Source organism: Streptomyces flaveolus (genome assembly GCF_044765825.1).
GTDB lineage: Bacteria > Actinomycetota > Actinomycetes > Streptomycetales > Streptomycetaceae > Streptomyces > Streptomyces flaveolus.
The window spans coordinates 856,475-913,861 of the sequence record NZ_JBIWKU010000001.1; the positions used below are offsets into that span (position 1 = coordinate 856,475).

A 57,387-nucleotide genomic window follows, 5' to 3' on the forward strand; every position below is an offset into this window, starting at 1 on the left:
GCTGACCGAGCACCTGATCGGGCTCGGGCACCGGCGGCTCGGCTACATCGCGGGCCCCGAGGAGCGGACCACGACGCGGCACCGGCTGGAGGGGCACCGGGCCGCGCTCGCCGCGCACGGCATCGAGGAGGACGCCCGCTGGACGGTCCACGGGCGCTACGACCGGCAGTCCGGCTACGAGGCCACGCTCGAACTCCTGCGCAGGGACCCGTCCCTGACCGCGGTCGTGGCCGCCAACGACACCGTCGCGCTGGGGGCGTGCGCGGCGCTGCGGGACTCCGGGCTGCGGATCCCGGCGGACGTGTCGGTGGCCGGCTTCGACGACCTGCCGTTCAGCATCGACGCGGTGCCCGCGCTGACGACGGTCCGGCTGCCGCTGGCGGAGGCGGGGGCGCGGGCGGGGCGGATCGCGATGGGGCGGGAGGAGGCGCCGCCCGGGGGGATCGCGACGGTGCGGGGGGAGTTGATGGTGCGGGGGTCCTCCGGGGTACCTCGGAAGTGAGGGTGCCGTTTCCCTAGCGGTGACCGGTGTGCGGGCGGGCGCGTCCGGGGGCTGCCGCCCCCGGGCCCCCGCTTCGGCCTGGCCGGCCTCGTCCTCAGACGCCGGACGGGCCGGGAGTTGCCGTGCGGCCCTCCTGGACGGCAGCGGGGCCGGGAGTCACCGGTCGGCCCTCCCGGACGACAACGAGGCCGGGAGTTGGAGTCGCCCCCGGGACGGCGGCGAGGCCGGGGGGCGGCCCGCTCGGGCGCCTCGGGGCGGCTCCGACGCGACACCTCCCCGAAGAGGGAATCCACGGGCCGATCGCGGGTAGGGTCCCCGGGCATGAAGCTGGCGTTCTCCACTCTCGGTCTGCCCGGACTGCCGCTGCCCGACGTGCTGCGGCTCGCGACCGCCCACGGATACCACGGCGTCGAACTGCGCGCCCACCCCGAGGAGCCGGTCAACCCCGGCCTCTCCCCCGGTGAACGGGCCGACGCCGCCGCCGCGTTCAAGGCGGCCGGCGTCGACGTGCTCTGCGTCGCGGGGTACGCGCGGGTCGCCGCTCCCGGGGACGACGACACCGTGGTCGCCGAGATCCGCGACCTGCTCGACCTGGCCCGCGACCTGGGCGCCCCGTACGTGCGGGTCTTCCCCGGCGGCGGCACCGGCCAGAGCCCCGAGGAGGCCGACGCGACGGCCGCCCGGCGCCTGGGCACCGCCGCCGAGTACGCCACCGACGCGGGCGTGCGCATCCTGCTGGAGACCCACGACTCGCACCGCACCGGCGCCGACGCGATGCGCGTGCTCGGCCTGGTCGGCCACCGGCAGGTCGGCGCCCTGTGGGACGTCATGCACACCTGGCTGGGCGGCGAACAGCCCACGGAGACCTACGCGGCACTGTCCCCGCACCTCGGCTACGTCCAGGTCAAGGACATCGCCTCCGTCGACGACACCACTCCGCTGCCGCTCGGCGCGGGCGTGCTGCCGCTGGCCGAGTGCGTGGAGGTGCTCTCCCGCGAGGGCTGGGACGGCTGGCTGTGCTGGGAGTACGAGAAGCGGTGGTACGAGGCGGCGGCCCCGCTGCCCGGCCTGCTGGACGAAGGCCGCCGTCACCTGGACCGGCTGCTCAACGAGTCGGCCTGACGACCGGCGCGCCGGGGCTGCGGGAAGGGACCGGCCGGGTGCTGCGCCTGGTTCCGCAGCAGCCGGTTGTCGCTGATCACGTACGTCTTCGGCGTGGGCTCCTGCGGCTGGGCCACCTGTGGCCGGTGACCGTCGCCGGGCGGGGTGCCCTCGCGCCGCGCGCCCTGGGTACCGGCGGCCCGGTCCGGCGCCGGGTCGGGCGCCCGCGCCGCGTCGGACCCCTCCGGGGGCGAGGACCGCAGGCGGTGCCGGGGGACGGCGCGCCGGGGCGGGCGGGTCAGGGTGATCTGGCGGACGAGCTGCTGGAAGCAGGTCAGGGAGGCCAGGCTCGGCAGCGCGGCGGCGGCGACGTCCACGACGGTCCTGGGCGTCTGGGCGGCCACGCACAGGAGCATCGCGATGAGCGAGAACGCCAGGACGACGCACCAGGAGTGAACGGCACGGCGCTGGTGCAGGGCCGCCCGCAGGACCGACAGCGACGCCGCGAGCCAGGGCCCGTAGACGAGCAGCGGCCACCACGACACCGCGCCCGTCTGCAGGCGGGTCAGGGCGACGACGCGCAGGGGGTCGTAGGCGACCATGCCGCCGAAGAGGCTGACCGCGGAGGCGATGACGGTGATGGCGGCGGCGATGACGTAGCTGACCGCCTGGAGTCCTCGCGGGCCGCGGCGTTCGCGCACCTTGCGGTGGCTGCGGACGGCGGCTCTCAGCGGGGGCAGCTCGGCCGTGATCTCCTGGAGGTTCTGCAAGGGGCTGCTGCCCGGCGCTGGGGCCGCGGCCGGGGGCTCGTCCCGGGGAGAGGGAGTCTCGGGGAGCTGCTCCTCCAGGGCGTCCTGGAGCATGAAGGCCAGCTCTTCGGCCGGGTCCCAGGACATGTCCGGGAGGGGCATCGAGAGGTCGTCGGCGGGGGCTCGGTGACGGCCGTGGCCCGCCTCGTGGTGAGGTGCCGCGTAGGGGGAGTAATCCGGTCCGTAATACAATTCCTCGTCGTGCACGGCCCGGTCACTCGGCCCGCGAGAAGACGGGCCGTTCCCGCATCGCGGCCCACCGCCCGGCGAGGTCTTCCTGGAGCTCGCCCATGACATTCAGGAAATCCCGCAGAATCGGCTCGGTTTCCCTGAGTGCGACGGGTGTTCCACCCTGGTCCCCCACCACGTTCTTCCGCTCGGAAGCCCAAGGGAGACACATCCCCCCAGTTACCTTGGTCATGCCCTCACTAACGTCGACCGCCTCATCCGGATGCGCGGCAAACGAGTGAAGGATTATCCAGACAAGTAGCCTGTAAGGGTGTCCGCCCGTCCGTCCACCTGTCGTTTCAATCCGTCTGTCGTTTCAATCCGCCTGTCATTTAAATGCGTCTGCGTGTGAAGCAGAAATCATGCGCGGTGGAATTCCCGGCGCGGGCGGGACGCGACCCGGCTCGCCAGGCGGGCCCGGCGCCCAGGAGCGGGACCGGTTGCGCAGGACGCCCTCGAAGCGGGCGCCGACCGACTCGATGACCGCGCGGGAGCGGCTGTTGCGGGCGTCCGTCTTCAGGTCGACCCGTGAGACGTCCCAGACCTCGAAGGCGTGCCGGAACAGGAGCAGTTCGGCCTCGGCGTCGATGCCGGTGCCCTGGCCGAGCGCGCCGGCCACGTGAATCCGACCTCGACGGCGTCGAGCCGGTCCTCCGTCAGCCACGACCGCGGCTCCCAGTACGCCGTGGCGCCGACCGCCCGTCCCGTGGCGAGGGAGATCTGCGCGAAGGGCGCCAGCCGTCCCGTGGCGGGCCCGGGCGTCGAGGTACGCGTCGGCCTCCTCGGCCCGGAGCACCCAGGTGAACCCGTAGGTGCCGCGCTCCTCCTCCGCCGCCCGGGCGAGATCAGCGGCGTGCTGCGGGCCCAACGGCTCCAGCCGTACCGACGTGCCGCCGAGTACCGGTGCCGTCAGCGTGAATGTCACCGGCCGGATTCTTCCGGCCGGGCACGCCGCCGTCGAACGGGTGGTCCCGGTGGCGCGGGCGACGGGTCACCGAGGTCAGCGCCACCCCGCCCACCAGCAGGGCCCCCGCGCACCACCGCAGCGGTGTCACCGGCTCGCCCAGGAAGAGGGCCGCCGACGTCATTCCGAAGACGGGGACCAGGAGGGAGAACGGCGCGACCGTCGAGGCGGGGTGGCGGTGCAGCAGCCAGCCCCAGGCGCCGAAGCCGAAGACCGTCGAGATCCAGGCGACGAACAGCAGCGTGCCCGCGCCCTGCCAGTCCAGGCCGCGCAGGGCCGCGAGGTCCCGGGAGGAGCCCTCCGTCAGCAGGGACAGGGCGAGGAGCGGCAGGACGGGGACGGTGGACACCCACACCATGAAGTTCAGGGCGTCGGGCGGGGAGGCCTTGCGGGTCAGGACGTTGGAGACGCCCCAGGCGGCCGCCGCGCCGATCACCATCGCGAAGGCGCCCAGCGGGCCGGAGGTGCCCTCGTCGACGGCCGCCACGACGATGCCGGCGCAGGCCACCAGCATGCCCAGCACCCGGACGCGGCTGGGGCGTTCGCCCAGTACCACCGCCGCGATCACCGCCGTGAACACCGCCTGGATCTGGAGCACCAGCGACGACAGGCCGGCCGGCATGCCCGCGTCCATGCCGACGAAGACCAGGCCGAACTTGGCGACGCCGAGGACCAGTCCCACCGCCACGATCCACTTCCAGGCCACCTTGGGGCGGCCCACGAAGAAGACGGCGGGCAGGGCCGCCGCCAGGAAGCGCAGGGCGGAGAAGAGGAGGGGCGGGAAGTGGTCGAGGCCGATCTCGATGACCGTGAAGTTGACGCCCCAGACGGCGGCGACGAGCACGCCGAGAGCGAGGTGGGAAGGTCGCATGGGTCGAGGATCGCCCGCGCCGACCATGTAGCACCAGCGATGATTGCTGCATGGTTGGATGAAGCAGAACTAACTCTTCGCCTCCGGGAGCCGACATGCTCGACCTGCAGCGCCTGCGCGCCCTGCACGCCGTCTCCGTGCACGGCACCGTCGGGGCGGCCGCCGCCGCGCTCGGCTTCACCCCGTCCGCCGTCTCCCAGCAGATCGCCAAGCTGGAACGGGAGACCAGGACCGTGCTCCTCGAGCGGGAGGGCCGTGGCGTGCGGCTCACCGACGAGGCGCGTCAACTGGCCGCCGCCGCCCGCGAACTCTTGGCCATCGTGGAGCGCACGGAGACCGAGCTGGAGGAGCGGCGCGGGGTGCCGGCGGGGCGGCTGACCATCGCCGCGTTCCCCTCGGCGGCGCGCGGGCTGATGCCCCCCGTGCTGGCCGACCTGGCGGCACGCCACCCCGCGCTCGACACCCGGCTCAGTGAGGCCGACCCGCACCTGTCCGTGGACCTGGTGGCGAAGGGCGCCGTCGACCTCGTCGTCGCCCACGACTGGGACATCGCGCCGCTGCCCGCCCCGGCCGGCGTGGAGCAGGCACCGATCGGCGAGGACCTGTGCGATCTGCTCGTCCCCGAGGGGCACCCCTTCGCGGGGCGCGGAGCCCTGCGGCGGGAGGAGCTGGGCGGGCAGCGCTGGATCTGCCAGCCGCCCGGCCGGGTCTGCCACGACTGGCTGGTGCGGACCCTGCGGACGGCCGGGCACGAGCCGGACATCGTCCACCAGGCCGACGAGAACCCGACGCTGGTCGCCCTGGTCGCCGCCGGGCTCGGCATCGCGGTGATCCCCCGGCTGGGGCGCGGCCCGCTGCCCGCCGGGGTGGTGGAGGTGCCGCTCGACCCGATGCCCGTACGGCGGCTGTACGCGCTGTGGCGCACGGGGGCCGCCCGGCGTCCGGCGATCGCGGAGACCGTGCGCGCCCTGCGCGCGCACTGGCCGGCCGTCTCCGCGCACACCGGCCCGTCCTCGGCCCGGCTGTCTCCCTGATCCCATCGGCACCGACTTCGGGAACCGGGGCCCGGAGCGGGAACCCGGGCCGGGCCCCGCTCGTCCAATGCGCACGTTGCCGGAAGAGTCTCCTCGGTGCGGTGTCGGCCTCGCTGCTGGCTGCGATCGCTGACCACCCTCTCCTCCGTACCGCGGCCGGCAGCACACCGCCATCGGCGCGCCCCCCTCCCTGTGCGCCGATGGCGGCCCCCGAGCCCTCCCTCCCCCGGCCGGTGGGACGACTCGTGTGCGCTCCCTTGACTGGCAGAAACTTCCCGGATATTGGTGACTCCTTGGAAGTTTCCTTCAGCAGCTCTCCAGCGATTCCGCAGCGGATCACTCCGGAAGGAGCGCACGTGCAAGACAGCAGCACGGCCGGCACGGGAAGCACCGCACGACCCTCCAGACGCACCGTCCTCGCCGCGACCGCGGGCGTCACCGCGGTGCTCGCGGCAGGCGGCACCGCGTACGCCGGGCAGCGCCGGCCCGACGACGACAGGCTCCGCGCCATCGTCTCCGGCATGACGCTCGAGGAGAAGGTCGGCCAGCTCTTCGTGATGCGGGTCTACGGCCACTCCGCCACCGCCCCCGACCAGGCCGACATCGACGCCAACCTCAAGGAGATCGGCGTCCGCACGGCCGCCGAACTGGTCGCCAAGTACCGGGTCGGCGGCATCATCTACTTCGCCTGGGCGCACAACACCCGCGACCCGCACCAGATCGCCGGCCTGTCCAACGGCATCCAGGCGGCGTCCCTGTCGCTGCCGCGCGGGCTGCCGGTGCTCATCTCCACGGACCAGGAGCACGGGATAGTGGCCCGCGTGGGCGAGCCGGCGACCCTGTTCCCCGGCGCGATGGCGGTCGGCGCGAACGGCTCGCGGTCCGACGCCCGCACCCTCGGTCGGATCGCGGGCGCCGAGCTGCGCGCCATGGGCATCCGGCAGGACTACGCCCCGGATGCCGACGTGAACGTCAACCCGGCCAACCCCGTGATCGGCGTGCGCTCCCTCGGCGCCGACCCCGAGGCGGTGGCCGGACTGGTGGCCGCCGAGGTGACGGGGTACCAGGGCTCCGGGGTCGCCGCGTGCGCCAAGCACTTCCCCGGGCACGGGGACACGGCCACCGACAGCCACACCGGTCTCCCGGTCATCACGCACAGCCGTGAGCAGTGGGAGAAGCTGGACGCGCCGCCGTTCCGCGCGGCCATCGCGGCCGGCATCGACGCGATCATGACCGCCCACCTCGTGGTCCCGGCGCTCGACGACTCCGGCGACCCGGCCACCCTGTCCCGCCCGATCCTCACCGGCATCCTGCGCGAGGAACTCGGCTACGACGGGGTCGTGGTCACCGACTCCCTCGGCATGGAGGGCGTGCGGACGAAGTACGGCGACGAACGGGTGCCGGTGCTGGCGCTGAAGGCGGGCGTCGACCAGCTCCTCAACCCGCCGGACCTGGACCTCGCCTGGAACGCGGTCCTGACGGCCGTGCGCGAGGGCGAGCTGACCGAGGCACGGCTCGACGAATCGATCCTGCGCGTACTGCGGCTGAAGGCCAGGCTGGGCCTCTTCGAGGACGCCTACACCGGGAGCCGGGACGTGGACCGCACGGTCGGCACCCGGGGGCACCTGGCCGCCGCCGACCGGATCGCCGAGCGGAGCACCACCCTGCTGGTCAACGAGGGGAACCTGCTGCCGCTGTCCCGCCGCCGGACCCCGAAGCTGCTCGTCGTCGGCGCCGACCCCGCCTCCCCGTCGGGCACGACGGGCCCGCCGACGGCCGCGCTCGCGGGCGCGCTGGGCGAACTCGGCTTCACGGCCACCGCCCTGTCCACCGGGACCGCGCCGTCCGCCGCGACCATCGACCGGGCGGTCGCCGCCGCCGGGGACGTGGACGCGGTGGTGGTCGCCACGTACAACGTCACCGCGGGCAGCAGCCAGCGCACGCTGGTGAACCGGCTGCTGGCGACCGGGAGACCGGTGGTCGCGGTCGCCATCCGCAACCCGTACGACGTGGCCCAGCTCCCCGGCGTCCCCGCCTTCCTGGCCGCGTACTCGTGGACGGACGTCGAGGTGCGGGCCGCTGCCCGGGTCATCGCCGGGCGGGTGCGGCCGCGCGGGAAGCTGCCCGTGCCGGTGGTGCGGGCGGACGATCCGGCGACGGTGCTGTACCCGCTCGGCCACGGGCTGTCGTACCGGGCGTAGCGCGGCGTACGCCACGCGCCGGGAGCGCTCACCGTCACCGTGCGCAAAGCACCCCGCGCGTCTGGCGTGCGCCCGCTGCGGCGGGTCACGCTGGACGGGGGACCCGGGGGGACGGCGATGCGTGCAAGACGGTTCACGGGCGTGCTGTGCGCGCTCTCGGCGCTGCTCGCCGGGCTGCTGGCGGGCTGTCAGAGCCCGTCGTCCGGCGGGACGGGGACGAGCGGGCGGCTCGGCGACCGGACGCCGTCGGCGGCGGTCGTCCGGCCGTCCGGGTACGGGGCGGTGTTCCTGGCGGTCGACGAGTGCAGCTCGTTCGGGACGGTCAGCTTCACCGAGGTGCCGTGCGCCGGCGAGCGGGCGGCGGCCCGGGTCGTGGCCCGGCACGACGGGAAGGCGTCGGGCGGGCCGCCCTGTCCGGCGACCACCGACTTCGTCCTGCACATCAGCGAGCGGCGGCCCTCCGCCGACGAGGACGGGGACGGGGCCGTGACCCAGGGCTATGCCTGCATGCGGTCGCTCCAGCCCCCGCACCCCGGCGATCCGGGGGGCGGGGGCGGCCCGCGCACCATCGTCGGCGACTGCGTCCACGACGCGGGGAACGGGAAGGTCCGCGAGACCGCCTGCGACGGCAAGGGCGAGCGGAAACCCCAGTACGAGGTGGTCGAGGCGGTCACCCGCCGGGCGCAGTGCCCGGCCGGGACCGCCCTGTTCGTCCGCCTCGGAGACGACGAACGTCCGGTGGGCTGCGCCCGGCCGCTGTGAGCGTCTGCGCGCACAACGGCCGGGCGTGACTGCCGGGTCGTCGGGCGGTGTTACGGACGCAGCGTCGACTCGTGCCGCACGTCCCGCTTGTCCAGCTTGGCGTCGAACGCCGCGAGCGGCCGGGCCGCCGACGGGTTCTCCTGGACGGTCGCGGAGGCGACGCCGGCCCACTCGAGGATGCGGGCGGTGGCCAGGGCCTTCTGCTCGGGCACCAGGCCGGCGACGTTGGCGCCGTGGTTCATGCCGGGGGCGGTGAGGACGTAGGAGTCACGCGCCCCGTGGCCGAGGCGGAACCGCTCGGCGCCCCACGGGTCGTTCTCGCCGTACACGAACAGCATGTGGGTGGCGTTGTGCCGCACCCAGGTGTCGACGTCCCGCATGGCCCACGGCTGGAACTCCATCGGGATCGACCGGGGCACGAAGTTGCGCGGCGGCTGGTAGCCGTAGCGGATGTACTTCTTCTCGATGTGCGGGAAGCGGATCGTCGGCGCGCCCAGCTGCGTGCCCGCCTGGTAGTAGTACGGCGTGTACGTCTCCAGGCCCTGGTCGGTGTAGGCGGAGAAGCCGGAGATGGTGTCCACCGAGTCCCAGATCGCGTCGTCGGTGGCGTTCACGGCGTCGGCCGGGATGCCGGCGCAGTCCTTCAGGGTGCTGTACTGCCAGAAGCCCCACACGTAGTCGAGGACGACGGCCTCGTACGCGCGGTCCAGGCTGCCGATGGTGTCGAAGGTGTAGCCGTTCTCCGCCGCGTACGCCGCGTACTTCTTCTCCAGCGGCGCCCGGCGCACCAGCGCCTCGCGCTGCACGCCGTTCAGGCGGGCGCGGCACTCTTCGGTGCCGACGGTCGCGAAGAAGCGGTCGTAGGCCGAGTCCTCCTTGTTCACCACGTCGTTGGGCGCGACGTAGGCGACGACGCCGTCCATGTCGCGCGGATAGAACCGCTCGTAGTAGGTGGCGGTCATGCCGCCCTTGGAGCCGCCCGTGGAGAGCCAGTTCTCGGAGTAGACCGGCTTGAGGGCCTGGAAGATGCGGTGCTGGTCGCTGGCCGCCTGCCAGATGTCCAGCTTGGACCAGTCGGCCGGCTGGGGCCGGGACGGCGTGAAGTAGCGGTACTCCATGGAGACCTGGTTGCCGTCCACGATCTGGGTCGGCTCGCGCCGGCTCGGGTTCGTGGAGACGTTGTAGCCGCCGGTGTAGAACACCGTCGGGCGGCTCACGTCCTTGTGCAGCACGGTGATCCGCTGCTGGAACGTGCCCTTGGACGGGTGCCGGTGGTCGACCGGCTGCGTGTAGTTCAGGACGAAGAAGCGGTAGCCGGTGTACGGCTTCTCCTCGATCAGGCTCATGCCCGGTATGGACAGCAGCCGGTCCTTGATGTCGACGGCCTTCGGCTCGGCGGCGGTGGCCGCCCCCGCCGTGCTGACGGTGCCTATGAGCACCACGAGCGCCAGCAGCCATCTGAGCGCCTTGCGCATGCACCCTCCCTGTGAAACAGATGTGCGCCGGAAGCTATCGGAGCAACACACCCGTACACCAGGGGAGATGAGGAAATGGCCGGCGCGGTCCGGTCTCAGCAGAGGATCCAGCCGGAGCTGACGGCGCCCCGGTCCACCCCGCCCCGCACCCACACGCACCGCTGTCCGGCGTGCACGGTCACCGGCCCGGCCCGGTAGGTGTAGCGCCCCGCGTCGACGACCGGCCGGCCGCCGCGCGCCTGCACGCTGACGGACATCTGCCGCTCGGTGCCGGTCCTCCTGGGGACGGTGACGGCGCAGACGTAGCCGCCGCGCTTGTACACGTGCACGGACCCGGTGGCGAACGGCAGCGTGCGGACCTTGCGGCCCCCGCACGGCGCCGTGGCCGCCTGCGCCTCGTGGGGCGCCGCGACCGCGAGAGATCCCGCCATGGTCAGTACGGCCGCGCCGGCCGTCAGCCACCGGCGTATTCCGGCACCACCCCTGCCCACCGCGGCCCCTTCCGTACGGCGATCACTGACGTACGGATGTACGGACGCACGGCCCGGGTCGAATGGTTGCGCGAGTGCGCGTGGCCGTCAGCGGGAGGCGCCGACCGGCTCCTCCGGCTCGGTCGCCCCGATGAACGTCCGCCACAGCCGCGCGTACCGCCCGTCGAGTGCCAGCAGTTCGTCGTGCGTGCCGTCCTCGACGACCCGCCCGTGGTCCATGACGACGACCCGGTCCGCGCGGGCGGCCGTGGTCAGCCGGTGGGCCACCACCAGGGTCGTACGGCGGCCCGCCAGCCGGTCGGTGGCCTGGTTGACCTGCGCCTCCGTGGCCAGGTCCAGTGCCGCGGTGGCCTCGTCGAGGAGCAGGACGTCCGGGTCGACCAGTTCGGCGCGGGCCAGCGCGATCAACTGGCGCTGCCCGGCGGACAGGTTGCGGCCCCGCTCGGCGACCTCGTGGAGGTAGCCGCCCTCCAGGGTGGCGATCATCTCGTGGGCGCCGACCGCACGCGCCGCCGCCTCCACCTCGGCGTCGGTGGCCTCCGGACGTCCGTAGGCGATGGCGTCCCGGACGGTGCCCGGGAAGAGGTACGCCTCCTGCGGGACGACGCCCAGCCGGTGCCGGTAGGAGGTGAGGTCGAGGTCGCGCAGGTCCCGCCCGTCGGCGGTCACCCGTCCCGCCGTCGGGTCGTAGAACCGGGCGACCAGCTTGACCAGGGTCGACTTGCCCGCGCCGGTCTCGCCGACGAACGCGACGGTCTGCCCGGCGGGGATGCGCAGGTCGATGCCGGTGAGGGCCTCCTCCTCGTCGCCGTACCGGAAGCGCACGCCCTCGAAGGCGATCTCGCCGCGCAGGGACGGCACCTCGAGCGGCTTGTCGGCCGCCTCGGTGGAGGTGGGCTCGCGCAGCAGCTCCTGGATCCGGCCGAGGGAGACGGTCGCCTGCTGGTAGCCGTCGAAGACCTGGGAGAGCTGCTGGACGGGCGCGAAGAACAGGTCGATGTAGAGCAGGTAGGCCACCAGCGCGCCGGTCGTCAGCGTCGCGTCGTCGATCCGTGTGCCGCCGACCACCAGCACGGCGGCGGCCGCCGCCGTGGACAGCAGCTGCACGAACGGGAAGTAGACCGAGATCAGCCACTGGCCCCGGATGCGGGCCTGCCGGTAGCTGTCGCTGCGCTCGGCGAACCGGCGGCCGCCGTCGCGCTCGCGCCGGAACGCCTGCACGATCCGCAGCCCGGCCACCGACTCCTGGAGGTCGGCGTTGACCGCCGACACCCGCTCACGGGCCAGTTCGTACGCCTTCACACTGGCCCGGCGGAAGAAGAACGTGGCGAGGATCAGCGGCGGCAGCGTCGCGAAGACGATCAGGGCGAGCTGCACGTCGATCACCAGCAGGGCGACCATGATGCCGAAGAAGGTGACGACCGAGACGAAGGCGGTGACCAGGCCCGTCTGGAGGAAGGTCGACAGGGCGTCGACGTCCGTGGTCATCCGGGTCATGATCCGGCCGGTCAGCTCGCGCTCGTAGTAGTCCAGGCCGAGCCGCTGGAGCTGGGCGAAGATCTTCAGGCGCAGGGAGTACAGGATCCGCTCGCCCGTGCGTCCGGTCATGCGGATCTCGCCGGTCTGCGCCGCCCACTGGGCGAGCACGGCGAGCAGGCCGAGCAGCGAGGCCGCCCAGACCGCGCCGAGGGCGAGCCGGGTGACGCCGTCGTCGATGCCGTGCCGGATCAGGACCGGCAGCAGCAGGCCCACGCCCGCGTCGACGGCGACCAGGGCGAGGCTGATGAGCAGCGGGCGCCCGAAGCCGTTCAGGAGGCGCCGCAGGCCGTACGACCGCTCCGGCAGCACGGCACGCGACTCGTCGATGTCCGGGGTGTCGGTGGCCGGGGGCAGGGCGTCGACCTGGGCGAGCAGCTCGGGTGTGGCCGGGGTGCCGGCGAGGGCGGTGTCCTTGGGCGCGCGGTCGCCGGTCCACAGCCGTGGGGTGACCCCGCGCTCGGCGTCGAACTCGGCGTCCAGCTCGTCGCGCACGGAGGTGTCCTCCGGCTCCTCTGCGGGCCGGGCGTGGCCGGGCGAGACGCCGCCGAGCTCGTCCGGGTCGGTGAGCAGGCGGCGGTAGAGCGCCGAGCGTTCCTGGAGCTCCTCGTGGGTGCCGATGTCGGCGAGACGGCCCTGGTCGAGGACGGCGATGCGGTCGGCGAGGCCCAGGGTGGAGCGGCGGTGGGCGATCAGCAGGGTCGTACGGCCCCGCATGACCTGGGCGAGCGCCTCGTGGATCTCGTGCTCGACGCGGGCGTCCACGGCGGACGTGGCGTCGTCGAGGACCAGCAGCCTGGGGTCGGTGAGGATCGCGCGGGCGAGCGCGACGCGCTGGCGCTGGCCGCCGGAGAGGGTCAGGCCGTGCTCGCCGACGGTGGTGTCGTAGCCGTCGGGCAGCTCGGTGATGAACCGGTGGGCCTGCGCGGCCCGGGCGGCGGTCTCGATCTCCTCGTCGGTGGCGTCGGGACGGCCGTAGGCGATGTTGGCGCGCACGGTGTCGGAGAAGAGGAAGGAGTCCTCGGGCACCAGCCCGATCGCGGCCCGCAGCGAGTCGAGGGTCAGCTCCCGCACATCGTGACCGCCGACCAGGACGGCGCCGTGCGTCACGTCGTAGAAGCGCGGCAGGAGCAGGGACACGGTGGACTTGCCGGAGCCGGAGGAGCCGACGACGGCGAGGGTCTCGCCGGGCCGGATCTCGAAGGAGAGGCCGTCGAGGACGGGCCGGCCGGGGTCGTAGCCGAACGACACGTCGTCGAACTCGACGGTGGCGGGCGCGTCGGCCGGGAGTTCCTTGGTGCCGTCGGTCAGGGACGGCTCGGTGTCGATCAGCTCCAGGACGCGTTCGGTGCCGGCGCGGGCCTGCTGGCCGACGGTGAGGACCATGGCGAGCATCCGGACCGGGCCGACGAGCTGGGCCAGATAGGTGGAGAAGGCGACGAACGTACCGAGGGTGATGTGCCCGCGCACCGCCAGCCAGCCGCCGAGGGCGAGCATGGCGACCTGTCCCAGGGCCGGCACGGCCTGGAGGGCGGGGGTGTAGGTGGCGTTCAGCCTGATCGTCCGCAGCCGCCCGGCGAACAGCCGGCGGCCGACCTCCCGGAGCTTCCCGGTCTCCTGCTCCTCCTGTCCGAAGCCCTTCACCACGCGGACGCCGCTCACCGAGCCGTCGACCACGCCCGCGACGGCGGCGGCCTGGGCCTGGGCGTACCAGGTGGCGGGGTGCAGGCGGGTGCGGCTGCGGCGGGCGATGAACCACAGGGCGGGCGCGACGGCGACGGCGACCAGCGTCAGCGGCGGCGAGAGCCACGCCATGATCCCCAGGGACATCAGGAAGAGCAGGACGTTCCCGATGGTCATCGGGAGCATGAACAGCAGGCCCTGGATCAGCTGGAGGTCGCTCGTCGCCCGTCCGACCACCTGGCCGGTGGACAGCTCGTCCTGCCGCCGCCCGTCGAGCCGGGTGATCGTGCCGTACATGTCCGTGCGCAGGTCGTGCTGCACGTCGAGGGCGAGCCGGCCGCCGTAGTAGCGGCGCACGTAGGTGAGGCCGTAGACGACGAGCGCGGCGCCGATCATGACACCGGCCCAGGTGGCCATGTCCCTGCTCTTGTCGCCGATGACGTCGTCGATGATCACCTTGGTGATCAGCGGGACGAGGGCCATGACGGCCATGCCGCCGAGGGAGGCCCCGAGGGCGAGGACGACGTCCTTGGGGTACCGCCAGGCGTACCCCGCCAGTCGTCGTGCCCATCCCCGTTGCGCGTCCACGCGGTGTCCTCCGGTCGGTCGTCCTGCTCACCTGATCTACCGCAAGGCACCAACACGGGCGAGCGGAGATTTCATCCCGCCGCAACAATCGGGCGGCCGCCGCGGGGGCCGTGAGGAGGGCGGGCGCTCGTCACGCAATCGCCACCTTCCCTTCACGCTGCTGGCCGCATGTCCATGTCACTCTCTGCGGTATCACTCGGACATCAACCCGCGTAGACCCCGCGTAGATCGGACACCCCACATGCTCGCGATACGCATATCCGCAGGCCGGCGCCGGAAAGCGGTGGCTCTCGCCGCGGCCGCCCTCCTCGCCGGCCTCGCCGCGCCGTCCCTGACCGCGACCCCTGCCACGGCCACCACGAACGACTACGACACGACGTACTACAAGAGCGCGATCGGCAAGACGGGGGCCGGTCTCAAGGCCTCCCTGCACACGATCATCAGCAGCCAGACGAAGATCTCGTACTCGGCCGTCTGGGACGCGCTCAAGGTCACCGACCAGGACCCGGCCAACAGCAACAACGTGGTCCTGCTCTACTCGGGCGTCTCCCGCAGCAAGTCCCTCAACGGCGGGGACACCGGCGACTGGAACCGCGAGCACGTCTGGGCCAAGTCGCACGGCGACTTCGGCACCTCCACCGGTCCCGGCACCGACCTGCACCATCTGCGTCCCGAGGACGTCCAGGTCAACGGCGTCCGGGGCAACAAGGACTTCGACAACGGCGGCAGCGCCGTGAGCAACGGCGGCGGCAGCCTCACCGACTCCGACTCCTTCGAACCCCGGGACGCGGTCAAGGGCGACGTGGCCCGCATGATCTTCTACATGGCGGTCCGCTACGAGGGCGGCGACGGCTGGGCCGACCTGGAGGTCAACAGCAGCGTGAACAACGGCAGCAACCCGTACATCGGGAAGCTGGCGGTGCTCAAGCAGTGGAACGACGAGGACCCGCCGGACGCCTTCGAGGAGCGCCGCAACCAGGTCATCTACGACACCTACCAGCACAACCGCAACCCGTTCGTCGACCACCCGGAGTGGGTCGAGGCGATCTGGTAGGCGTCCTTCACGCCGGGTAGGGGGCGGTCTCGCGGGCCGTGCGGAGCGCCCCCGCCCACCAGGCCAGCTGCTCCAGCAGGGTCTTCGCGTAGCCGGGGGCCTCGGGGTCGAGCGGCTGTCCGTCCTGCCAGGCGGTGAAGTAGTTCGGGAAGGCGAGACCGTCGCGGACGGTCACCGCGTGCAGTTCGGTCAGCACGTTCTCCAGGTGCAGCACCGCGTGCCGGCCGCCCGCCGCGCCGCCGTAGCTGACGAAGGCGACCGGCTTGGCCGTCCACTGGGTGAAGTGCCAGTCGATGGCCGCCTTCAGGGACGCCGGGTAACTGTGGTTGTACTCGGGCGTGACCACGATGAACGCGTCCGCGCTCTCCAGGGCCGCCGTGAGGGCCGCCATGCCGGCCGGACGGGGATAGTCGTCGCCGGCGTACTTCGGCGACGCCGCGGGCAGGGCGAGCGGGATGTCGATGTCGGCCAGGTCGACGACCTCGACCTCGAACCCGCCGTGTTCACGGGCCTGTTCGGCGACCCACGAGCCGACCACGGGACCGAACCGTCCCTCACGGACACTTCCGACGACGACCACGAGCCTGTGCTTGGTGTTCTCCATGCCGTCCACTGTCGGTTCCCGGTGCGGGCGCAGCCAGACCATGCTCAGGCTGGCCCCGGCAGGGCCACCCTGAGCTCCCCGGGCACGGCCGGCGGCGCCCTAGGCTCCAGGCATGGGGACACCGTTGGGGGATTTCCTCCGGACCAGGCGCGACAGCATCCAGCCCGAGTCACTGGGCCTGCCCGATCACGGCCGCCGCAGGTCACCGGGGCTGCGACGCTCGGACGTCGCCCTCCGGGCCGGGGTCAGCGTCGAGTACCTCACCCGCATCGAGCAGGGCCGGGACCGCAATCCCTCGGTCGCGGTGCTGAACGCGCTCGCCGACGCCCTCGCCCTGGACCCGGCCGAACGCGGCCACCTGCGCTACCTCGCGAAGATCACCGGCGGGGAGTGCGTCGCCCACGCGCGGGCCGAGCCGCCGCGCCGGGAGGTCCGCCCCTCCGTTCTGGAGACGCTGCGCCTCCTCGAACCGGGCATCGCCGTGGTGACCAACCGGCTGGGCGACCTGCTCGCGTGGACCGACGCCTTCGAAGCCGTGACCGACGGCTCGGGGCTGCTGGAGGCGGACGTACCGAACCTCACCCGCTACGTCTTCACCGACGCCCGCGCCAGGACGTTCTTCGCCTCGTGGGACGACGTCGCCGACGAGCAGGCCTTCGACCTGTGGCTCGGCCCGTCGATCGAGAACGCGGAGTGGCTGATCGCGGAGCTCGCACCCCTCGCCGGCCCCGACTTCACCGGGCGCCTGAACCGGCACGTGGTGCCGCCGCGTGGCGTACTGCGGCTCGACCACCCCTCCGGATGCGGGCTCCGGCTGCGCCGCGAGACGCTCGACCTCTCCTCGGACGCACAGCAGTTGCTCGTCCTGCTGCCCGCGGACGAGGAGACGGCCCTCGCCGTCGAACGGCTGCGCGGCCTGCGGAGGCACGGCCGGCTGCGGGCCATCTCGTAGTCCCGGCGCCCGTTCAGCCCAGGTGCGTCGGGGCGAACATGCGCAGGACGGCCGGGAGCACGACCACCGAGGGGCCGGGGGCGGCCAGGGCCTTCGCCAGGTCGGCCTCCAGGGTCTCGGGTGACGTGCGCACGCCCGGCACACCGAAGGACTCGGCCAGGGCCACGTAGTCCGGGCGGGTCAGTTCCGTCGCCGTCGGCCGGCCGAAGGCGTCCGTCATGTACTCGCGCAGGATGCCGTAGCCGCCGTCGTCGACGATCAGCCAGGTGACGTTCAGGTCGTACTGGCGGGCGGTGGCCAGTTCGGCGATGGAGTACAGGGCGCCGCCGTCCCCCGAGACCGCCAGCACCGGGTGGGTGGGGTCGGCGGCCGCCGCTCCCAGGGCCGCCGGGAAGCCGTAGCCGAGGCCGCCGGCGCCCTGGGCCGAGTGCATGGTGTTGGGGGACCCGGCGTCGAAGGCCGACCAGGCCCAGTAGGCCAGGATCGTCATGTCCCAGAAGGACGGCGCGCCGGCCGGGAGGGCCCTGCGGACGGCCGCCAGGACGTCCTGCTCCAGGGTGAGTTCCTGGGCGGCGATGCGTTCGGCGACCTTGTCCAGCAGGGTCCGCACGCGCTCCGGGGCCGTCGGGTCGTGCCGTTCGCCCACCGTCTCCAGCAGCGCCTGGAGGGCGAGGCGGGCGTCGGCGTGGATGCCCAGGGCCGGGTGGTTGGACTCCAGCTTGCCGAGGTCCGCCTCGATCTGGATCACCCGGCCGCGCGGCGCGAACGTGTGGTAGTTCGAGGAGAGTTCGCCGAGGCCCGAGCCGACCACCAGCAGGACGTCCGCGTCCTCCAGGAAGTCGGTCGTGTGGCGGTCCTCCAGCCAGGACTGCAGCGAGAGGGGGTGCGTCCACGGGAACGCGCCCTTGCCGCCGAAGGTCGTCACGACCGGGGCCTGGAGCCGTTCCGCGAGCTGCCTCAGCTTGCCCGAGGCGTCCGCGCGGACCACTCCCCCGCCCGCGATGATCGCGGGGCGTTCCGCGCGGGTCAGCAGGTCGGCGGCGACCGCCGTCAGTTCGGGGCGCGGAGGCAGCTCCCCGGGGAGGGCGTCGCCGCCGGTGACCTGCGGGATCGACGTCTCGGCCAGCAGGACGTCCTGCGGGATCTCCACCCACACCGGTCCGTGCGGGACGGTCAGCGCCGACGTCCACGCCTCGGCGATCGCCGACGGGATCTGGGACTGGGTGCGGACCGTGTGGACGGACTTCACCACGCCCCGGAACGAGGCCGCCTGGTCCGGGAGTTCGTGCAGATAGCCGTGCCGGCCGCCGCCCAGCCCGGCCGTCGGGATCTGGCTGCTGATCGCCAGGACGGGGGCCGAGGCCGCCCGCGCCTCCTGGAGCGCGGCCAGCGAGGTGAGGGCTCCGGGGCCGGTCGACAGGAGCAGCGGGGCCGCCTCGCCGGTGATCCGGCCGTAGGCGTCCGCGGCGAAACCGGCGTTGTTCTCCACCCGCAGGCCGATGTAGCGCAGGTCGGAGCGGCCCAGGGCGTCGAACATGCCGAGGGCGTGCTGGCCGGGCAGGCCGAAGACGGTCGTCGCGCCGAGCCCGGCCAGGGTCTCCACGACCAGGTCTCCGCCGTTGCGGCCGGGGGGAGGGTTGAGGGCCGCCTCCGTCTGGTCGGCGGTCGGACGCAGTACCAGGTCGTGGTCGTGAGTCACTTCGCTGCCTTCTCCTGCGCGATCTGGCGGGACATGATCGTGGTCAGTTCGTACGCGGTGTGGGAGGCCGCCACCGACGTGATCTCCGCGTGGTCGTACGCGGGGGCCACCTCGACGACGTCCGCCGACACCAGGTTGCAGGAGGCCAGGCCGCGCAGGATCTCCAGCAGCTCGCGGGAGGTCATGCCGCCGGCCTCGGGGGTGCCGGTGCCGGGCGCGTGGGCCGGGTCCAGGCAGTCGATGTCGATGGAGATGTACAGCGGACGGTCGCCGATGCGCTGCCGCAGCTGGTCGGCGATCTCGTCGGCGCCGCGGCGGTAGACGTCGGCGGAGGTGACGATGCCGAAGCCCATCTTCTCGTCGTCGGTCAGGTCCTTCTTGCCGTACAGCGGGCCGCGGGTGCCCACGTGGGAGAGCGCCTCCGTGTCGAGGATGCCCTCCTCGACCGCGCGCCGGAACGGCGTGCCGTGGGTGTACTCGGCGCCGAAGTAGGTGTCCCAGGTGTCCAGGTGGGCGTCGAAGTGCAGCAGGGCGACCGGGCCGTGCTTCTTGGCCACCGAGCGCAGCAGCGGCAGGGCGATGGTGTGGTCGCCGCCCAGGGTCATCAGGCGGGCGCCCGTGCCGAGCAGGTCGTCGGCGGCGGCCTCGATCGTCTCGACGGCCTCGTTGATGTTGAACGGGTTCACCGCTATGTCGCCGCCGTCGGCGACCTGGGCGAGGGCGAAGGGGGAGGCGTCCTGCGCCGGGTTGTACGGGCGCAGCAGCCGGGACGCCTCGCGGATGGCGTTGCCGCCGAACCGGGCGCCGGGCCGGTACGAGACGCCGGAGTCGAACGGCACGCCCACCACGGCGACGTCGGCGGTGCCGACCTCGTCCAGGCGGGGCAGCCGGGCGAAGGTCGCGGGCCCGGCGTACCGCGGGACGCGGGAGGAGTCGACGGGGCCGCGGGGCGTCTCGTTGCTGCTCATGAATTGCCTTCCTTCTTACGCTTCTTCGCGTATTTACTGCTCTGTACCGCTCGGTACGACTCTACTGGTGGGCCGGTACCGGTTCGGGTGCGGATTCGGGGGCGCGGCCGGCGAGACGTTCGCGCCAGGCGGCCAGGACGGCCGCGTCGGTGGGCCGGGTCGCCAGGGAGACGACGACGTAGACGGCCAGGGAGGCCAGCAGGCCGTAGTAGACGGGTTCGTTGGCGAGGATGCCGTAGCCGGCCATGAGGCCGACGACGGCGAGGCCGCCGACCGCGACGGCGGCGAGGGCGCCCTGTGCGGTGCCGCGCTTCCACAGCAGTCCGCCGAGGATGGGCACGAGGAGGCCGCCGACGAGGAGGTTGTAGGCGACGGTGAGCGCCTCGACCACGTTGTTCAGGGCGATCGCGGTGCCGATCACGGCGAGGCCCATGACGAGGATGAAGGCGCGGTTGCCCTTGACCTCGTCGTGCTCCTCGTCCGCCTTGCGCATCACGCCGCGCAGCCGGGACCAGATGTCGTTGTTGGCGACGGTGGCGCAGGCGATGAGGGCGCCGGAGGACGTGGACATCACCGCGGCCAGGGCGGCGGCCAGCACCAGGCCGCGCACACCGACGGGGAGTTCGTCCTTGACGATGGTGGCGAAGGCGTCGTCGGGGCTGGCGAGCTTGGGGTAGAGGACCTTGGCGGCCGTGCCGATGACGGCGCCGGCGACGGCGTAGACCAGGCAGTAGGTGCCGGCGACGGTGCCGCCCCACTTGGCGGTGCGGTCGCTGCCCGCGGTGAAGACGCGCTGCCAGATGTCCTGCCCGATGAGCATGCCGAAGGTGTAGATCAGGACGTAGGTGAAGATCGTCTCGCCGCCGACGCCGAGCGGGTCGAAGTACGAGGTGGGCAGCTGGGCCTTCATCTCGCCGAAGCCGCCCGCCTTGACGACGGCGATGGGCAGCAGCAGGAGCAGGACGCCGATGGTCTTCACCACGAACTGCACCATGTCGGTGAGCGTGATGGACCACATGCCGCCGAGGGTGGAATAGGCGACGACGATCGTGCCGCCCAGGATGATCGCGAGGGTGCGGTTCACGTCGAAGAGGACGTCGAAGATCGTGGCGTAGGCGATGGTGGAGGTGACGGCCAGCATCAGCGTGTACGCCCACATGACCAGGCCCGAGATGACGCCGGCCTTGCCGCCGTAGCGCAGGTCCAGCATCTCGGAGACGGTGTAGACCTTCAGCCGGGCGATGCGTGCGGAGAAGAACAGCGACAGGGCGAGCAGGCCGAGGCCGATGGTGACGACCATCCAGGCGCCGGAGAGGCCGTACTGGTAGCCGAGGCCGACGCCGCCGATGGTGGACGCGCCGCCGAGGACGATCGCCGCCATGGTGCCCGAGTACATCGCGGGGCCGAGCCGGCGCCCGGCGACGAGGAAGTCGCTCTTGGACTTGGCGCGGCGCATGCCCCACCAGCCCATGGCGAGCATGCCGGCGAGATAGACGACGATCACTGTGTAGTCGACGGCCATGAGGGGGCCTCCTTCGCGCACTCATCGGTGGCGTGTCGTGCTGATGGGAGTTGTCCCGGACGGACTGTCCGGTTGGCGCCTCGCGGGGACATCCGCCCGTACCCGCGGAGCCGGTCCGATCCCGGTGGGAGTTCCGGTCCGGATTGACACTAGGTGGCCGAAAAGCAGCTGCGAAGTGTACGTTCCATCCATTCGGACCGGCCGGAGTGGAGGGAGTGTCCATCATGCAGGAGACGGTCGCTCCGCCCACGCCTCCCGTGTCCCTCGCGGCTCTGCTGTCCCGCGAGGACCTCGCCCTGCGCCAGATCACCGGGCCCCCGGCGGCGGAGGTGGCGATCCACTGGGCGCACACCTCCGAGATGGCCGACCCCTACCCCTATCTGCTGGGCGGCGAGCTGCTGCTGACGGCCGGCGTGCACATTCCCCCGGGGGCGGGGACGGAGGGCTACTTCGACGCGTACGTCGCCCGGATCGTGGCGGCGGGCGGCGCCGCCCTCGGCTTCGGGGTGGCGCCGGTGCACGACACGGTGCCGCGGGCGCTGGTCGCGGCCTGCGAGGTGCACGGGCTGCCGCTGGTGGAGGTGCCGCCGCAGACGACGTTCTCCGGCGTGGCGCGCGCCGTGTGGCAGCTGATGGCGCGGGCGCGGCTGGCCGAGCTGCGGCGGGTGTCCGAGGCCCAGCGGCAACTGGCCGCCGCGGCGTCCCGGCCCGACCCGGTGCCGTCGGTGCTGCGCCGGCTGGCCGCGCGGCTCGACGGCCGGGCGGTGCTGTACGGGCCGGAGGGCGTCGAGATCGCGGCGGCGGGGCGGGAGCCGGGGGACGAGGCGCGGGGGGCCCTGGCGAAGCTGGCCCGGTTCGTCACCAGCCGGACCTCCACGACCGCCACCGACACGGTCGCCGGTACCCGTCTGGCGGCCTACGCCCTCGGCACCGGCGGAGGTTTCGTGCTCGGGGTCGCGGCCCCGCAGCGGGAGTCCGGGGACCACACCATCGCCTCGGTCGCCGCGGTGCTGCTCTCCCTGCTCACCGGCGAGCACCAGAGCGGCACGGGCGCGGCGCGCTCGTCCGCGCTGGTGCGGCTGCTGCTGGGCGCGCGCCCCGAGGAGGTCGCACCCCTGCTCGACGGCGGTGCGGACACCCGCTGGCACGTCGTGCACGCCCGGCCGGACTCCGGCTGCCCCGACCCGGTGGCGGCCTCCGCGCTGGGCGCTGCGCTGGGCTCCCCGCTGGTCGACCCGTCCGACGACGTCGTACGGGTCCTGGTCCCGGCGGCGCCGGAGACACCGGGCGGCCCCGGCCCGGCGGCCGGCGTCCCGCCGGAGCAGCGGGAGGCCGAGGCGGTCACCGCACCGAGCACCCCCGCCGGGCCAAGGGACGCCGCAGACCCCGGCGCCCCGACGACCACGCCCCGGACAGGAACCCCCACCGGACCCGGCACCCCCACCACCACGCCCCGGACCGGGGCCCCCGCCGGACCGGGCGCCCCGGCCGGTGCCGGGCTGTCGCCGCAGCGGGGGTGGACGCTGGGTGTCAGTGCCGCCGTCGTGCCCGCCGAGTGGGCGGCAGCCGACGCGCAGGCGGCGCGGGCGCTGGCGCGGGCTCGGGCCACCCGGGTGCCGCTGGTGCGGCATGCCGCGCGGCCCGCCCTCGCCGACCTGGTCCCGGACGCCGAGGCCGACGCGCACGCCCGTGCGCTGCTCGCGCCGATCACGGCCGTGCCGGCGCTGACGGAGACGCTGCGCGCCTGGCTGTCCCTGCACGGCAGCTGGGACCGCACCGCCGTCGCCCTGTCCGTGCACCGCAACACCGTCCGTCAGCGCGTCGCCCGCTGCGCGGCCCTGCTGGACGCCGACCTCGACGACGCGGACGTACGGATGGAGCTGTGGTTCGCGCTGCGCAGGCTGTGACCCGGCGGGGCGGGTGACCCGCGTCCCAGCGGGCGATACCCGGCAGACGCGGACAGGTGGCTGCTCCACAATGGAGCCATGCCGATACCCGGGACACCCAGCCGCGCCGAACTCGCCGAACACCTCGTCAGAACCCGTATCGCGGGCGACGTCGCCACGCCCCGCGAGAACAACCTCTCCCACTACCGGAAGCTGGCGAACGGCGACCGCAACTACTGGCTCGGTCTGGAGCTGGGCGACCGCTGGACCGACGAGCAGGACGTGCTCGCGGTGATGGCGGAGCGGGTCGGCGTCAACGACGACCCGGAGTACCGGTACGGGCAGGACACCATCGACCCCGAGCTGACCGTGGCCGCGCTGGAGCGCATGGCCGGGCGGCTGCGCAAGGCCGCGGACGGCGGGCAGCGGGTGCTGTTCGCCACCGGCCACCCGGGCGGGCTGCTCGACGTGCACCGCGCCACGGCCGCCGCGCTGCGCGCCGCCGGCTGCGAGATCGTCGTGATCCCGGAGGGGCTGACGACGGAGGAAGGCTACGTCCAGCAGTTCGCGGACGTGGCGGTGCTGGAGCACGGTGCCTCGCTGTGGCACACGCACTCCGGGGAGCCGATGAAGGCCATCCTGACCGGCCTGGAGCGCGCGGGCCGCCCGCTGCCGGACCTGGTCGTCGCCGACCACGGCTGGGCCGGTTACGCCGGTCAGCACGGAGTCGACTCCGTGGGATACGCCGACTGCAACGACCCCGCGCTGTTCCTCGCCGAGTCCGAGGGGACCGTCCAGGTCACCGTGCCGCTGGACGACCACGTGGTCAGCCCGCGCTACTACGACCCGATGACGGCGTACCTGCTGGCGGAGGCGGGGCTCGGCGAGTGACGCCGGTCCGGGCCACGGCACGACGAAGGCGGCGGGCACCCGTGGAGGTGCCCGCCGCCCGTGTCCGCGGCGTTCCGCTCAGCGCTCCCGCGGGACGCGGACCACGCCTTCCTGGATGACCGAGAGGGCGAGCCGCCCGTCCTGCGTGTAGATGCGGGCCTGGCCGAGGCCCCGGCCGCCGGACGCGGACGGCGACTGCTGGTCGTACAGCAGCCACTCGTCGGCGCGGAACGGCCGGTGGAACCACATGGCGTGGTCCAGCGAGGCCCCGACGACGTCCCCGACGGCCCAGCCGCCCCGGCCGTGCGCGAGCAGCACGGAGTCCAGGAGGGTCATGTCGGAGACGTACGTGGCGAGCACGACGTGCAGGAGCGGATCGTCGGCGAGCTTGCCGTTGGTGCGGAACCACACCTGGGAGTGCGGTTCGCGCGGCTCGCCGAAGTTCCCGAAGGGCGGGTCGTCGACGTAGCGCAGGTCGACGGCGGCCCGGGCCTCGAGGAACCGCTCCACGGTCTCGGCGGGCAGGTGCGGGTAGCTCCGCAGCCGCTCCTCGCCGGTGGGCAGGGTCGCCGGGTCCGGGGCGGGCGGCATCGGGGCCTGGTGGTCCAGGCCCTCCTCGTACGTCTGGAAGGACGCCGACAGGCCGAAGATCGGCTTGCCGTGCTGGACGGCGACCACCCGGCGGGTGGTGAAGGAGCGGCCGTCGCGCAGGCGGTCGACGTTGTAGACGATGGGCGCGCCGGGGTCGCCGGGGCGCAGGAAGTACGCGTGCAGGGAGTGCGCGAACCGGTCCTCGGGGACCGTGCGCCCGGCGGCCACCAGGGCCTGGGCGGCCACCTGCCCGCCGAAGACCCGGGGGACGACGGCGGAGCGGGAGTGGCCGCGGTAGATGTCCTCCTCGATCCGCTCGAGGTCGAGCAGGTCGAGGAGGGACTGGAGTGCTTCGCTCATGTCCTGTGGTTTACAGGCCCATGTTCTTCGCGATGATCGACTTCATGATCTCGCTGGTGCCGCCGTAGATGCGGTTGACGCGGTTGTCCGCGTACAGGCGGGCGATCGGGTACTCGTTCATGTAGCCGTAGCCGCCGTGCAGCTGGAGGCAGCGGTCGATGACGCGGTGGGCGACCTCGGTGCAGAACAGCTTGGCGCTGGCGGCCTCGGCGGGGGTGAGCTCACCGGCGTCCAGGGCCTCGGTCGCGCGGTCGACGACGGCCTCGGCGGCGTCCACCTCGGCCTGGCAGGCGGCCAGCTCGAACTTGGTGTTCTGGAAGTGGGCGACCGGCTTGCCGAAGACGGTGCGGTCCTGCACGTACTGCTTGGCGAACCGGACGGCGGCCTTGGCCTGGGCGTAGGCGCCGAAGGCGATGCCCCAGCGCTCGGAGGCCAGGTTGTGGCCGAGGTAGGAGAAGCCCTTGTTCTCCTCGCCCAGCAGGTCCTCGACGGGGACCTTGACGTCGACGAAGGCGAGCTCGGCGGTGTCGGAGGTGCGCAGGCCGAGCTTGTCGAGCTTGCGGCCCACCGAGTAGCCCTCGGACTTGGTGTCCACGGCGAACAGGGAGATGCCGTGGCGGCGGTCCTCGGCCGTGGGGGCGGCGGTGCGGGCGCAGACGATGACCCGGTCGGCGTGGACGCCGCCGGTGATGAAGGTCTTGGCGCCGTTGAGGACGTAGTGGGTGCCGTCCTCGGAGAGCTTGGCGGTGGACTTCATGCCGGCGAGGTCGGAGCCGGTGCCCGGCTCGGTCATCGCGATGGCCCACATCTCCTCGCCGGTGACGAACTTCGGCAGGTAGCGCTTCTTCTGCTCGTCCGTGGCCAGCATGTTGATGTAGGGCAGGGCGAGCAGCACGTGCACGCCGGAGCCGCCGAACTGGACGCCCGCGCGGGCGGTCTCCTCGTAGAGGACGGCCTCGAACTTGTGGCTGTCCATGCCGGCGCCGCCGAACTCCTCGGGCACGTTGATGCCGAAGATGCCCAGCTCACCGAGCTTGTAGTAGAACTCGCGCGGCGCCTGGCCCGCGGCGAACCACTCGTCGTAGACGGGGACGACCTCGGCCTCGATGAAGGCGCGAAGGGTCTCCCGGAACGCCTCGTGGTCCTCGTTGAACACCGTACGGCGCACGGCGCCACCTCCAGGGTACGTGTCTAAGCGCTTGCTCAGAGTTCACCGTACCGGCGGGTAGGGAGAGGCGTCCAGAGCGGGGGGCGGGTAACCCTCGTCACTCCGGCGACCGGGCGGCGGCTTCCCTCGCCGACGCCGGGCGGGTGCGGTCGGCCGAACGTGCCGCCCCGGGCTCCGCCCGCCCACGACCCGACCCGGTCGGCCGAGAAGCAGCCCACCGCGGCATCCCGGCCCCTACGCCTCCCCCACCGCCGCGAACGCCCCCCGGGCCATCCGGTGCAGCAGCGACGCCGTCACCGCGCGGCCCGGGAGGGAGCCGGGGCGGCCCAGGTGCGGGGTGGAGTTCAGGAGGCCGAAGACCGAGTGGACCGCCGAGCGGGCACTCGGTTCGGCCACGGCCGGGTACACCTCGCGCAGGACCCCGACCCACAGCTCCACGTACTGCCGCTGCAGCTGCCGCACCATCTTGCGGTCGGCGTCCCGGAGGCGGTCCAGCTCGCGGTCGTGCAGGGTGATGAGCGGGCGGTCGTCGAGTGCGAAGTCGATGTGACCCTCGATGAGCGAGTCGAGGACCGCCTCGGGACCCGCGCCGCCGGACCCCGCGCCGGAGCCGGCCACCCCCTCGGCCTCCGCCAGCCGCCGCTTCGCCCCGGTCAGCAGCTGCCCGCTGATCCCGACCAGCAGCTCGGCGAGCATCGCGTCCTTGCCGGGGAAGTGCCGGTAGAGACCGGGGCCGCTGATCCCGACCGCGGCGCCTATCTCGTCGACGCCGACGCCGTGGAAGCCGCGCTCGGCGAAGAGCCGGGCGGCCTCCTTGAGGATCTGCTCGCGGCGGGTGGGGGCGTCGGTTCTGGTGGTCATGGGATCGATTCTAGACAGGGAGGTTAGCGGTCGTTAACCTGAAGGAAATGCGTTAACGCTCATTAACTGGTCGACCACTGGGTGAGGGGACCGCAGGATGCACGAGGCACCGGAGCTGACGAGCGCGGCAGATCCCGCGTCGGAGGCCTTTCGGGCCAACGAGGAGGCGCACCGCGTCCTCGTGGAGGAGCTGCGCGCCAAGCTGGCGGCGGCCCGGCTCGGCGGCGGGGAGCGGGCCAGGGCCCGGCACACCGCGCGCGGCAAGCTGCTGCCGCGCGACCGCGTGGACACGCTGCTGGACGCGGGCTCGCCGTTCCTGGAACTGGCGCCGCTCGCGGCCGACGGACTGTACGACGGCCAGGCCCCGGCGGCCGGCGTCATCGCCGGCATCGGCCGGGTCAGCGGCCGGGAGTGCGTGATCGTCGCCAACGACGCCACGGTCAAGGGCGGCACGTACTACCCGATGACCGTGAAGAAGCACCTGCGGGCGCAGGAGGTGGCGCTGGAGAACCGGCTGCCGTGCCTGTACCTCGTGGACTCCGGCGGCGCCTTCCTGCCGATGCAGGACGAGGTCTTCCCCGACCGCGAGCACTTCGGGCGGATCTTCTACAACCAGGCCCGGATGTCGGGCGCCGGCATCCCCCAGATCGCCGCCGTGCTCGGATCCTGCACGGCCGGCGGGGCGTACGTCCCGGCGATGAGCGACGAGGCGGTGATCGTCCGCGAGCAGGGGACGATCTTCCTGGGCGGCCCGCCCCTGGTGAAGGCGGCCACCGGTGAGGTGGTGACCGCGGAGGAGCTGGGCGGCGGCGAGGTCCACTCCCGCGTCTCGGGCGTGACCGACCACCTCGCGGAGGACGACGCGCACGCCCTGCGCATCGTGCGGAACATCGTCTCGACCCTCCCCGCGCGCGGGACGCTGCCCTGGGAGGTGCGGCCCGCCGTCGAGCCGAAGATCGACCCCCAGGGGCTGTACGGCGCGGTGCCGGTCGACTCCCGCACGCCCTACGACGTCCGCGAGGTCATCGCGCGCGTGGTGGACGGCTCCCGGTTCGCCGAGTTCAAGTCCGAGTTCGGGCAGACCCTCGTCACCGGCTTCGCCCGTATCCACGGCCACCCGGTGGGGATCGTCGCCAACAACGGCATCCTGTTCTCCGAGTCGGCCCAGAAGGGCGCCCACTTCATCGAGCTGTGCGACCAGCGCGGCATCCCCCTGGTCTTCCTCCAGAACATCTCCGGCTTCATGGTCGGCAGGGACTACGAGGCGGGCGGCATCGCCAAGCACGGCGCCAAGATGGTGACGGCGGTGGCGTGCACGCGCGTGCCGAAGCTGACGGTCGTGGTCGGCGGGTCGTACGGCGCGGGGAACTACTCGATGTGCGGCCGGGCGTACTCGCCGCGCTTCCTGTGGATGTGGCCCAACGCCAAGATCTCCGTGATGGGCGGCGAGCAGGCCGCGTCCGTGCTGGCCACGGTCAAGCGGGACCAGCTGGAGGGCCGCGGGGAGGACTGGCCCGCGGAGGAGGAAGAGGCGTTCAAGGCGCCGATCCGCGCACAGTACGAGCATCAGGGGAACGCTTACTACGCGACCGCCCGCCTGTGGGACGACGGGGTCATCGAGCCCGCCGACACCCGGCAGGTGCTGGGGCTGGCCCTGACCGCGTGTGCCAACGCGCCACTGGGCGACCCCCAGTTCGGCGTCTTCCGGATGTGAGGAGGGGACCCATGGGAAACACACACGAGGCTTCACGCATGTTCGACACCGTGCTCGTCGCCAACCGGGGTGAGATCGCCGTCCGTGTCATCCGGACGCTGCGCTCGCTGGGCGTGCGCTCGGTGGCGGTCTTCTCCGACGCCGACGCGGACGCCCGGCACGTGCGGGAGGCCGACACGGCGGTGCGGATCGGCCCGGCGCCCGCGGCGGAGAGCTATCTGTCCGTGGAGCGGCTGCTTCGGGCCGCGGCCCGCACGGGCGCGCAGGCCGTGCACCCGGGATACGGCTTCCTCGCCGAGAACGCCGGCTTCGCGCGGGCCTGCGAGGAGGCGGGGCTGGTCTTCATCGGGCCGTCCGCCGACGCCATCGCCCTGATGGGCGACAAGATCCGCGCCAAGGAGACGGTGAAGGCGGCCGGGGTGCCGGTGGTGCCCGGCTCCAGCGGCAGCGGCCTGACGGACGGGCAGCTCGCCGACGCGGCCCGCGAGATCGGGATGCCGGTGCTGCTGAAGCCGTCGGCCGGCGGTGGCGGCAAGGGCATGCGGCTGGTGCGCGACGCCGCCGTGCTCGACGACGAGATCGCCGCCGCCCGCCGCGAGGCCCGCGCCTCCTTCGGCGACGACACCCTGCTGGTGGAGCGGTGGATCGACCGGCCCCGGCACATCGAGATCCAGGTGCTCGCCGACGGCCACGGCAACGTCGTGCACCTGGGCGAGCGCGAGTGCTCGCTGCAGCGCCGGCATCAGAAGATCATCGAGGAGGCGCCGAGCGTCCTCCTCGACGAGGCCACGCGGGCCGCGATGGGCGAGGCGGCCGTGCAGGCGGCCCGCTCCTGCGGCTACCGGGGCGCGGGCACGGTGGAGTTCATCGTCCCGGGCGGTGACCCGTCGCAGTACTACTTCATGGAGATGAACACCCGCCTCCAGGTGGAGCACCCGGTGACCGAGCTGGTCACGGGCCTGGACCTGGTGGAGTGGCAGCTGCGGGTCGCGGCCGGCGAGCGGCTCGGGCTCGCGCAGGAGGACGTCCGGCTGACCGGGCACGCGATCGAGGCCCGGCTGTGCGCGGAGGACCCGTCGCGCGGCTTCCTCCCCTCCGGCGGCACCGTGCTGCGGCTCCACGAACCGCAGGGTGACGGCGTCCGCACCGACTCCGGGCTCAGCGAGGGCACCGAGGTCGGCAGCCTCTACGACCCGATGCTGTCCAAGGTGATCGCGTACGGCCCCGACCGCGCCACCGCGCTGCGCAAGCTGCGGGCGGCCCTCGCGGAGACGGTGACGCTGGGCGTGCAGACCAACGCCGGGTTCCTGCGCCGGCTCCTCGCGCATCCCGCGGTGGTGGCGGGCGAGCTGGACACCGGGCTGGTGGAGCGGGACGTGGACACGCTCGTCCCGGACGAGGTGCCGGCGGAGGTCTACGCGGCGGCGGCGCTGCTGCGCCAGGCAGCGCTGACCCCGGCCGCGCACGCCACCGGCTGGTCGGACCCGTTCGACGCCGGGGACGGCTGGCGGCTGGGCGGGGAACGGGCCTGGACCGCGCACCATCTGCGGGTGCCGGGCCGCGAGCCGGTCACCGTGCGGGTGCGCAGCACACCGGACGATGGAACCGAGCTGCTGACGGAGGGCGCGGAGGAGCCCCTGCCCGCGTCCCCGGTCACCCGGTCGGGCGAGGGACACCGCTACGCGTTCCGGCTCGACGGCGTCACCCACACCTTCGCCGCGCTGGCGGACGGCACCTGGCTGGGCCGCGACGGCGACGCCTGGCAGGTGCGCGACCACGACCCGGTCGCCGCCTCGCTCACCCGCGCCGCCCACGCGGGCGCCGACTCGCTCACCGCGCCCATGCCGGGCACGGTGACGGTGGTGAAGGTCGCCGTCGGCGACGAGGTGGCGGCCGGGCAGAGCCTGCTGGTGGTGGAGGCGATGAAGATGGAGCACGTCATCTCCGCCCCGCACGCCGGCACCGTCACCGAGCTGGACGTGTCCCCCGGCACGACGGTCGCCATGGACCAGGTACTGGCGGTCATCGCACCGGCGGAGGAGGAGACGGTATGAACGCCCCGGAACCGAGCCTGCCCATGACGGTGCCCGCCGAGGGCCTGCCGGCGCGGGTCCGCATCCACGAGGTCGGCGCCCGGGACGGCCTGCAGAACGAGCGGACGACCGTGCCGACGGAGGTGAAGGCGGAGTTCGTCCGCCGCCTGGCCGACGCGGGGCTGACCACCATCGAGGCGACCAGCTTCGTCCACCCCGAGTGGGTGCCCCAGCTGGCCGACGCCGAGGAGCTGTTCCCGGCGGTGGCCGGACTGCCGGTCGACCTCCCGGTCCTGGTGCCGAACGAACGCGGCCTGGAGCGCGCGCTGTCGCTCGGCGCCCGGCGGGTCGCGGTCTTCGCCAGCGCCACGGAGTCCTTCGCGAAGGCCAACCTCAACCGCACGGTGGACGAGGCGCTGGCGATGTTCGAGCCGGTGGTCCGCCGGGCGAAGGCGCAGGACGTCCATGTGCGGGGCTATCTCTCGATGTGCTTCGGCGACCCCTGGGAGGGCGCCGTCCCGGTCCCGCAGGTGGTGAAGGTGTGCCGGGCCCTGCTGGACATGGGCTGCGACGAGCTGAGCCTGGGCGACACCATCGGCGTGGCGACGCCGGGTCACGTCGAGGCCCTGCTGCGCGAACTCACCGGGTCCGGCGTCCCCGTCGAGGCGCTCGGCGTCCACTTCCACGACACGTACGGCCAGGCCCTGTCCAACACCCTGGCCGCGCTGCGGCTCGGCGTCACCACGGTCGACGCCTCCGCCGGCGGGCTGGGCGGCTGCCCGTACGCCAAGTCCGCCACCGGCAACCTCGCCACCGAAGACCTCGTGTGGATGCTGCGCGGCCTCGGCATCGACACCGGGGTCGATCTCGGCCGCCTCGTCGCCACCAGCGCGTGGATGGCCTCCGAATTGGGCCGACCCAGCCCGTCCCGCACCGTACGAGCCCTCTCCCACCAGGAGCAGTGAACGACCATGGACCACAAGCTCTCCCCCGAACTGGAAGAACTCCGCCGTACGGTCGAGGAGTTCGCCCACGACGTCGTGGCACCCAAGATCGGCGACTTCTACGAGCGGCACGAGTTCCCGTACGAGATCGTCCGGGAGATGGGCCGTATGGGCCTGTTCGGCCTGCCGTTCCCCGAGGAGTACGGCGGCATGGGCGGCGACTACCTGGCTCTCGGCATCGCCCTGGAGGAGTTGGCCCGGGTCGACTCGTCGGTGGCCATCACGCTGGAGGCGGGTGTCTCGCTGGGCGCCATGCCGATCCATCTGTTCGGCACCGAGGAGCAGAAGCGGACCTGGCTCCCCCGGCTGTGCTCGGGCGAGATCCTCGGCGCGTTCGGCCTGACCGAGCCCGACGGCGGCTCGGACGCGGGCGCGACGCGGACGACGGCCCGCCTGGACACGGAGACGAACGAGTGGGTGATCAACGGCACCAAGTGCTTCATCACCAACTCGGGCACGGACATCACGGGTCTGGTGACCGTCACGGCGGTCACCGGCCGCAAGCCGGACGGCCGCCCGCTCATCTCGGCGATCATCGTCCCGTCCGGCACCCCGGGCTTCACGGTGGCCGCCCCGTACTCGAAGGTCGGCTGGAACGCCTCGGACACCCGCGAGCTGTCCTTCGCGGACGTCCGGGTGCCGGCGGAGAACCTGCTGGGTGAACAGGGGCGCGGTTACGCCCAGTTCCTGCGCATCCTGGACGAGGGCCGGATCGCCATCGCCGCGCTGGGCACGGGTCTCGCGCAGGGCTGCGTGGACGAGTCGGTCGCCTACGCGAAGGAACGTCACGCCTTCGGCAAGCCGATCGGCGCCAACCAGGCGATCCAGTTCAAGATCGCCGACATGGAGATGAAGGCCCACACGTCCCGCCTCGCGTGGCGGGACGCGGCCTCCCGGCTGGTGTCGGGCGAGCCGTTCAAGAAGGAGGCGGCACTGGCGAAGCTGTACTCGTCGACGGTCGCGGTGGACAACGCCCGGGACGCCACCCAGATCCACGGCGGCTACGGCTTCATGAACGAGTACCCGGTGGCCCGCATGTGGCGGGACGCCAAGATCCTGGAGATCGGCGAGGGCACGAGCGAGGTCCAGCGGATGCTGATCGCGCGGGAGTTGGGCCTGGTGAGCTGAGGCCACGGGCCGCCCGGACGGGGTGGGACGCACCCGGCCACTGGACAAGATCTGAGGTTAGGCTAACCTATCCTCGAATTGTCCGGCGGACGTTCCGCCCCGTTCGAAAGCGGCCCACACCATGTCCAACGCCCGTGCTGCCCACCTGACCCGTCGCGGAATCCTCGCCGCCGGCGGCGCCCTCGGCCTCGGTGCCGTGCTCGCGGCCTGTGGGGACGACGACGCGAAGAACGGCGGCTCGGCCGGGCAGACGGGCGCCGCCAAGTCCGGTCCGTGGACGTTCAAGGACGACCGCGGCACCACCGTGAAGCTGGACAAGATCCCGGCGAACATCGTCGCCTTCACCGGCGTCGCCGCCGCGCTGTGGGACTACGGCGTCCAGGTCAAGGGCGTCTTCGGCCCCACCACGACCAAGGACGGCAAGCCCGACGTCCAGGCCGGCGACATGGACGTCAGCAAGGTCACCGTCCTCGGCAACGAGTGGGGCAAGCTCGACATCGAGAAGTACGTGGGCCTCCAGCCCGAGCTGCTCGCCACCACGACGTTCGACACCGCGGGCACCCTCTGGTCGGTCCCCGAGGAGTCCAAGGACAAGATCGCCAAGCTGGCGCCCAGCGTGGCTGTCTCGGTCTTCGACCGCCAGCTCACCCAGCCGCTCCAGCGCATGTGGGAGCTGGCCGAGTCGCTCGGCGCGGACATGAAGGCGAAGAAGGTCACCGACGCCAAGGCGGCCTTCGACAAGGCGGCGGCCCGGCTGCGCGCCGCCGCGAAGGCCAAGCCCGAGATCAAGGTGCTGGCCGGCTCCGCGAGCCCCGAGCTGTTCTACGTCTCCGGCACCAACCTGTCCGTCGACCTGGAGTACTTCAAGGCCCTCGGCGTGAACTTCGTCGAGCCCTCCGAGGAGGCCAAGAAGGCGACCGGCGGCTGGTTCGAGAGCCTGAGCTGGGAGAACGTCGACAAGTACCCGGCCGACGTCATCATCATGGACGACCGCTCCTCGACCATCCAGCCCGCCGACATCACCGAGGGCACCTGGAAGCAGCTCCCCGCGGTCAAGGCCGGTCAGGTCATCGCCCGTTCCCCCGAGCCGATCCTGTCCTACGACAAGTGCACGCCGCTGCTCGACAACCTCGCCGAGGCCATCGAGAACGCGAAGAAGGTCAGCTGACCCCGTCCGCCCCGACTCGCAGGAGCCATCCGTGACGACTGCCGTAGCCGCCCCGTTCCGTTTCTTCTCCCTCCAGGTCGTACGGACGAGGCGGCTCGGCCCGTCTCTGACCCGGGTCACCTTCGCCGGCCCCGACCTCGCCGCCTTCCGGTCCGACGGGCGCGACCAGTCCCTGTCGCTGTTCCTGCCGCACCCCGGCCAGACGGAGCCCGCGGTGCCCGTCGAGCTGGGGGACGGATGGTGGCAGGGATGGCGTGAACTCCCGGACGACGTCCGGGCGGTGATGCGCTCGTACACCCTGCGGGACCTGCGCCGCGACGCCTTCGGCGACACCGACGAGATCGACATCGACTTCGTCCTGCACGGAGTCGGGCCGGGGGCCGCCGTGCAGGCGGGTCCCGCCTCCCGCTGGGCCGCCCGCGCCACCGCCGGCGACCGCGTCCTGCTGCTGGGCCCGGCGGTCGCCGACAACCGGGCGATCCGCTTCCGGCCGCCCGAGGACACCGACCTGGTGCTCGTCTGGGGCGACGAGACCGCCCTCCCCGCCGCCTCGGCCGTCGTCGAGTCACTGCCGGCCGGCACCCGCGCCCGCGTGTGGCTGGAGGTGCCGCACGCCGCGGACGTGCAGGAGCTGACGACCGCGGCGGACGCGGAGATCACCTGGCTGGTCCGGGACGAGGCCGAGAACCCGGCCGACCTCGCCCTCACCTCGCTCCGCGCGGCCCCGCTGCCGTCCGCCCGGCACCCGTACGTCTGGATCGCCGGCGAGTCCGGCTGCGTCAAGCGGTTGCGCCGTCACTTCGTGGGCGAGCGCGGCATCGACCGGCGCCGTGTCACCTTCGTCGGCTACTGGCGACAGGGGCTGACGGAGGAACAACTCCGCGCACAGGGCTGACGACCGGCACCGACACGCCTCGACTCACCGTCCGTGACGGGCAGATGGGGCGTGAGTGACGGCCGTCACGCCGCGGCATGCGTTTGGACGCCGCTCATTAGGTTAGGCTTACCTAAGTTCGAAGCCCGGGCTCCGCCCCTCTCCGTCCCTCTCGGACCGTCCCACCGGAGGACCCCCACATGCGCTCGCACCTGCTCAACGACACCACCGCGGAGCAGTACCGCCACTCCGTGACCCAGGGAGTCGAGCGGGTGGCCGCCAAACTCGCCACCACCGACCGGCCGTTCACCGGCATCACGGTCGACGCCCTCGCCCCCCGCATCGACGGGATCGACCTCGACACGCCGCTGCACGACACGGCCGCGGTCCTCGACGAGCTGGAGGACGTCTACCTCCGCGACGCCGTCTACTTCCACCACCCCCGCTACCTCGCCCACCTCAACTGCCCGGTCGTCATCCCCGCCGTGCTCGCCGAGGCCGTCCTGACCGCCGTCAACTCCTCCCTCGACACCTGGGACCAGTCGGCCGGCGGCACCCTCATCGAGCGGAAACTGATCGACTGGACGACCGCCCGCATCGGTCTCGGCCCGGCCGCCGACGGCGTGTTCACCTCCGGCGGCACCCAGTCCAACCTCCAGGCGCTGCTGCTGGCCCGCGAGGAGGCCAAGACCGACGAGCTCGCGAAACTGCGCGTCTTCGCCTCCGAGGTCAGCCACTTCAGCGTGCAGAAGTCGGCGAAACTGCTCGGTCTCGGCCCCGACGCCGTCGTCGCGGTCCCCGTCGACCACGACAAGCGCCTCCAGACCGTCGCCCTCTCCCGCGAGCTGGAGCGCTGCGCCGCGGACGGCCTCGTGCCCATGGCCGTCGTCGCCACCGCCGGCACCACCGACTTCGGCTCCATCGACCCGCTGCCGGAGATCGCCGCGCTGTGCGGCCAGTACGGGGTGTGGATGCACGTGGACGCCGCCTACGGCTGCGGACTGCTCGCCTCCCTGAAGTACCGGGACCGGCTGACCGGCATCGAGACGGCCGACTCCGTCACCGTCGACTACCACAAGTCCTTCTTCCAGCCGGTGAGTTCGTCCGCCCTGCTGGTCCGGGACGCGGCCACCCTGCGCCACGCCACCTACCACGCGGAGTACCTCAACCCGCGCCGCATGGTGCGGGAGCGCATCCCCAACCAGGTCGACAAGTCCCTGCAGACCACCCGCCGCTTCGACGCCCTCAAGCTGTGGATGACGCTGCGCGTGATGGGCGCCGACGGCATCGGCGAGCTCTTCGACGAGGTGTGCGACCTCGCCGCCGCGGGCTGGCAGATCCTCGCCGCCGACCCGCGCTTCGACGTCGTCGTCGAGCCGAGCCTGTCCACGCTGGTCTTCCGCTACGTCCCGGCCGCCGTCACCGAGCCCGCCGAGATCGACCGCGCCAACCTGTACGCCCGCAAGGCCCTGTTCGCCTCCGGCGACGCGGTGGTCGCGGGCACCAAGGTGGCCGGCCGCCACTACCTGAAGTTCACCCTGCTGAACCCCGAGACGACCACGGCCGACATCGCCGCCGTCCTCGACCTGATCGCCGGCCACGCCGAGCAGTACCTGGGAGAGTCCCTTGACCGCGCTTCCTGAAGCCAGTGCCCCGTACGACTTCGTGGGGATCGGCCTCGGCCCCTTCAACCTCGGCCTCGCCTGCCTCACCGAGCCCATCACCGAGCTGAACGGCGTCTTCCTGGAGTCCAAGCCCGACTTCGAGTGGCACGCCGGCATGTTCCTGGACGGCGCCCACCTCCAGACCCCGTTCATGTCGGACCTGGTCACCCTCGCCGACCCGACGTCCCCGTACTCCTTCCTCAACTACCTGAAGGAGAAGGGCCGGCTGTACTCGTTCTACATCCGCGAGAACTTCTACCCGCTGCGCGTCGAGTACGACGACTACTGCCGCTGGGCCGCGAACAAGCTGAGCAGCGTCCGCTTCTCCACGACGGTCACGGAAGTGACGTACGACGAGGCGGACGAGCTGTACGTCGTCGCCACCACGTCCGGCGACACCTACCGCGCCCGCCGCCTCGTCCTCGGCACCGGCACCCCGCCGCACATCCCGGACGCCTGCCGCGGGCTGGCCGGCGACTTCCTGCACAACTCCCGCTACGTCCAGCACAAGGCGGACCTGCAGAAGAAGAAGTCGATCACACTGGTCGGCAGCGGCCAGTCCGCCGCCGAGATCTACTACGACCTGCTCAGCGAGATCGACGTCCACGGTTACCGGCTGAACTGGGTGACGCGCTCGCCGCGCTTCTTCCCGCTGGAGTACACCAAGCTCACGCTGGAGATGACCTCCCCGGAGTACGTGGACTACTACCACGCGCTGCCCGAGACGACCCGCTACCGCCTCACGGCCGAGCAGAAGGGCCTGTTCAAGGGCATCGACGGCGACCTGATCAACGAGATCTTCGACCTGCTGTACCAGAAGAGACTCGGCGGCCCCGTCCCCACCCGGCTGCTCACCAACTCGGCGCTGACCAGCGCCCGGTACGCCGACGGCACGTACACGCTCGGCTTCCGCCAGGAGGAACAGGGCAAGGACTTCGAGCTCGTCTCGGACGGCCTGATCCTGGCCACCGGCTACCGGTACACCGAGCCGGAGTTCCTCAAGCCCGTCCGCGACCGGCTGTGCCACGACTCCCGGGGCAACTTCGACGTCGCCCGCAACTACGCCGTCGACATCACGGGCCGGGGCGTGTTCCTGCAGAACGCGGGTGTCCACACCCACAGCATCACCAGCCCCGATCTGGGCATGGGTGCCTATCGCAACAGCTGCATCATCCGAGAGCTGCTCGGTGGCACCGAGTACTACCCGGTCGAGAAGACCATCGCGTTCCAGGAGTTCGCCGTATGAGCACCCCCACCGCCGCGACGATCGGCGACCTCACCCTGCGTCCCCTCGACCCGCTGAAGGACGCCGTCCTGCTGCACGGCTGGGTCACCCACCCGAAGTCGGCGTTCTGGATGATGCAGGACGCCTCTCTGGTGGACGTCGAGCGCGCCTACATGGAGATAGCCGCCGACGAGCACCACCACGCCTACCTCGGCCTGCACGACGGCGTCCCCGCCTTCCTGATGGAGAAGTACGACCCGGTCCACCGCGAGCTGACCGGCCTGTACGAGCCCGAGCCCGGCGACGTCGGCATGCACTTCCTGGTCGCCCCCACCGACCGGCCCGTGCACGGCTTCACCCGGGCAGTGATCACCGCCGTGATGACCGAGCTGTTCGCCGACCCGGCCACCGCCCGCGTCGTCGTCGAGCCGGACGTCGGCAACAAGGCCGTCCACGCCCTGAACGCGGCCGTCGGTTTCGTGCCCGACCGCGAGATCCAGAAGCCGGAGAAGAAGGCGCTGCTGAGCTTCTGCACCCGCGAGCAGTTCGAGAAGGCGGTGTCCGCATGAGCCTCGCCGACGCCGTGACCCACCTCTCCCCCGAACGCTGGGAGCGGGCCAACCGCCTCCTGGTCCGCAAGGCGCTGGCCGAGTTCACGCACGAGCGGCTGCTCACGCCCGAGCGCGACGGGGAGGCGTACGTCGTCCGCAGCGACGACGGCAAGACCCGGTACCGCTTCACCGCCACCGTCCGGGCCCTGGACCACTGGCAGGTGGACGCCGGCTCGATCACCCGCCACCGCGACGGCACCGAGCTCCCGCTCGCCGCCCTGGACTTCTTCGTCGAGCTGAAGGAGTCCCTGGGGCTGAGCGACGACATCCTGCCGGTCTACCTCGAGGAGATCTCCTCCACGCTCTCCGGCACCTGCTACAAGCTCACCAAGCCCCACGTCACCTCCGCCGAGCTGGCGAGGAGCGGCTTCCAGGCCGTCGAGACCGGCATGACCGAGGGCCACCCCTGCTTCGTCGCCAACAACGGACGGCTCGGCTTCGGCATCCACGACTACCTGTCGTACGCCCCCGAGACCGCGAGCCCGGTACGGCTGGTGTGGCTGGCCGCGCACCGCTCGCGGGCGGCGTTCACGGCGGGCGTGGGCATCGCGTACGAGTCCTTCGTGCGGGACGAGCTGGGCGAGGCGACCGTCGAGCGCTTCCACGGCGTGCTGCGCGAGCAGGGCCTGGACCCGGCCGACTACCTGTTCATCCCGGTCCACCCCTGGCAGTGGTGGAACAAGCTCACCGTGACCTTCGCCGCCGAGGTCGCCCGGCAGCACCTGGTGTGCCTGGGCGAGGGCGACGACGAGTACCTGGCCCAGCAGTCCATCCGCACCTTCTTCAACACCTCGCACCCCGAGAAGCACTACGTGAAGACGGCCCTGTCCGTCCTCAACATGGGCTTCATGCGCGGCCTGTCGGCGGCGTACATGGAGGCCACCCCGGCCATCAACGACTGGCTGGCGCAGCTCATCGAGAACGACCCGGTGCTGAAGTCGACGGGCCTGACGATCATCCGGGAGCGGGCGGCCGTCGGCTACCGGCACCTGGAGTACGAGCAGGCCACCGACCGCTACTCGCCGTACCGCAAGATGCTGGCGGCGCTGTGGAGGGAGAGCCCGGTGCCGTCGCTCCGGGACGGCGAGACGCTCGCCACCATGGCCTCCCTCGTCCACGTCGACCACGAGGGCGCCTCCTTCGCGGGCGCGCTGATCGAGCGGTCGGGCCTGCCTCCCACCGAGTGGCTGCGGCACTACCTGCGGGCCTACTTCGTCCCGCTGCTGCACAGCTTCTACGCCTACGACCTGGTCTACATGCCGCACGGCGAGAACGTGATCCTCGTGCTGAAGGACGGGGTGGTGCGGCGGGCGGTCTACAAGGACATCGCCGAGGAGATCGCGGTGATGGACCCGGACGCGGTGCTGCCGCCGGACGTCTCGCGCATCGCCGTGGAGGTCCCCGAGGACAAGAAGCTGCTGTCGATCTTCACGGACGTCTTCGACTGCTTCTTCCGCTTCCTCGCCGCCAACCTCGCCGAGGAGGGCATCCTCGATGAGGACGCCTTCTGGCGGACGGTCGCGGAGGTCACCCGCGCGTACCAGGAATCGGTGCCGGAGCTGGCCGACAAGTTCGACCGGTACGACATGTTCGCGCCCGAGTTCGCGCTGTCCTGCCTCAACCGGCTCCAGCTGCGCAACAACAAGCAGATGGTGGACCTCGCGGACCCGTCCGGCGCGCTGCAACTGGTCGGGAACCTGAAGAACCCCCTCGCGGGCCTCTGACGGCTCCGCACGGACGGACGGGCACCCCGGAGACGGTCCTCCGGGGTGCCCGTCGCGTGGCGGGTCAGGGCGTCCGGTCAGGGCGTCCAGGGCACCTGGGGCGACCGGTAGTAGTCGATGCCCAGCGCCTCCCAGCGCGGCGCCTGCGCGGCCAGCCGCACCTTGTAGGCGTCCCAGTCGTGCGTCGCGGCCGGGGACCAGCCCAGCTCGGCGACGCCCGGCAGCCTCGGGAAGGCCATGTACTCGAGCTGGTCCGGTTCGGACAGGGTCTCCGTCCACAGCGGCGCCTCGACACCGCGGACCGCGGCGGCCGGCACGCCCGGCAGATAGGCGCCCGGGTCCCAGTCGTAGGACCGCTGCACCTCCACGTAGCCCGCCCAGGACAGACCCAGCGGGGTGTCCTTGGTGTACTTCATGTCGAGGTAGGTCCGGTCGGCCGGCGAGACGATCAGACCGGTGCCGTTCTGCGCGGCCTTGGCGACCTGGGCCTTCTCCGCGGCACTGGTGCCGTCCAGCCCCCAGTACTGGGCGAGCGCCCCCTTGGCCGGGACGGCTCCGGTCAGCTGGTGCCAGCCGACCACCGTCTTGCCGTACGCGGCGACGATCGGCTGCACCCGGTCCATGAACTTCACGTAGTCCGCGTGCGGCGTGGAGTGCGCCTCGTCGCCGCCGATGTGGAGGTAGCGGCCCGGGGTGAGCGCGGCCAGCTCGCGCACCACGTCGTCCACGAAGTCGTACGTGATGTCCTTGTCGACGCACAGCGAGCTGAAGCCGACGCTGGTGCCGGTGTACAGCGGGGGTGCCACGCCGTCGCAGTTCAGCTCGGCGTAGGAGGCGAGGGCCGCGTTGGTGTGGCCCGGCATGTCGATCTCGGGGACGACCTCCAGGTGCCGGGAGGCCGCGTAGCGCACGATCTCCTTGTAGTCGTCCTTGGTGTAGTAGCCGCCGGGGCCGCCGCCGACCTCGGTGGAGCCGCCGTAGGTGGCCAGGCGCGGCCAGGAGTCGATGGCGATGCGCCAGCCCTGGTCGTCGCTGAGGTGCAGGTGCAGCTTGTTGAGCTTGTACAGGGCGAGCCGGTCGATGTAGCCCTTGACCTCGTCGACGGTGAAGAAGTGCCGGGAGACGTCCAGCATGGCGCCGCGCCAGCCGTAGCGCGGGGTGTCCTCGACGGTGCCGCCCGCGACCAGCCAGGGTCCGGGCTGCACGGACCTCTTCTCGACGGCCGCGGGGAGCAGCTGACGCAGGGTCTGGACGCCGTGGAAGAGGCCGGCGGGCTCGGCGGCGGTGATGGTGACGCCGGCGCGGCCGCTGTCGAGGCGGTAGCCCTCGTCGCCGTACGGGCCCTTCGCCAGGCGCAGCCGGATGCCGCCGTCGCCGTGGGAGGTGACGGGCAGGCGGTAGCCGGTGGAGGGCCGCAGGACGTCCGCGAGGTAGTCACCGACGCCGCGGGCCTCGCGCGAGCCGTCGACGCGGATGTGGGTGCCGCGGGTGATGCGGTACGGGCTTCCGCCGGGGTCGACCGAGGACGGGGCGGGGATCACCCGGTCCAGGGGGATCGGGGCCGCCTCCTGGGCCGGGGCCGCCCCGACGGTGAAGGCTCCTGCCGCCGCCACGAGCAGCAGCGACCCGAGCAGCCGGGTCAGGCGGGGAGTCGTTCCGCGGTGCCGTTGGTGCCGTCTCACGTGCTCTCCCTTCACGATGGGTATAGACCACTCTCCCGCACAATCGCCGCGCGCAGAAGCGATGGAACAATCTCCGCATGGCGGAAATCATCCAGAAGGACGGAACGTGGGTCTTCGACGGCGACACCCTGCGCCTGACGCCCGGACGCGACAAGAACGTCGGTCTGCTCCGCCGGGAACTGGGTGAACTGGTCGTCCCGCTGCGGGCGTTGGCGGGCATATCGTTCGAGCAGGGCAAGAAGTCCGGGCGGCTCAGGCTGCGGCTGCGGGACGGCGCCGACCCGTTGCTGCACGCGACCGGCGGCCGGCTGACCGAGCCGCACGACCCGTACCAGCTGATCGTGGACTCCGGCCGGTACGGCGTCGCCGAGTACCTGGTCGACGAGGTGCGCAACGCCCTGCTGCTGGAGCAGGTCCCGGCCGACCCGGTGGACGCCTACCTGCTGGCGGGGCCCTCCGTCCCCCTCTCGGTGTCCGCCGGGGACGGCACGGCGAGCTTCGACGGCGAGCGGGTGCGGCTGGAGTGGAAGTGGCAGGCGGAGGACTCCAAGTCCGCCGGCGGTCCGCGCACCCTTTTGCTCGCGGACATCACCGCCGTGGAGTGGCAGCCGTCGGTGGGCCTGGAGAACGGCCACCTCCGCTTCACCGTGCGGGCCGCGCCGGCCAAGATGCCGCCCAAGTACGACCCGAACGCGGTCGAGTTGTGGGGGTTCAAGAAGGACCCGCTGATGGCCCTGGTGGCCGCCGCCGTCCAGGCCCGGCTCCCGCACCCGTCGGGAGCGCCGGCCCTGGAGGGCGCGGGCCCGGCCGAACCCACCGCGCCCTCCACCCCCGCACCCGCCCCCGAGGACGACCACGACGCGCTGCTGCGGCGGTTGCGGGAACTGGGCGAACTGCACCGCTCCGGGGTGCTGACGGACGAGGAGTTCACCCTCGCCAAGCAGGCGGTTCTCCGGCGAATGTAAGGCTCCTGCCCGAAATCGGGCAAGATTCTTGCGAAACCGTCAGCCGTACCCCAGGATCTACCGGGTGCACGACGAACTCGTTGATCATCTGACGCGGTCCACGCCCCTCAGCCGGGGCGAGGCACTGCGCGTGATCCAGGACGTGCTCGCCTACTTCGACGAGACGACCGAGGAGTACGTCCGTCGCCGCCACCGCGAGCTGCAGGCCCAGGGCCTGGTGAACGCGACGATCTTCGAGCGGATCGCGGCGGAACTGAAGTACCGCGCGGTGGCACCACCGGAGCTGACGCTCCGCCAGCTGCGCCGCATCGTCTACGGCTGAGCAGCCGTGGGCCACGAGACCTGCGAGGAATACGGTATATGTGCGGAATCGTCGGATACATCGGCAAGCGTGACGTCGCGCCCCTGCTGCTCGAGGGCCTCCAGCGCCTGGAGTACCGCGGCTACGACTCGGCGGGCATCGTCGTCACGTCCCCGAAGACGGCCGGCCTGAAGATGGTCAAGGCCAAGGGCCGGGTCCGCGACCTGGAGGCCAAGGTCCCGGCGCGCTTCAAGGGCACCACGGGTATCGCCCACACCCGCTGGGCCACCCACGGCGCCCCCTCCGACGCGAACGCCCACCCGCACATGTCGGCCGACAACAAGGTCGCCGTCGTGCACAACGGCATCATCGACAACGCCGCCGACCTGCGCCGCAAGCTGGAGGCGGACGGCGTCGAGTTCCTCTCCGAGACCGACACCGAGGTCCTCGTCCACCTCATCACCCGCTCCGAGGCGGAGAAGCTGGAGGACAAGGTCCGCGAGACCCTGCGGGTCATCGAGGGCACGTACGGCATCGCCGTGATGCACGCCGACTTCCCCGAGCGCATCGTCGTCGCCCGCAACGGCTCGCCGGTCGTCCTCGGCATCGGCGAGAAGGAGATGTTCGTCGCCTCCGACATCGCCGCGCTGGTCGCCCACACCCGGCAGATAGTCACCCTCGACGACGGCGAGATGGCCACCCTCAAGGCCGACGACTTCCGCACCTACACCACCGAGGGCACCCGCACCACGTCCGAGCCGACCACCGTCGAGTGGGAGGCCGCCTCCTACGACATGGGCGGCCACGACACCTACATGCACAAGGAGATCCACGAGCAGGCCGAGGCCGTGGACCGCGTGCTGCGCGGCCGGATCGACGACCGCTTCTCCACCGTGCACCTCGGCGGCCTGAACCTGGACGCCCGCGACGCGCGCGCCGTGCGCCGCGTGAAGATCCTCGGCTGCGGCACCTCGTACCACGCGGGCCAGATCGGCGCCCAGATGATCGAGGAGCTGGCCCGCATCCCCGCGGACGCCGAGCCGGCCTCCGAGTTCCGCTACCGCAACGCGGTCGTCGACCCCGACACCCTGTACATCGCCGTCTCCCAGTCCGGTGAGACCTACGACGTGCTGGCCGCCGTGCAGGAGCTGAAGCGCAAGGGCGCCCGCGTCCTCGGCATCGTCAACGTCGTCGGCTCGGCGATCGCCCGCGAGGCCGACGGCGGCATGTACGTGCACGCGGGACCCGAGGTCTGCGTCGTCTCCACCAAGTGCTTCACCAACACCTGCGTCGCCTTCGCGCTGCTCGCCCTGCACCTGGGCCGCACCCGCGACCTGTCCGTGCGCGACGGCAGGCGGATCATCGAGGGCCTGCGCAAGCTGCCCGCGCAGATCTCCGAGATGCTGGAGCAGGAGGAGGACATCAAGAAGCTGGCCGCGCAGTACGCCGACGCCCGCTCGATGCTCTTCATCGGCCGCGTCCGGGGCTACCCGGTCGCCCGTGAGGCCTCCCTGAAGCTCAAGGAGGTCTCCTACATCCACGCCGAGGCGTACCCGGCCTCCGAGCTGAAGCACGGCCCGCTCGCCCTGATCGAGCCGGCCCTGCCGACGGTCGCGATCGTGCCGGACGACGACCTGCTGGAGAAGAACCGCGCGGCCATGGAGGAGATCAAGGCCCGCAGCGGCCAGATCCTCGCCGTCGCCCACCAGGAGCAGGAGAAGGCCGACCACACGATCGTCGTCCCGAAGAACGAGGACGAACTCGACCCGATCCTCATGGGCATCCCGCTCCAGCTCCTCGCCTACCACACGGCTCTGGCCCTGGGCCGGGACATCGACAAGCCGCGCAACCTCGCCAAGTCCGTCACCGTGGAGTAGCACACCCGGCAGAACGCCCGAACGGCCCCGCACACGTGAGTGCGGGGCCGTTCGCGTCGGTCCAGGGTCACCCGGCCGTCAGGGAATGACCACCACGGGCCGCTGCGCCCGCTTGGCGAGGCGTCCCGCGACGGAGCCGAAGAGCCGGCCCACGAGGCCGTGGCTGGAGCCGACGACGATCGCGTCCGCCTCGTACTCCCGGCCCACCTCTTCGAGTTCGTGGCAGATGTCGCCGCCGCGCTCGACCAGGATCCAGGGCACCTCGGTGAGATAGTCCGCGCACGCCAGCTCCAGGCCCAGCACCTCGGTGCGGTGGTCCGGCACGTCGACGAAGACGGGAGGCTCGCAGCCCGCCCACACCGTGGTCGGCAGCCGGTTGGCGACGTGCACGATGACCAGGCCCGAGCCGAGCCGGCGCGCCATGCCGATGGCGTACGCGAGAGCACGCTCGCTGGAGGTGGAGCCGTCGAAGCCGACGACGACGCCGTGCTTGAAGGCGGGGTCGCACGACTGGCGTGGCTCTTCCGCCGCCAGGGGCTCGGCCGCCGTAGGTTCGGCGACGGGCCGCTTGCGGTCCGCGGGTTCGAAGAATTCGTGACCGGCCATGGCTGTCTCGGCGTTTATATCCTCTATGGGGGGCAACAGTGTGCGGCGGAGCTGTGTCCGGGAATGGTCTTCCCAACCCCATACCCCCAAGGGTACGGCGGCACGCCTCCTTCGCCCAGATCCCGCACGGGGTCCGCCGCGGGTTCCCCGGAGCATGCCCGAGGGGGCGCCCGTAACGCAATGGTTGCTGCGCTGTACAGGCGGTTTGCACGGGATTCAACTGTCCGTGCACCCGGCCGAGACTCGTCGTGACCGACGGACCGGACGGACGTTGATCTCCATGAGCCAGACCCAGGGAGCACGCATGTCCGGACCGCACCAGCCCGCCGAGCCGCCGTCCGGCGCGCCCGGACCGGCGGCGCCGGCGCGGGACGGTGTCACCGATCTGGTCCGCTGGGCGGCGTTCAGCTGCGCCCTCGTCCCGGTCGTGCTCCTCTGGTACGGCACCTCCCTCGCCGGCGCGGCCGGGACCGCCGCGGGACTGGCCGCCCTCACCGGCGCCTGCCGCGTGCTGCTGAGCCGGTCGGAGCGCGGCGCGGCCCTGCCGGGCGAAGGCGCTGGCGGGCCCGGGGAGAGCGCCGGGAATCACCGGGGCGCCGCGCCGCGGGCCGGGGGCCACCACCGGGCCGGGCGGGGCGGACGCGGGGGCGGTCACCGCACCGGGGAAAACACACCGGTCGGTTGACCGGTTTCCGCGCACGCGCCCGCTTCTTTTCAGCCAACTTCCACGGGGGTGTCTCCCCCTGCCCGAACCACCCCCCAACCCCCGTTCCACCTGCACGGACAGGGTCTCGGGGGCCCCGCGCACCCTATGTGGATTGGCCACTGCCACAAGGCGCACTTCCCTGGGGCGCCCCGGAGTGCGACGCTTCGTGATCGACTGCTTCACGCCAAGTTGCCATGTCGACAATGTCCCAAGTGCCGAACCGGCCACCTCGGTACGACAGGACGCAGTAGATTCGATCTTGACTGTCTACGGCGGGGGACTCGTGCAGGACCGAGGGGAAACGTGTTGGAGCGACAGACCCGAAAGGTTGAGGGCGCCGCGACCACCGAGGGGGGCTTAGCGGGATGAGCCACGACTCCACTGCCGCGCCGGAAGCCGCGGCCCGGAAGCTCTCCGGGCGACGCCGCAAGGAGATCGTCGCGGTGCTGCTGTTCAGCGGCGGCCCCATCTTCGAGAGTTCCATACCGCTGTCGGTGTTCGGGATCGACCGCCAGGACGCCGGCGTGCCGCGCTACCGACTGCTGGTGTGCGCCGGCGAGGACGGCCCGCTGCGGACCACGGGGGGTCTCGAACTCACCGCGCCGCAGGGCCTGGAGGCGATCTCACGCGCCGGCACGGTCGTCGTACCGGCCTGGCGTTCGATCACCTCTCCGCCGCCGGAAGAGGCGCTCGACGCCCTGCGCCGAGCACACGAGGAGGGCGCCCGCATCGTCGGGCTGTGCACCGGCGCCTTCGTCCTGGCGGCGGCGGGCCTGCTGGACGGCCGCCCCGCCACCACCCACTGGATGTACGCGCCGACGCTGGCCAAGCGCTATCCGTCGGTGCACGTCGACCCGCGCGAGCTGTTCGTGGACGACGGCGACGTCCTGACGTCGGCGGGCACGGCGGCGGGCATCGACCTGTGCCTGCACATCGTGCGCACGGACCACGGCAACGAGGCGGCCGGCGCGCTGGCCCGCCGCCTGGTGGTCCCGCCGCGCCGCAGCGGCGGCCAGGAGCGCTACCTCGACCGGTCTTTACCGGAGGAGATCGGCGCCGACCCGCTCGCCGAGGTCGTCGCCTGGGCGCTGGAGCACCTCCACGAGCAGTTCGACGTGGAGACGCTGGCGGCCCGCGCGTACATGAGCCGGCGCACCTTCGACCGCCGCTTCCGATCGCTGACCGGCAGTGCGCCGCTGCAGTGGCTGATCACGCAGCGGGTGCTCCAGGCGCAGCGGCTGCTGGAGACGTCCGACTACTCGGTGGACGAGGTCGCGGGCCGCTGCGGCTTCCGGTCACCGGTGGCGCTGCGCGGCCACTTCCGCCGCCAGCTGGGCTCGTCCCCGGCCGCCTACCGGGCCGCCTACCGGGCCCGCCGCCCGCAGGGCGACCGGCCGGTGGACACGGAGGGCGGTACGACGGGAGCGTCCCGGTCCCCCGCCCCGCACGAGGGCGGCCAGCAGCCGTCCCCCGTGCCGGCGGAGAGCCAGGTCCCGTTCCAGACCCGCCGCACCCCGCTCCCGGCCGCAGCGGCCAGCCTGCCGGGACAACGCAGCGCACCCTGAGCAACCTCCGAGAGCGCCGGTCGGGACTTGGGCCCGTCCGGCGCTCTCGGCCCGTCCGGTCCTGCCCCACACCGGACAGGCGGACCCACTCAGCCCGTGCGGCGTTCGAGGACGAGGCCGTCCAGGCCGAAGCGGGGGCCCGGGGGCGGCAGCCGCCAGCGAGGCCCACACCGACGCCGGGGGCCCATACGGCGGACGCCAGCCGTAGGGTGTCCCACATGAACGATCGCATGGTGTGGATCGACTGCGAGATGACCGGCCTCTCGCTGTCCGACGACGCGCTCATCGAGGTGGCCGCCCTCGTCACCGACTCCGAGCTGAACATCCTCGGCGAGGGCGTCGACATCGTCATCCGTCCGCCGGAGCGGGCCCTGGAGACGATGCCGGAGGTGGTGCGTCAGATGCACACCGCGTCCGGCCTGCTCGCCGAGCTCGACGGCGGCACGACACTGGCGGACGCCGAGGCGCAGGTCCTGGCGTATGTGCGGGAGCACGTGAAGGAACCCGGCAAGGCTCCCCTGTGCGGCAACTCGGTCGGCACCGACCGGGGCTTCCTGCTGCGGGACATGCCGACACTGGAGGACTACCTCCACTACCGGATCGTGGACGTCTCCTCGATCAAGGAGCTGGCCCGCCGCTGGTACCCGCGGGCGTACTTCAACAGTCCCGAGAAGAACGGCAACCACCGCGCCCTCGCCGACATCCGCGAGTCCATCGCCGAGCTGCGCTACTACCGCGAGGCCGTCTTCGTCCCGCAGCCCGGTCCCGACTCCGACACCGCCAAGGCGATCGCCGCGAAGCACGTCGTGACCGCCCGGTAGGGGCGCCGCGAAAGGCGGGCGCGAGCACCCCTTCGGACCCTGTACACTTTTTCTCAGCCGGTCGGGGAACCCCGCAAAAGGTTCCGACTACCGGCCATGGTGGGTGTAGCTCAGCTGGTAGAGCACCTGGTTGTGGTCCAGGATGCCGCGGGTTCAAGTCCCGTCACTCACCCTGAGTCATCAGCCGGTGGCCTTCGGAAGAAGGTCACCGGCTGATTGCGTTGTGCGGCGCGGGCGGCGGGCCCGCCCCGCCCCGCTCACGACGACGCGCGCTCCACCAGCTCCGTCGCCAGCACCACCTGGTGCCGCTCCCGCCCCCGCGCCCCCGCCGGGCGGCGGTCCGCGATCTCGGTCAGCAGCAGGTCGATCATCGCGCGGCCCATCTCCTCGATGGGCTGCCGGACGCTGGTCAGCGGCGGGTCCAGATGACGGGCGATGGCCGAGTCGTCGTAGCCGACCAGCGCCACGTCGTCCGGGATGCGCCGGCCCGCCTCACGCAGCGCCTGGCGGGCACCGGCCGCCGTCACGTCCGAGGCGGCGAAGACCGCGTCCAGGTCCGGGCAGCGGCGCAGCAGCTCCGTCATCGCGCGCCGGCCGCCCTCCTCGGTGAAGTCCCCCGGCTCGATCAGCTCGTCCGCGTCGCCGAGTCCCCCGTCGCGCAGGGCGTCGCGGTAGCCGTCGACGCGCCGCTGGGCGCCGTAGACGTCGAGGTGGCCGGTGATGTGGGCTATGCGGCCGCGGCCCCGGGACATCAGATGCTCGACGGCCGAGCGGGCGCCGCCGTAGTTGTCGGAGTCCACGGACGCCAGCGTCTCCGCCGCCGAGCGCGGGCCGCTGATCACCGCGGGGATGTCCAGCTGGGTCAGCATGTCGGGCAGCGGGTCGTCGGCGTGCACCGAGACCAGCAGGACGCCGTCCACCCGGTGCGCCGCCAGGTACTGGGCGAGCCGCTGCCGCTCCCGGTCGCTGCCCGCGAAGATCAGCAGCAGTTGCATCTCGGTGTCGGTGATCTCCGCGCCGACACCGCGCAGCATGTCCGAGAAGTAGGGCTCGGCGAAGAACCGGGTCTCCGGCTCCGGGACGACCAGGGCGATCGCGTCGGTGCGGTTGGCCGCGAGCGCGCGGGCGGCGGTGTTCGGGACGTAGCCGAGTTCCGCGACGGCCGCCTCGACGGCCGCGCGGGTCGCGTCGCTGACCCGGGGCGAGCCGTTGATCACCCGGGAGACCGTGCCGCGGCCGACGCCGGCCCGGGCGGCCACCTCCTCGAGGGTCGGGCGTCTGACGCCCCGGCTCCGCCCACCGTTGACCGCCATGGTCGTCGCCTTTCCCTCGCAGCTGTCCGGCCAGGAATCTAACAGCCCCGGCCCGTGCCTCCCCGCCCCCATCGTGCCTCGCGGGCGACGGAATTCCCCCCTCCGTGCCGGTGGGAGCACCGCGAGGGCGCGACCGGGGACCGGTCGCGCCCTCGCGGGTACACGTGCGGCACGGGGTCAGCCGAGTTCGCCGCCGGGCAGCGCGTTGCGCCGGATCACGTCGGCGTACCAGTGGGCGCTCGCCTTGGGGATGCGGCGCTGGGAGGAGTAGTCGACGTAGACGGCGCCGAAGCGCTTCGAGTAGCCGTAGGACCACTCGAAGTTGTCCAGCAGGGACCACAGGAAGTAGCCGCGGACGTCCGCGCCGTCGGCGACGGCCCGGCGTACGGCGTCCAGGTGGGAGTGGAGGTAGGCGATGCGCTGCGGGTCGTTCACCCGGCCCTCGGGGGAGACGTAGTCGTCGAAGGCGGCGCCGTTCTCGGTGACCATCAGCGGCAGGCCGGGGTGGGACTTCGCCAGGCCGGTGAGGAGGGTGTGCAGCCCGTCGGCGTCGATGGCCCAGTTCATCGCGGTGAGGTCGTCGTTGGCGAGGTGGAAGGCGACGTCCTCGGAGCCGGTCCACGGGGAGTGGTCGCTCGCGCCGTGGCCGTCGTTCTTCGTGGTGGCCGCGCCGTCGGCGGGCCGGGAGACCACGGTCGGCGAGTAGTAGTTGACGCCGAGCACGTCGATCGGGCGGGAGATCTCCGCCAGGTCGCCGTCCTTCACCAGCTCGTTCCAGTCGACGAGGTGCGCGGTGTCGGCGAGCAGGTCCTCGGGGTAGGCGCCGTCGAGGAGGGGGCCGGTGAAGATCCGGTTGCCGACCGCGTCGATGCGGCGGGCCGCCTCGGCGTCCTCGGGGGCGTCGGTGAGGGGGCGCACCTGGTGCAGGTTGAGGGTGATGGAGGTCTGCGCGGTCGACGGCAGGGCCGCGCGCAGGATGCCGACCGCCTTGCCGTGGGCCAGGTTGAGGTGGTGGGCCGCGCGCAGGGTCGCGGCCGGGTCGGTGCGGCCGGGGGCGTGCACGCCGGAGCCGTAGCCCAGGAAGGCGCTGCACCACGGCTCATTGAGGGTGGTCCACACGCCGACGCGGTCGCCGAGGGCGCGGGCCATGATGGCGGCGTACTCGGCGAAGCGGTCGGCGGTGTCGCGCTGGGGCCAGCCGCCGGCGTCCTCCAGCTCCTGGGGCAGGTCCCAGTGGTAGAGGGTGGCGACGGGGGTGATGCCGGCCTCGAGGAGCTCGTCGGTGAGGCGGCGGTAGAAGTCCAGGCCGCGTTCGACGGCGGGACCACGGCCGGTGGGCTGGACCCGGGACCAGGAGACGGAGAAGCGGTACGCCTTCAGCCCGAGGTCCTTCATCAGCGCCACGTCGTCGCGGTACCGGTGGTAGTGGTCGGCGGCGATGTCACCGGTGTCGCCGTTGCGGACCTTGCCGGGGGTGTGGCTGAAGGTGTCCCAGATGGAGGGCGTGCGGCCGTCCTCGGCGGCGGCGCCCTCCACCTGGTAGGCGGCGGTGGCGGCGCCCCAGACGAAGCCCGTCGGGAAAGAGGTGGCGCCGGCCGGCTGGGCGAGGGTCTCGGGTCGTACGGCGGTCATGGTGAGAACGCTCCCAAATGGCGTGAGGAGGTGCCGGGCGGTGCGGCCCGGCGGTGGGGAAGGCGGGGTGGGCGCGGGGGTGGGCGCCCGGGGTCCGGCAGGGCCCGTGTGCGGGCCGGGCCCTGCCGGGCGGCGGCGGAGGGGGCGAACGGGGGTCAGCCCTTGACGGCGCCCGCCATGATGCCGCCGACGATCTGCTTGCCGAACACGACGAAGACCACCAGCAGCGGCAGGGTGCTGATCAGCGCTCCGGCCATGACGATGCTCTGGTCGGGGGTGTAGGAGGCGCTGAGCTGGCCGAGCGCCACCTGGATGGTGGGGTTCTCCTGGTTCAGGGCGAGGAAGGGCCAGAAGAAGTCGTTCCACGCCTGGACGAAGGTGAGCATGCCGAGCACCATCATCGCGGGCCGGGCGGCGGGCAGGACGACGTTCCACACGATGCGGAGGTTGTTCGCCCCGTCCACCTTGGCCGCCTCGATGAGTTCGTACGGCAGCGCCTCGATGAGGTACTGGCGCATGAAGAAGACACCGAAGGCGCCGACCAGGGTCGGGAAGATCACCGACTCCAGCTCTCCGCTCCAGCCGATGTCCGACATCATCATGAACAGCGGGACGACGCTGAGCTGCGGCGGGATGGTGAGGGTGGCGATGACCGCGGTCATCAGCACGTTCCGGCCGCGGAAGCGCATCTTGGCGAAGGCGTAGCCGGCCAGCGTGCAGAAGAACAGCGTCGCCGCGGTGATGGAGCCGGCCACGATGGCGCTGTTGACGATGGCCTTTCCGAGGTTGGCCTGTTCCCAGGCCGCTTCGAGGTTGCTGAACAGCCTGCCGCCCGGGAGGAACGGCGGCGGGGTGTCGAGGACCCGCTGCTGGTCGTGCGAGGCGGCCACCAGCGTCCAGTACAGCGGGAAGAGGGATCCCAGGCCGACGACGATCAGCGCGAGGTAGGTGAAGGGGCCGCCCTTGAGCTGCTGGCCGGCGCCGATCCGCAGGCGGCGGCCTTTGCCACCGCCCGAGCCGAGGAGCTCGGTCACCGGGGCCGGGTCGGGGGCGGTCTTGTAGGGAGTACTTGTCGTGGTCATCGTTGTCGCTCCCGTCAGGCCGCGCTCTTGCGCACGAACCGGCTGACGATCCAGTTGATCAGGGCGATGAGCAGCAGCAGGACGAGCATGGCCCAGGCCACGGCCGCGGCCGGGCCGAGGTGCTGGAGCTTCCAGCCGTAGTTGAAGAGGTAGATGCTGAGCGTCTCGTACTGGTGCTCGCTGCCGCCGACGGCGCCGAGCGTGCCGCCCTGCAGCAGCAGCGGCTCACCGAAGAGCTGCATGGAGCCGATCGTCGAGATGACGATGGTGAACAGGATCGTCGGCCGCAGCGCGGGGATGGTCACCTTGCGGAACTGCTGCCAGCGCGACGCGCCGTCGATCGACGCCGCCTCGTACAGGTCGGTGGGCACGGCCTGCATGGCCGCCAGGTAGATCAGGGCGTTGTAGCCGGTCCAGCGCCAGATCACGATGATCGAGATGGCGATCTTCGACGTCCAGTGGCCGTTGCCCCAGTCGATGTCGCCCGCGCCGAAGAAGCCCAGCACCCAGTTGAGGAGCCCGCCGTCGGCCCGGAACACCAGGGCGAAGACGAGGGCGGCGGTCGCCACGGAGGTGGCGTACGGGGTGAGGATGATCGTGCGCCAGAAGGTGCTGGCGCGCAGCTTGTAGTTGAGCAGGTGGGCCAGGCCCAGGGCGACCAACAGCTGCGGGACGGTCGAGATGACGCCGATGATGAAGGTGTTGGAGACGGCCGTCCAGAACTCGGAGTCCTGGAGGATCTTGGCGAAGTTCTCGAAGCCGACCCACTCGGACTGGTCGAGGCTCGTCATCTCCACCCGGTGCAGGGCGATCCAGCCGGTGTAGAGGAGGGGGTAGAGCCCGAAGGCACCGAAGATGAGGAAGAAGGGGGCGATGTACGCGTACGGCGACACCTTGTCGTCGAGGCGCCACAGTCGCGAACGCCACGGGCTGCGTCCTCGGGACGCGGCGCCGGACCCGCCGGTGAGCGGAGTCTTGGCACCCCGTGTGGGGGTTGTCGTTGCCACGGAGGGAGTCCTTCCCTGGGAGGTCGGGCCTGGGAGGTCGGGCCGGGTAGGGGCGGGAGGTGGGACGGCGGGCCGGGCGCCCGTCCCGCCGGTCCCCTCCCCGCGCGGTTCGGCACGGTGCCGAGCGGCCCGCGCGGCAGCCGGCGGTACGTGTGGCGGGCGGCGGCGCGTGTGGCGCGGGACCCGGGGTGTGGTGCCGGATCGCCGGTGACGGGTGCCGGGTGTCGGCAGTGGGTGGCGGGTGCTGGTGCCGGTCGGAGGGATCGGGGTGGGCTCAGGCGGGGCAGCGGATCGGGGTGGTCCGGGAGGGTTGGCGCCCGGGGCGGGTCATGTGACCCGGCACCGCGGGGTGCCACCGCGGGCCGGCGTCGCGGGGTGCCGTCCGCGCTCGCCCGTGTCGCGCCGGCGGCACGGGCGGGCGCCGGCCCGCGTCACCCGCGGCCCGGGGGCTGAACCCGACGCCGCGCAGCAGACCCGCCGCGGACGGCAGGGTCTGCTGCGGACGCCACCCGCGCCTGCGGGCGGGGGCCGTCGTACCACCACGGCCCCCGCCGTGCGCACGGTGCGGGCGGTGCGGGGCGGCTGGTGGACCGCCCGCACCGGCGCGGGTCAGCCGATGGCCTTGTCGATCGTCTCGACCGCCGCGTCCCAGGCCTTGTCGGGCTTGGTGCCCCGCTGCTCCATGTTGTTGATCTGCGTGGAGATCGTGTCCTTGATCACGCCGTCCTTCGGGCCGAGCACGGCCACCGGGATGGACTTGGCCTCCTCGGCGTAGAGCTGGCCGACCGGGGCGTTGTTGAAGTACTCGAGCTTCGCGTTCTTCACGTCGTCGAGCGCGTAGGCGCCCTGGTTGGACGGGAAGACACCGACGGCCTTGAACACGGCGGCCTGCTGCTCGGGCGCGGTCAGCCACTTGACCAGCTCGGTGGCCTCCTTGACGTGCTTGCCGCTCTTGGGCACGGTCAGGAAGGAACCGCCCCAGTTGGCCGCGGTCGCACCGGGCGCCCGCGAGATGTCCCACTTGCCGGCGAAGTCGTTGCCGGAGTAGTTCTCGATCTGGAGGGACATCCAGGCCGGGCACACGACGGTGGCCACGGTGCCCTTGCGCAGCGCCGCCTTCCACGGGTCCTGGAACTGCGGCAGGCCCTGGCTCAGCTTCTTCTCCGCGGCCTCGGCGGCGAGGTCCCAGCCCTTCTGCACCGAGGGGCTGTCCTTGTATATCGCCTTGCCGTCGGCGTCGTAGTACTGGCTCTCGGAGGAGCTGACGACACCGTTGAACATGGCGCTGGCGGAGTCCATGAAGTAGGTGCCCTCGGGCGCCTTCGCCTTGTACTGCTCGCCGAGCTTGATGTAGTCCTCCCAGCCGCCCGCGACCGCCTTGGCGACCTCCTCGCGGTCGGTCGGCAGGCCCGCCTTCTCGAAGAGGTCCCTGCGGTAGCAGAGCGACATCGGACCGATGTCGGTACCGGCGCCGATGACCTGGCCGTCCTTGCTGGTGGCCTGCTTGGCCTTCCAGTCGACCCACTGGCCGGTGTCGATGCTGCCCTTGAGGTCGGTGAACTTGTCCGCCTGGGTGTCCACGACCTCCTTGATGCGGGCCACTTCGACACCGACGACGTCGCCCAGGCCACTGCCCGAGTTCAGCTGCTGAAGGAGCTTCGGGTAGTAGTCCTGCTCGTTGGCGGTGGTCTCCTCCTTCACCTCGATGTTCGGGTGAAGCTGCTGGTACTTCTCGAACAGGCCGGCTTCCTTGTAGCCGAACTGCCCGTAGTCGGCCACCTTGAGGACGATCTTCCCGTCGGATTCCGAGGCGTCCGAGTCACTGTCGCTGCTGCAGGCGGTCAGCAGCAGGGCCGAGGCCGTCAGGACCGACGTGGTCAGGGCCGCTGCTCTGCGGCCGCGGACGCCGCCGGTTCGGGTGATGCGCATTCCACTACTCCTTGTTCCAGTGGGAACGGGGACCTCAGGAATCAGACCGCCGGGTTCGACGGTCCGGACCTGCCCTCTCGGTTCGAGCAGCGGCCAGCCCAGAGCAACGCGGACATGCGGTGCGAAGATGCTGGTCAACGGTGTGCCATGCGAGGTGGAGGGAAGGGCCGATGGTGCTTCGTTCCGTACGGAAGCCGGCCCCGGAACTCCGTGGGACCGCTCCCACGCGGCTTGCCCCGAAGACTCGTTGCTGCCGGGCCCAGGTGTCAAGACTTGAAAACGGCGTTGTTGCGCAAGCGTGTTCCGCGCGTCACGGGAATGTGTCGCACCGCCGCGGGACGGCCGCCCGGATCGTGTGGACGCGATTCTGAATTCCCGCAGGTCACCGGCGAGTTACCGATCGGCTGGGGCTGTGGAGGGGTGCGCGCGGACGCCGGTCGCGCTTTCTGGGCCAGAATGAAGCCGGTCCCCCCACCGAACGCCGGAAGGTGAACGATGAGCCCTGCCGAACAGCCGCCCGCCGCCGCGGACGTCCGGCGCCCGACCCTGAACGCGGTGGCCGCGCGCGCCGGCGTGGGCCGCGGCACGGTCTCCCGGGTCATCAACGGTTCCCCGAAGGTCAGCGACCGTTCCCGCGCGGCCGTGGAGCGGGCGATCGCCGAACTCGGCTACGTCCCCAACCCGGCCGCCCGTTCCCTCGTCACCCGGCGCACCGACTCCGTGGCGTTGGTGGTTCCCGAGGCGCAGTCCCGGCTGTTCTCCGAGCCGTACTTCTCGGGGATCATCCGGGGCGTGAGCGCCGGGCTCGCGGACGCCGGGATGCGCATGCTGCTGGTCATGGTGCACGACGAGAAGGAGTACGCGCGGCTCGCCCCGTACCTGTCCGGGCAGCGCGTGGACGGGGTGCTGATGGTGGCGGTGCACAGCGACGACACGCTGCCCGACCAGCTGGAGGCGCTCGCCATTCCGACCGTGCTGGCCGGCCGGCGAGGTGAGCGGGAGCCGCTGGGCCACGTCCGCGCGGACAACCGCGGCGGCGCCGGGAGCGCGGTCCGGCATCTGCTGGCGAGCGGCCGCCGGACCGTGGGCACCATCACCGGGCCGCTGGACATGGAGGCGGCGCGGGAACGGCTCGACGGTTACCGCGAGGCGCTGCGGGAGGCCGGTGCCGCCGTCACCGAGGAGCTGGTCGCGAACGGCGACTTCACCGAGGAGGGCGGGCGCGCGGCCATGCGGGAGCTGCTGGACCGCCGCCCCGACCTGGACGCGGTCTTCGCCGCCTCGGACGTGATGGCCTCCGGTGCCGTGCTGGAGCTGCGCGCGGCGGGCCGGCGGGTGCCGGGTGACGTGGCCGTCGTCGGTTTCGACGACTCCATCGTGGCCCGGCACATCGATCCGCCGCTGACCAGTGTCCGGCAGCCACTGGAGGAGATGGGCCGCACCATGGCGAGGCTGCTGCTGGACGAGATCGCCGACCGTGGCGCCGGGCACCGCGGAGTGGTCCTGCCGACGCGGCTGGTGGTGCGGGAGTCGGCCTGAGCCACGCCGCCGAAGTCGGCCGGGTGGCAGGGGTTTGCTGTGGGAGCGCTCCCATGCATAATGGGGCCCCCGACCCGTGGGAGCGATTCCATGCCAGAACCGACACCCGTCTCCTTCCCTCCTGCCTTCCTCTGGGGCGCCGCGACGTCGGCGTACCAGATCGAGGGCGCGGTGCGGGAGGACGGCCGCACCCCTTCGATCTGGGACACCTTCAGCCATACGCCGGGGAAGACGGCCGGTGGCGACACCGGTGACATCGCTGTCGAGCACTACCACCGCTACCGCGACGACGTGGCGCTGATGGCGGAACTGGGTCTGGGTGCCTACCGTTTCTCGGTCTCCTGGCCGCGGGTGCAGCCGACCGGCCGCGGCCCCGCCGTCCAGCGCGGCCTGGACTTCTACCGCCGCCTGGTCGA

At 72.2% G+C, this 57,387-nt stretch carries 47 protein-coding genes and 1 tRNA gene (2 of these 48 only partly in view); 28 read left to right on the forward strand and 20 right to left on the reverse strand.

Translation table 11 applies throughout. From position 1 onward, the window contains the following. On the forward strand, positions 1–502 hold the 3' end of the coding sequence (locus ACIRG6_RS03795) for a LacI family DNA-binding transcriptional regulator (protein WP_225635090.1). Its footprint begins 545 nt before the window's first position; the window shows 502 of its 1,047 coding nt (coding positions 546–1,047); its start codon lies beyond the left edge, outside the window; its stop codon occupies positions 500–502. Between the two features lie 321 nt (positions 503–823). Further along, positions 824–1,624, forward strand: coding sequence for a sugar phosphate isomerase/epimerase family protein (locus tag ACIRG6_RS03800; RefSeq protein ID WP_318219463.1), 801 nt, complete (start codon positions 824–826; stop codon positions 1,622–1,624). Here ACIRG6_RS03800 and ACIRG6_RS03805 read toward each other — a convergent pair. From ACIRG6_RS03805 to ACIRG6_RS03815, 3 genes are all read right to left on the reverse strand, one after another. Beyond that, positions 1,591–2,514, reverse strand: coding sequence for a DUF2637 domain-containing protein (locus tag ACIRG6_RS03805; protein ID WP_403320528.1), 924 nt, complete (start codon positions 2,512–2,514; stop codon positions 1,591–1,593). The genes ACIRG6_RS03800 and ACIRG6_RS03805 overlap by 34 nt on opposite strands. 454 nt (positions 2,515–2,968) lie before the next feature. Next, positions 2,969–3,565: a GNAT family N-acetyltransferase gene (locus ACIRG6_RS03810; protein WP_403320530.1), complete on the reverse strand. Its 597-nt coding sequence runs from the start codon at positions 3,563–3,565 to the stop codon at positions 2,969–2,971. Further along, entirely contained in the window at positions 3,486–4,475 is a 990-nt protein-coding gene (locus ACIRG6_RS03815; RefSeq protein WP_403320532.1) for an EamA family transporter, read from the reverse strand. Before ACIRG6_RS03815 ends, ACIRG6_RS03810 begins: the two co-directional genes overlap by 80 nt. A gap of 95 nt (positions 4,476–4,570) precedes the next feature. Between ACIRG6_RS03815 and ACIRG6_RS03820 the strand changes: the two genes are divergently transcribed. From ACIRG6_RS03820 to ACIRG6_RS03830, 3 genes are all read left to right on the forward strand, one after another. After that, the gene (locus ACIRG6_RS03820; protein ID WP_364819408.1) at positions 4,571–5,509 is read left to right on the forward strand and encodes a LysR family transcriptional regulator; all 939 of its coding nucleotides are present in this window, start codon (positions 4,571–4,573) and stop codon (positions 5,507–5,509) included. Between the two features lie 356 nt (positions 5,510–5,865). Then, complete coding sequence (locus ACIRG6_RS03825) at positions 5,866–7,710, forward strand: glycoside hydrolase family 3 protein (RefSeq protein WP_403320535.1); 1,845 nt, start codon at positions 5,866–5,868, stop codon at positions 7,708–7,710. A 117-nt stretch (positions 7,711–7,827) separates the two neighbouring features. Beyond that, positions 7,828–8,472, forward strand: a complete 645-nt coding sequence (locus ACIRG6_RS03830; RefSeq protein WP_364819409.1) for a hypothetical protein — start codon at positions 7,828–7,830, stop codon at positions 8,470–8,472. 50 nt (positions 8,473–8,522) lie between these two features. Here the strand turns inward: ACIRG6_RS03830 and ACIRG6_RS03835 are convergent, their stop codons facing one another. The 3 genes from ACIRG6_RS03835 to ACIRG6_RS03845 all read right to left on the reverse strand — a co-directional run bounded on the left by ACIRG6_RS03835 (position 8,523) and on the right by ACIRG6_RS03845 (position 14,245). Beyond that, a complete protein-coding gene (locus ACIRG6_RS03835) occupies positions 8,523–9,947 on the reverse strand; it encodes a S28 family serine protease (protein WP_364674614.1) in 1,425 nt (474 codons plus the stop codon). 95 nt (positions 9,948–10,042) lie between these two features. After that, positions 10,043–10,378: a hypothetical protein gene (locus tag ACIRG6_RS03840; protein WP_364675051.1), complete on the reverse strand. Its 336-nt coding sequence runs from the start codon at positions 10,376–10,378 to the stop codon at positions 10,043–10,045. A gap of 147 nt (positions 10,379–10,525) precedes the next feature. After that, complete coding sequence (locus ACIRG6_RS03845) at positions 10,526–14,245, reverse strand: ABC transporter ATP-binding protein (protein ID WP_403320538.1); 3,720 nt, start codon at positions 14,243–14,245, stop codon at positions 10,526–10,528. Between the two features lie 241 nt (positions 14,246–14,486). Here ACIRG6_RS03845 and ACIRG6_RS03850 point away from each other — a divergent pair, with 241 nt between their 5' ends. Further along, positions 14,487–15,299, forward strand: coding sequence for an endonuclease I family protein (locus ACIRG6_RS03850; protein ID WP_364819410.1), 813 nt, complete (start codon positions 14,487–14,489; stop codon positions 15,297–15,299). A 7-nt stretch (positions 15,300–15,306) separates the two neighbouring features. Here ACIRG6_RS03850 and ACIRG6_RS03855 read toward each other — a convergent pair whose 3' ends face one another. After that, the gene (locus ACIRG6_RS03855) at positions 15,307–15,903 is read right to left on the reverse strand and encodes an NADPH-dependent FMN reductase (RefSeq protein WP_350717941.1); all 597 of its coding nucleotides are present in this window, start codon (positions 15,901–15,903) and stop codon (positions 15,307–15,309) included. Positions 15,904–16,015: 112 nt separating this feature from the next. On the opposite strand from ACIRG6_RS03855, the gene ACIRG6_RS03860 reads away from it, so the two are divergent. After that, positions 16,016–16,855: a helix-turn-helix domain-containing protein gene (locus ACIRG6_RS03860; protein ID WP_403320541.1), complete on the forward strand. Its 840-nt coding sequence runs from the start codon at positions 16,016–16,018 to the stop codon at positions 16,853–16,855. Between the two features lie 13 nt (positions 16,856–16,868). Here the strand turns inward: ACIRG6_RS03860 and ACIRG6_RS03865 are convergent, their stop codons facing one another. From ACIRG6_RS03865 to ACIRG6_RS03875, 3 genes are all read right to left on the reverse strand, one after another. Continuing rightward, positions 16,869–18,554, reverse strand: coding sequence for a thiamine pyrophosphate-binding protein (locus ACIRG6_RS03865; protein ID WP_403320544.1), 1,686 nt, complete (start codon positions 18,552–18,554; stop codon positions 16,869–16,871). Continuing rightward, positions 18,551–19,522: an agmatinase gene (gene speB / locus ACIRG6_RS03870; RefSeq protein ID WP_350717935.1), complete on the reverse strand. Its 972-nt coding sequence runs from the start codon at positions 19,520–19,522 to the stop codon at positions 18,551–18,553. The genes ACIRG6_RS03865 and speB overlap by 4 nt, the downstream gene beginning before the upstream one ends. Positions 19,523–19,583: 61 nt before the next feature. Beyond that, positions 19,584–21,044, reverse strand: a complete 1,461-nt coding sequence (locus ACIRG6_RS03875; protein WP_364674627.1) for a sodium:solute symporter — start codon at positions 21,042–21,044, stop codon at positions 19,584–19,586. Between the two features lie 224 nt (positions 21,045–21,268). On the opposite strand from ACIRG6_RS03875, the gene ACIRG6_RS03880 reads away from it, so the two are divergent. After that, positions 21,269–22,951: a PucR family transcriptional regulator gene (locus tag ACIRG6_RS03880; protein WP_403320546.1), complete on the forward strand. Its 1,683-nt coding sequence runs from the start codon at positions 21,269–21,271 to the stop codon at positions 22,949–22,951. Positions 22,952–23,029: 78 nt separating this feature from the next. Next, positions 23,030–23,821 carry a phosphatase gene (locus tag ACIRG6_RS03885; protein WP_318219477.1) on the forward strand — a complete coding sequence of 264 codons (792 nt, stop codon included), beginning with the start codon at positions 23,030–23,032 and terminating at the stop codon, positions 23,819–23,821. A gap of 78 nt (positions 23,822–23,899) precedes the next feature. Here the strand turns inward: ACIRG6_RS03885 and ACIRG6_RS03890 are convergent, their stop codons facing one another. The 3 genes from ACIRG6_RS03890 to ACIRG6_RS03900 all read right to left on the reverse strand — a co-directional run bounded on the left by ACIRG6_RS03890 (position 23,900) and on the right by ACIRG6_RS03900 (position 26,801). Beyond that, positions 23,900–24,772, reverse strand: coding sequence for an acyl-CoA thioesterase (locus ACIRG6_RS03890; RefSeq protein WP_225635075.1), 873 nt, complete (start codon positions 24,770–24,772; stop codon positions 23,900–23,902). 10 nt (positions 24,773–24,782) lie between these two features. Beyond that, positions 24,783–25,940, reverse strand: a complete 1,158-nt coding sequence (locus tag ACIRG6_RS03895; protein ID WP_189230876.1) for an acyl-CoA dehydrogenase family protein — start codon at positions 25,938–25,940, stop codon at positions 24,783–24,785. 234 nt (positions 25,941–26,174) lie between these two features. Beyond that, positions 26,175–26,801, reverse strand: coding sequence for an SACE_7040 family transcriptional regulator (locus ACIRG6_RS03900; RefSeq protein ID WP_318219479.1), 627 nt, complete (start codon positions 26,799–26,801; stop codon positions 26,175–26,177). A gap of 97 nt (positions 26,802–26,898) precedes the next feature. Between ACIRG6_RS03900 and ACIRG6_RS03905 the strand changes: the two genes are divergently transcribed. The 10 genes from ACIRG6_RS03905 (at position 26,899) to ACIRG6_RS03950 (ending at position 39,946) form a co-directional block, all read left to right on the forward strand. After that, positions 26,899–28,515, forward strand: coding sequence for a carboxyl transferase domain-containing protein (locus ACIRG6_RS03905; RefSeq protein WP_318219480.1), 1,617 nt, complete (start codon positions 26,899–26,901; stop codon positions 28,513–28,515). Positions 28,516–28,553: 38 nt separating this feature from the next. Continuing rightward, entirely contained in the window at positions 28,554–30,569 is a 2,016-nt protein-coding gene (locus ACIRG6_RS03910) for an acetyl/propionyl/methylcrotonyl-CoA carboxylase subunit alpha (protein ID WP_364675054.1), read from the forward strand. Further along, a complete protein-coding gene (locus ACIRG6_RS03915) occupies positions 30,566–31,513 on the forward strand; it encodes a hydroxymethylglutaryl-CoA lyase (protein WP_318219481.1) in 948 nt (315 codons plus the stop codon). The genes ACIRG6_RS03910 and ACIRG6_RS03915 overlap by 4 nt, the downstream gene beginning before the upstream one ends. 6 nt (positions 31,514–31,519) lie before the next feature. Beyond that, positions 31,520–32,680 (forward strand): acyl-CoA dehydrogenase family protein, encoded by a 1,161-nt coding sequence (locus tag ACIRG6_RS03920; RefSeq protein ID WP_239766485.1) that lies wholly within the window; start codon positions 31,520–31,522, stop codon positions 32,678–32,680. 121 nt (positions 32,681–32,801) lie between these two features. Continuing rightward, complete coding sequence (locus ACIRG6_RS03925; protein WP_364819412.1) at positions 32,802–33,848, forward strand: ABC transporter substrate-binding protein; 1,047 nt, start codon at positions 32,802–32,804, stop codon at positions 33,846–33,848. Positions 33,849–33,879: 31 nt separating this feature from the next. Beyond that, a complete protein-coding gene (locus ACIRG6_RS03930; protein ID WP_403320549.1) occupies positions 33,880–34,743 on the forward strand; it encodes a siderophore-interacting protein in 864 nt (287 codons plus the stop codon). Positions 34,744–34,922: 179 nt separating this feature from the next. After that, a complete protein-coding gene (gene desA / locus ACIRG6_RS03935; protein WP_403320551.1) occupies positions 34,923–36,365 on the forward strand; it encodes a lysine decarboxylase DesA in 1,443 nt (480 codons plus the stop codon). After that, a complete protein-coding gene (locus ACIRG6_RS03940) occupies positions 36,349–37,632 on the forward strand; it encodes a lysine N(6)-hydroxylase/L-ornithine N(5)-oxygenase family protein (RefSeq protein ID WP_403320552.1) in 1,284 nt (427 codons plus the stop codon). Before desA ends, ACIRG6_RS03940 begins: the two co-directional genes overlap by 17 nt. Further along, positions 37,629–38,180 carry a GNAT family N-acetyltransferase gene (locus ACIRG6_RS03945; RefSeq protein WP_318219487.1) on the forward strand — a complete coding sequence of 184 codons (552 nt, stop codon included), beginning with the start codon at positions 37,629–37,631 and terminating at the stop codon, positions 38,178–38,180. The genes ACIRG6_RS03940 and ACIRG6_RS03945 overlap by 4 nt, the downstream gene beginning before the upstream one ends. Further along, positions 38,177–39,946, forward strand: a complete 1,770-nt coding sequence (locus tag ACIRG6_RS03950; protein ID WP_364674648.1) for an IucA/IucC family protein — start codon at positions 38,177–38,179, stop codon at positions 39,944–39,946. The genes ACIRG6_RS03945 and ACIRG6_RS03950 overlap by 4 nt, the downstream gene beginning before the upstream one ends. Before the next feature lie 77 nt (positions 39,947–40,023). Here the strand turns inward: ACIRG6_RS03950 and ACIRG6_RS03955 are convergent, their stop codons facing one another. Beyond that, positions 40,024–41,628 (reverse strand): beta-N-acetylhexosaminidase, encoded by a 1,605-nt coding sequence (locus tag ACIRG6_RS03955; protein WP_403320554.1) that lies wholly within the window; start codon positions 41,626–41,628, stop codon positions 40,024–40,026. 77 nt (positions 41,629–41,705) lie between these two features. On the opposite strand from ACIRG6_RS03955, the gene ACIRG6_RS03960 reads away from it, so the two are divergent. From ACIRG6_RS03960 to glmS, 3 genes are all read left to right on the forward strand, one after another. Continuing rightward, positions 41,706–42,593 (forward strand): DUF4429 domain-containing protein, encoded by an 888-nt coding sequence (locus ACIRG6_RS03960; protein WP_403320557.1) that lies wholly within the window; start codon positions 41,706–41,708, stop codon positions 42,591–42,593. Positions 42,594–42,657: 64 nt separating this feature from the next. After that, positions 42,658–42,915 (forward strand): hypothetical protein, encoded by a 258-nt coding sequence (locus tag ACIRG6_RS03965; protein ID WP_189230889.1) that lies wholly within the window; start codon positions 42,658–42,660, stop codon positions 42,913–42,915. Between the two features lie 38 nt (positions 42,916–42,953). Continuing rightward, positions 42,954–44,771, forward strand: a complete 1,818-nt coding sequence (gene glmS / locus ACIRG6_RS03970) for a glutamine--fructose-6-phosphate transaminase (isomerizing) (protein ID WP_403320560.1) — start codon at positions 42,954–42,956, stop codon at positions 44,769–44,771. A 78-nt stretch (positions 44,772–44,849) separates the two neighbouring features. On the opposite strand, the gene ACIRG6_RS03975 is transcribed toward glmS, so the two are convergent. Beyond that, on the reverse strand, positions 44,850–45,377 hold the full coding sequence (locus ACIRG6_RS03975; RefSeq protein WP_073723318.1) for a universal stress protein: 528 nt from the start codon (positions 45,375–45,377) through the stop codon (positions 44,850–44,852). 304 nt (positions 45,378–45,681) lie between these two features. Between ACIRG6_RS03975 and ACIRG6_RS03980 the strand changes: the two genes are divergently transcribed. The 4 genes from ACIRG6_RS03980 (at position 45,682) to ACIRG6_RS03995 (ending at position 48,641) form a co-directional block, all read left to right on the forward strand. After that, the gene (locus tag ACIRG6_RS03980) at positions 45,682–46,062 is read left to right on the forward strand and encodes a hypothetical protein (RefSeq protein ID WP_403320563.1); all 381 of its coding nucleotides are present in this window, start codon (positions 45,682–45,684) and stop codon (positions 46,060–46,062) included. Between the two features lie 386 nt (positions 46,063–46,448). Beyond that, a complete protein-coding gene (locus ACIRG6_RS03985) occupies positions 46,449–47,648 on the forward strand; it encodes a helix-turn-helix domain-containing protein (protein WP_239766466.1) in 1,200 nt (399 codons plus the stop codon). Positions 47,649–47,866: 218 nt separating this feature from the next. Then, a complete protein-coding gene (gene orn / locus ACIRG6_RS03990; RefSeq protein ID WP_189230893.1) occupies positions 47,867–48,469 on the forward strand; it encodes an oligoribonuclease in 603 nt (200 codons plus the stop codon). A gap of 99 nt (positions 48,470–48,568) precedes the next feature. Next, positions 48,569–48,641 (forward strand) — tRNA-His (locus tag ACIRG6_RS03995). A gap of 85 nt (positions 48,642–48,726) precedes the next feature. Here ACIRG6_RS03995 and ACIRG6_RS04000 read toward each other — a convergent pair. The 5 genes from ACIRG6_RS04000 to ACIRG6_RS04020 form a co-directional block, all read right to left on the reverse strand. After that, the gene (locus ACIRG6_RS04000) at positions 48,727–49,782 is read right to left on the reverse strand and encodes a LacI family DNA-binding transcriptional regulator (RefSeq protein WP_189230894.1); all 1,056 of its coding nucleotides are present in this window, start codon (positions 49,780–49,782) and stop codon (positions 48,727–48,729) included. Between the two features lie 177 nt (positions 49,783–49,959). Continuing rightward, on the reverse strand, positions 49,960–51,414 hold the full coding sequence (locus tag ACIRG6_RS04005) for a GH1 family beta-glucosidase (RefSeq protein ID WP_364674661.1): 1,455 nt from the start codon (positions 51,412–51,414) through the stop codon (positions 49,960–49,962). A gap of 155 nt (positions 51,415–51,569) precedes the next feature. Then, positions 51,570–52,496 (reverse strand): carbohydrate ABC transporter permease, encoded by a 927-nt coding sequence (locus ACIRG6_RS04010; protein ID WP_318219527.1) that lies wholly within the window; start codon positions 52,494–52,496, stop codon positions 51,570–51,572. 14 nt (positions 52,497–52,510) lie between these two features. After that, complete coding sequence (locus ACIRG6_RS04015) at positions 52,511–53,503, reverse strand: carbohydrate ABC transporter permease (protein ID WP_239766461.1); 993 nt, start codon at positions 53,501–53,503, stop codon at positions 52,511–52,513. A 609-nt stretch (positions 53,504–54,112) separates the two neighbouring features. Next, positions 54,113–55,432 (reverse strand): ABC transporter substrate-binding protein, encoded by a 1,320-nt coding sequence (locus ACIRG6_RS04020; RefSeq protein WP_364674665.1) that lies wholly within the window; start codon positions 55,430–55,432, stop codon positions 54,113–54,115. A gap of 495 nt (positions 55,433–55,927) precedes the next feature. On the opposite strand from ACIRG6_RS04020, the gene ACIRG6_RS04025 reads away from it, so the two are divergent. Beyond that, positions 55,928–56,971, forward strand: coding sequence for a LacI family DNA-binding transcriptional regulator (locus ACIRG6_RS04025; protein ID WP_364674667.1), 1,044 nt, complete (start codon positions 55,928–55,930; stop codon positions 56,969–56,971). Positions 56,972–57,061: 90 nt separating this feature from the next. After that, positions 57,062–57,387, forward strand: the start of a protein-coding gene (locus ACIRG6_RS04030; RefSeq protein ID WP_364819426.1) for a GH1 family beta-glucosidase. It continues 1,102 nt past the right edge of the window; 326 of the gene's 1,428 nt are visible here — the first part of the coding sequence; it begins with the start codon at positions 57,062–57,064; the stop codon falls past the right edge of the window.

Bases quoted from the DNA above. Each gene is read 5' to 3' on its own strand.
- ACIRG6_RS03800 (WP_318219463.1), top strand. From the start codon at position 824: ATGAAGCTGGCGTTCTCCACTCTCGGTCTGCCCGGACTGCCGCTGCCC.
- ACIRG6_RS03805 (WP_403320528.1), bottom strand. From the start codon at position 2,514: ATGCCCCTCCCGGACATGTCCTGGGACCCGGCCGAAGAGCTGGCCTTC.
- ACIRG6_RS03815 (WP_403320532.1), bottom strand. From the start codon at position 4,475: ATGCGACCTTCCCACCTCGCTCTCGGCGTGCTCGTCGCCGCCGTCTGG.
- ACIRG6_RS03820 (WP_364819408.1), top strand. From the start codon at position 4,571: ATGCTCGACCTGCAGCGCCTGCGCGCCCTGCACGCCGTCTCCGTGCAC.
- ACIRG6_RS03830 (WP_364819409.1), top strand. From the start codon at position 7,828: ATGCGTGCAAGACGGTTCACGGGCGTGCTGTGCGCGCTCTCGGCGCTG.
- ACIRG6_RS03835 (WP_364674614.1), bottom strand. From the start codon at position 9,947: ATGCGCAAGGCGCTCAGATGGCTGCTGGCGCTCGTGGTGCTCATAGGC.
- ACIRG6_RS03840 (WP_364675051.1), bottom strand. From the start codon at position 10,378: ATGGCGGGATCTCTCGCGGTCGCGGCGCCCCACGAGGCGCAGGCGGCC.
- ACIRG6_RS03850 (WP_364819410.1), top strand. From the start codon at position 14,487: ATGCTCGCGATACGCATATCCGCAGGCCGGCGCCGGAAAGCGGTGGCT.
- ACIRG6_RS03855 (WP_350717941.1), bottom strand. From the start codon at position 15,903: ATGGAGAACACCAAGCACAGGCTCGTGGTCGTCGTCGGAAGTGTCCGT.
- ACIRG6_RS03860 (WP_403320541.1), top strand. From the start codon at position 16,016: ATGGGGACACCGTTGGGGGATTTCCTCCGGACCAGGCGCGACAGCATC.
- speB (WP_350717935.1), bottom strand. From the start codon at position 19,522: ATGAGCAGCAACGAGACGCCCCGCGGCCCCGTCGACTCCTCCCGCGTC.
- ACIRG6_RS03875 (WP_364674627.1), bottom strand. From the start codon at position 21,044: ATGGCCGTCGACTACACAGTGATCGTCGTCTATCTCGCCGGCATGCTC.
- ACIRG6_RS03880 (WP_403320546.1), top strand. From the start codon at position 21,269: ATGCAGGAGACGGTCGCTCCGCCCACGCCTCCCGTGTCCCTCGCGGCT.
- ACIRG6_RS03885 (WP_318219477.1), top strand. From the start codon at position 23,030: ATGCCGATACCCGGGACACCCAGCCGCGCCGAACTCGCCGAACACCTC.
- ACIRG6_RS03890 (WP_225635075.1), bottom strand. From the start codon at position 24,772: ATGAGCGAAGCACTCCAGTCCCTCCTCGACCTGCTCGACCTCGAGCGG.
- ACIRG6_RS03900 (WP_318219479.1), bottom strand. From the start codon at position 26,801: ATGACCACCAGAACCGACGCCCCCACCCGCCGCGAGCAGATCCTCAAG.
- ACIRG6_RS03905 (WP_318219480.1), top strand. From the start codon at position 26,899: ATGCACGAGGCACCGGAGCTGACGAGCGCGGCAGATCCCGCGTCGGAG.
- ACIRG6_RS03910 (WP_364675054.1), top strand. From the start codon at position 28,554: ATGTTCGACACCGTGCTCGTCGCCAACCGGGGTGAGATCGCCGTCCGT.
- ACIRG6_RS03915 (WP_318219481.1), top strand. From the start codon at position 30,566: ATGAACGCCCCGGAACCGAGCCTGCCCATGACGGTGCCCGCCGAGGGC.
- ACIRG6_RS03920 (WP_239766485.1), top strand. From the start codon at position 31,520: ATGGACCACAAGCTCTCCCCCGAACTGGAAGAACTCCGCCGTACGGTC.
- ACIRG6_RS03925 (WP_364819412.1), top strand. From the start codon at position 32,802: ATGTCCAACGCCCGTGCTGCCCACCTGACCCGTCGCGGAATCCTCGCC.
- desA (WP_403320551.1), top strand. From the start codon at position 34,923: ATGCGCTCGCACCTGCTCAACGACACCACCGCGGAGCAGTACCGCCAC.
- ACIRG6_RS03945 (WP_318219487.1), top strand. From the start codon at position 37,629: ATGAGCACCCCCACCGCCGCGACGATCGGCGACCTCACCCTGCGTCCC.
- ACIRG6_RS03950 (WP_364674648.1), top strand. From the start codon at position 38,177: ATGAGCCTCGCCGACGCCGTGACCCACCTCTCCCCCGAACGCTGGGAG.
- ACIRG6_RS03960 (WP_403320557.1), top strand. From the start codon at position 41,706: ATGGCGGAAATCATCCAGAAGGACGGAACGTGGGTCTTCGACGGCGAC.
- glmS (WP_403320560.1), top strand. From the start codon at position 42,954: ATGTGCGGAATCGTCGGATACATCGGCAAGCGTGACGTCGCGCCCCTG.
- ACIRG6_RS03975 (WP_073723318.1), bottom strand. From the start codon at position 45,377: ATGGCCGGTCACGAATTCTTCGAACCCGCGGACCGCAAGCGGCCCGTC.
- ACIRG6_RS03980 (WP_403320563.1), top strand. From the start codon at position 45,682: ATGTCCGGACCGCACCAGCCCGCCGAGCCGCCGTCCGGCGCGCCCGGA.
- ACIRG6_RS03985 (WP_239766466.1), top strand. From the start codon at position 46,449: ATGAGCCACGACTCCACTGCCGCGCCGGAAGCCGCGGCCCGGAAGCTC.
- orn (WP_189230893.1), top strand. From the start codon at position 47,867: ATGAACGATCGCATGGTGTGGATCGACTGCGAGATGACCGGCCTCTCG.
- ACIRG6_RS04000 (WP_189230894.1), bottom strand. From the start codon at position 49,782: ATGGCGGTCAACGGTGGGCGGAGCCGGGGCGTCAGACGCCCGACCCTC.
- ACIRG6_RS04005 (WP_364674661.1), bottom strand. From the start codon at position 51,414: ATGACCGCCGTACGACCCGAGACCCTCGCCCAGCCGGCCGGCGCCACC.
- ACIRG6_RS04010 (WP_318219527.1), bottom strand. From the start codon at position 52,496: ATGACCACGACAAGTACTCCCTACAAGACCGCCCCCGACCCGGCCCCG.
- ACIRG6_RS04020 (WP_364674665.1), bottom strand. From the start codon at position 55,432: ATGCGCATCACCCGAACCGGCGGCGTCCGCGGCCGCAGAGCAGCGGCC.
- ACIRG6_RS04025 (WP_364674667.1), top strand. From the start codon at position 55,928: ATGAGCCCTGCCGAACAGCCGCCCGCCGCCGCGGACGTCCGGCGCCCG.